This is a genomic window from Gordonia sp. HS-NH1, assembly GCF_001418765.1.
GTDB lineage: Bacteria > Actinomycetota > Actinomycetes > Mycobacteriales > Mycobacteriaceae > Gordonia.
The window spans coordinates 113,965-170,399 of the sequence record NZ_LIYC01000004.1; the positions used below are offsets into that span (position 1 = coordinate 113,965).

Sequence of the window (56,435 nt, forward strand, 5' to 3'; positions counted from 1 at the left end):
CGTGAAGTTACGGTACCGTAGGTTCGGTGAGCACGTTGCTGAATTCGCCGGCCGACGTCCGCCCACGCCTGCGCGGAGTGATCCACCACTACTCGGCCTACGTCGCAGCCGTCGCCGGGCTCGCCCTGGTCATCGGCGCCGCGACGGTCGGCGACCCGGTCGCCGTCGTGCCGTGCGCCGTCTACGCGGTCACCGTGCTCGGACTCTTCGCGATCAGCGCGGGCTATCACCGGATCCCGTGGAAGACCGCACGCGCCCGGACCCGTATGAAGCGCGCCGATCACGCGATGATCTTCCTGTTCATCGCCGGCACCTACACGCCGTTCTGCGCCCTGGGTCTTCCCTCGCCGACCAGCTGGTGGGTCCTCGGCATCGTCTGGGCGGGCGCGACGGCCGGCGCGGCGCTCAAGATCGTGTGGCCCGGCGCGCCCCGCTGGCTCGGGGTCACCCTCTACATCGTGCTCGGCTGGGTGATCGTGGCCGTCGCGCCGGCGCTCGTGGGCGAGACCGGCGTGCTCGTCATGGTCCTGCTCGCCATCGGTGGCGTCTTCTACAGTGTCGGCGGCGTCCTCTACGCCGTGCGCTGGCCCGATCCGTGGCCGGAGACCTTCGGCCACCACGAGGTGTTCCACGCCTGCACCGCGGTCGCGGCCCTGTTGCACTACGTCGCCGCCTGGCTCGTCGTACTGGGCTGACCTGCCCTTTCGATGACCGCGCGTGGTCTGGGCCGGTTGATCATCGCTATGCTCCTCGCGTGAACCCGGACATGCGCGCCATCCACCGCCTCCGCGGTGGGGTCGTCGGCGCGCTGTCGGCGAGCACGGCGGTGGGGGCGCACGGCCTCGCGGCCGGGTCCTTGCCCGCCACGACGTCACTTCTGATCATGACCGCCGCGTGCACCGCACTCGGCTGGGCGATCGGCGCGACGTCCCGTCGTCGTCCCGGGTGGTTCACCACGATGGGACTCCTCGCGTCGGGGCAGCTGCTCGCGCACGCCTCCCTCACCGCACTCGACGCCTCGTCGAGCCATCACACCGCCGCGGCGGCACTCACGCATGCACCCAGCCACACCATGCTGCTCGTGCACGCGATCGCGACACTGCTCACCGCCGCCGCGATCGGAATCGCCGAACCGGCCCTCCTCACCATCCTGACCGCGATCGTCGCGCTCATCCGGGCCGTCCTCGACCCACCCGCCGACGACGTCACCGCACTCGTCCCTCTCTCGGCACACGACGACGCGCGGCCCCGGCTGCGCGCCATCGCCGCACTCGACACCCGCGGCCCCCCGGCCCTCAGCCGCTGATCCATTCTCCGCCGACCCGTCATCCCGACGGGCCGGTCGGTGCGCGGTTGCCATCCCACCCGATCGTGGTCGATTCCGCGTGCCGTCTTCCGCATGAGAGGCCAACACGTGTCCTTACCCAACCTGTCCCGTCCCGCCGACAACCAGGACGGCGACGCCCCCGTCCGCCGGTCCACACCGGCCGTCTGGCAGCCGTTGCTCCGACGCCTGCACTTCTACGCCGGCATCTTCATCGCCCCGTTCCTGGTCGTCGCGGCCATCACGGGCGGGCTCTACGCCATCGCCCCGTCGGTCGAACAGGTCGTCTACCGCGACCAGCTCCACGCCGAGAGCACCGGCGATGCCCGTCCGGTGTCCGAGCAGGTCGACGCGGCGGTCCGGCTCCGCCCCGACCTCACACTGTCCGCGGTACGTCCGGCGACCGAGGCCGGCGACACCACCCGGGTCCTCTTCGACGACCCGGACCTGGGGGCGTCGAAGCGCCTGGCCGTGTTCATCGACCCGGTGACCCTCGACTCGACCGGTGAGCTGGTGTCCTACGGCAGCAGTGCGTCGTTGCCGCTGCGGACCTGGCTCAGCGAATTGCACCGCAATCTCCATCTCGGCGAACCGGGCCGGATCTACAGCGAACTCGCCGCCTCCTGGCTGTGGGTGATCGCCCTGGGCGGTCTCGCCCTGTGGATCTCGGCGTTCCGCGCTCGGCGCGAGCGGCGCCTCGCTGAGCTGGTCACCGCGGACCGGTCGGCGACCGGACGCACCCGCACCCGTAACCGGCACGGGGTGATCGGCGTGTGGATCGCGGTGGGACTCGTCTTCCTGTCCGCGACCGGACTCACGTGGTCGAAGTACGCGGGCGACAACGTCTCCGACCTCCGCACCGCCCTGAGCTGGACGACCCCCGGCATCGACACCGCATTGTCCGAGCCGCGGTCGGCACCTGCCGGGCACGGGGACCACGGCGGCCACGGGGACCACAGTGCACCGGGCGACCACGAACCGGATGTGCCGACGACGTCCGGCGAAACGGTGTCGCAGCTCGACCGTGTCGTCGAGACCGCGCGACGTGCAGGTGTCGACGGCGAGGTCGAGGTGTCGATTCCCGCCACCGCGGACACGGCGTTCACCGTCGCGCAGACGAGGCAACCCTGGCAGTTCGGCCAGGACTCGATCGCGGTGAACGGTGCCGACGGTGTCGTGGTGGACGAATCCCGGTTCGCCGACTGGCCGCTCGCCGCGAAACTCACCACCTGGGGTATCGCCCTGCACATGGGGATCCTGTTCGGCTGGGTGAGCCAGCTCGCGCTCCTGCTCCTGGCGGCGGCGCTGGTGATCCTCATCGCCCGCGGCTATCAGATGTGGTGGCAGCGCCGGCCGCGACGCTCCGGGGCGCTCGCGGTGGGCCGGCCCCCGGCTCGCGGTGCGCTGCGCCGGGCGTCCTCACCCGCGGCCGTCGCGGTCGCCGTGGTCGCGGTGGTCGTGGGCTGGTACGTGCCGCTGCTGGGACTCAGCCTCCTGGGTTTCGTCGCGGTCGACGCCGCACTCGGAATCCGCCACCGGCGCAGGGAGAGCGGTATGTCGGCGTAACCGGGGCCGGCGGCCGGCGGGGACGTCGTGGCGCGGTGGTTGGAGATTTCACCTTCCCATCACGTCCCCGCCGCCTGGGCGTGGAACCCAGGTCAGGTGATCCTGGTCGGGTGAGGCCATGGGCACATCGCGACGACGATTTCTCGGCTGGTCGGCGCTGGTGGCAGGTCTGGCGTTCAGTCCGGATGTCCTCGGGGGCAGGTCACCGGCCGTACCCACCCCGGCACAGTCCGCAGGCGTGTTCGGCCTCGGCGTCGCGTCGGGCGATCCCCTCCCCGACGGCGTCGTGCTGTGGACGCGGCTGTCGCGCAACCCGTTCGCGCCGGGCGGCGGCATGGAGCCGAGGCCGGTCCGGGTCGACTGGGAGGTCGCCGCCGACGAGTCGATGACCCGGATCGTGCGTCGGGGAACCGTCCACGCGACACCGGAGTGGGGACACAGCGTGCATGTCGACGTCCGCGGACTCGCGCCGGCCGCCGATCATTTCTATCGGTTTCGAGCACTCGGTGAGATCTCCACCGTCGGACGAACCCGCACGGCACCAGCACCTTCCGCACACGTCGACACACTCACGCTGGCCGTGGCGACCTGCCAGAACTGGGCCGACGGCTACTACCATGCCTACGCCGACCTGGCCGCACATGCGCCCGATGTGGTCCTCCACCTCGGCGACTACATCTACGAGAAGCCGATCCCCGCGCAGGGCGGCGCGAGAACCACTGCCGCCCTTCCTCTCTCGGCGATCCGGGAGGCTGTCGACCTCGACGACTACCGGGAACGGTACGCGCTGTACAAATCCGACCCGGACCTGCAACTCGCTCACGCGATGGCTCCGTTCGTGATCACCTTCGACGATCACGAGGTGGACAACAACTGGGCCGCAGCGGTTCCCGAGGACGGCACACCGCCTGTCCCGTTCGCGCTGCGCCGGGCCCGCGCCCTGCGCGCGTGGTGGGAGAACACCCCGGTCCGGGTCACGGCCCGGCCGAACGGAACCGTGGTGCGCGCGCACCGGCGGCTGGGTTTCGGCGACCTCGTCGACCTCACCCTCCTCGACACCCGTAGTCACCGCAGCGATCAGGTCAACGGGGACAACGACACCGGGCAGAACGAGCACACCGCGGACCCGTCCCGCACCATCCTCGGCGCCGCGCAGGAACGATGGTTGCTCGACGGCTTCGCGTCCTCACGGCACCGCTGGGACGTGCTCGGCCAGCAGGTGCCGATGGCCGACCTCGCCCGGACCGTCGGATCGACCCGTGCGGTCAGCATGGACGGCTGGAGCGGCTACGAGGCGTCTCGCGCCCGGATACTCGACGGCGCCGCCGACCGCGGCGTGCGCAACCTGGTGTCCCTCGCCGGTGACATCCACCGCAGCGTGGTCGCCGACCTCCGGACCTCGTACACCGATGACTCAGCGGTGCGCGGAGTCGAACTCGCCGCGACGTCGATCACCTCGGGCGGCGACGGGGAGGACAGCGACGACGGCGACCGCCGGCTGAAGGAGGCCTCACCCCACGTCCGGTTCGGCAACTCACAGCGCGGATACCTGCTCAACCGGATCCACTCCGACCGGTGGGAGGCCGAGTTCCGCGTGACGCCGTCCGTGCGGTCGCCCCGGGGAACGCTGCACCGTCGAGCGCTCATCACGATCCCCGACTCGACCGCCGAAGTCGACGTCGTGTGACCCCCGGTCTTCCACTCCCCAATCCGAAAGAACCACGAAACCCCTGGTCCCCAATCCCAAAGAACCACAAAACTCCTGGTCCCCAATAATCCGAAAGAACCACAAACCCCCTGGTCCCTGAGGTGCGAGGAGCGATAGCGACGAGCCACGAAGGGCGAGCGAGGGACGTCGCCATACCCTTCGTGGCTCGCTCGCTCGCACCTCAGGGAGCAGAATTCGGCCACTGGCACCCGCGCGGGGTTCTTTCGTGGTCTACGACGGCCGCCCCCGCAGACACCGAGGTGCGAGGAGCGCCAGCCGCCGGGCCGAGCAAGCGACGCCGGAGCGCGTCGAGGTCGACAAGACTCGAAGGATCAGCCCCGCGCGAGCGCCGCCAGGACCTGAGCGCTGGCCTCCCAGCCCATGCACTTGTCGGTGACGGACTTGCCGTACACCAGCGGGGTGGCCTCGGTCGACTGCGCGCCGGGCTCGAGGAAGCTCTCCAGCATGACGCCGCTGACGGTCGAGGGCTCACCGGCCTCGCGGGCCGCCCGGAGGCGGGTGGCGATCTCGGTGGCGACCTCGGCCTGGCGGACGTGGTCCTTGCCCGAGTTGGCGTGCGAGCAGTCGATCATGACCCGGGCCGGCAGCCCTGCCGCGGCGAGCGCCTCGGCCGCCGCCGACACCGACTCCGCGTCGAAGTTGGGGCCGCGCGTTCCCCCGCGCAGGATGATGTGGCAGTCCTCGTTGCCCGCGGTCTCCACCACGGCGCCGTTGCCGAAGTCGTCGACTCCGAAGAAGACGTGTTCGGCCGCAGCAGCTTTCACGCCGTCGATGGCGACCTGGACGTTGCCGTCGGTGCCGTTCTTGAACCCGATCGGCATGGACAGACCGGACGCCAGCTGACGGTGGACCTGGGACTCGGTGGTGCGGGCACCGATGGCACCCCACGCGACCGCGTCGGCGATGTACTGCGGGCTCGTCGGCTCGAGGAACTCGCAGCCGACGGGCAGACCGAGGTCGATGATGTCGAGCAGCAGCGACCGGGCGGTGCGCAGACCGCGCTCGACGTCGAAGGTGTTGTCCATCCCGGGGTCGTTGATCAGACCCTTCCACCCGACCGTCGTGCGCGGCTTCTCGAAGTAGACGCGCATGACGATCTTGAGACGCTCGGCGTAGGCATCGGCCAGCGGCGCGAGGCGGCGGGCGTAGTCGATGGCCGCGATCGGGTCGTGGACCGAACAGGGGCCGACGATGACGAGCAGGCGGTCGTCACGTCCGGCGAGGATGTCGGCGATCTCGTCCCGGTCGCGCTGGACGGCGACGGCTCGTCGTGCCGACAGTGGCAGTTCGCTGCGGACGGTGTCGGGCGAGGGGATCGGACGGAATGCCCGGATCCGGCGGTCGGATGTCGATTCGGCGTTGTCGTCGGATCGGATCGGGAGGTCCGGCAAGGTGGTCACGTCGTGTGCCTTTCGAGGTCATGCCCGTTGTCGATGTTGCGGCGAGGCATGCCCAGGTGTGGTCGGAGCCCCGCTCAAATGACAAGAGCAGCGACCGTCTGGTCGCTGCTCTGGGCTCCGGGTGTGTCGTGCGTGCGTCAGTTCAACGCGTCATCGTGGCCCCACCCGGAGCCTCGATAAAGCGCCAATACGCGCGCACGGTGCTGATCACGGCGACCACAGTAGCACAGGGTTTCGCCACCCCGATTTTCACGGGTGTCCCCGGTCGATCAGCTCGCTGAGCACGAGGATCGACTCCGATCGATCGACCGGGCCCGCGCGCCGGATGCGTTCGAGAGCCTGCTCGAGGTGCCGCACGTCACGGGCCATGACGCGCAGGATGGCGTCGGCCTGACCGGTGACGGTCGCTGCGCTCACGACTTCGGGGATGGGCTCCCATGCGGCCTCGAGTTGTTCGGGCGAGATGTTGCCGCGGCAGTAGACCAGGACGTAGGCCTCGGTGGTCCACTGCATCGCCCGGGGATCGACGACGGCGGTGAATCCCCGGATGACGCCGTCGGCGACCAGGCGGTCGACGCGTCGTTTGACCGCGGGAGCCGACAGCCCCACCTGTTCGCCCATCTGCTGGTAAGTGGCGCGGGCATCCCGGGTGAGACATGCGAGTACCTGCTCGTCGAGATCGTCCAGTGATCGCAACAGAAGCCTCCCCTTCCGGACCTGTTCGACGATCTGTTGCGCGAATGCGCAAGATACGTCGATTGTTTGCACCAGTACCCGACGATACGCTCGATCCATGACGATGACGAGCCCTGCTGCCTACACACCCGGCCGCGTCGGCCCGTCCGGTGCCGCGGACGACACATCTACCGCAGATTCGCTCGAACCCCATGTGGCACACAACTATTCGCCCCTGCCGGTGATCGCGGCCACGGCTGAGGGAGCGTGGATCACCGATGTCGACGGTCGCCGTCACCTCGACTGCCTCGGCGCGTATTCGGCGGTCAACTTCGGTCACCGCCATCCCCGCATCGTCGCCGCCGCCCTCGATCAGCTCGCGCGGGTCACGCTCACCAGCCGCGCCTTCCGGTCCGATCGTCTCGAACCCTTCTGCGCCGCACTGGCTTCCCTGTGCGGCAAGGAGATGGTCCTGCCGATGAACACCGGCGCCGAAGCGGTGGAGTCCGGGATCAAGGTCGCCCGCAAATGGGGTTACGACGTCAAGGGCGTACCCGACGGCCGCGCCACGATCGTCGTGGCCACCGGGAACTTCCACGGACGCACCACGACCATCGTCTCGTTCAGCGACGATCCCGCGGCGTACACCGGATTCGGGCCGTACACACCGGGATTCGTGCGCGTGTCGTTCGGCGACGTGGCCGCGCTCGACGCCGCGATCGACGAGAACACCGTGGGTGTCCTCCTCGAACCCATCCAGGGCGAGGCCGGCGTCGTCGTACCTCCCGACGACTATCTGCCCGCCGCGCGAGCCCTCTGCACCGAGCGCAACGCCCTGCTCATCGCCGATGAGATCCAATCCGGCCTCGGCCGCACGGGGCGGACCTTCGCGGTGGAGCACTGGGGTGTCGAACCCGACGTCTACCTGCTGGGTAAGGCGCTGGGCGGCGGCCTGCTGCCCGTGTCGGCGGTGGTGGCCGACCGTCACGTCCTCGGCGTCCTGCACCCCGGTGAACACGGATCGACCTTCGGCGGCAATCCTCTCGCCGCGGCCGTCGGCCACACCGTCGTCGACATGCTGTCCGACGGGACATGGCAGCGCCGGGCGGCCGACCTGGGTGAATACCTGCACGCACGCCTGCGTGACCATGTCGGGAACGGTGTGGTCGCTGTGCGTGGCCGCGGACTCTGGGCGGGCATCGACCTCGATCCCGCGCTGGGCACCGGCAAGGACTTCTGCCGACGGCTCTCCGAGCGCGGGGTGCTGGCAAAGGACACCCACGACTCGACACTGCGGCTCGCGCCGCCGCTCGTCGTCACCGAATCCGAGATCGACTGGGCGATGGAGCGATTCGCCGCGACCCTACGAGACCGTCGCTGACCGCCGGCCACGATTGAGCCACCAGGTGCTCGTCGAGAGCACGGTGGCGAATGCGCACCACGCCGGGTAAGGCGCCAGCGCGGCACCTGCTGCCGGGTTGTTCTGTGCGGTACGCCGCGCGAGATCGGCACTGCTCACGGTGAGCGCCGCCGCCGCGAACGACGCGGTTCCGAGTGCGCCCCGGCCGAAGTAGATCCAGCTCCATCCGGTGTTCAGCACGAGGTTGGCACCGAGCGCCGCGAGATACCTCTGTCGTAGGTCGTGATCGCCCTTCTCGTCCAGGTCGTCCAAAGTGGCGGCGGACGTCACGGCGATGTCGGCGTACAGCGCGGTCCACGCGACCGGGAAGGCCCAGTCGGGCGGCACGAACGACGGTTTCGTCAGCTTCGGATACCAGCTCTCGACCGCCGGTTTGGTCACCAGACTGCCGATGGCGGCCGCGGCTGCGGTCGCGAGTGACGTCCCGAACAGAGTGGAGATGCGCATGACTCCACTCTTACGCCCTGACTCAGGTGTCGGCGGGCCGCCGTTCGTCGGTGCCGGCGGCGCTCGTGGCATCCGGCGTCCCGGGCGAGTCCGATGTCGCAGTCGTCGACTCGGCCGGACCGGGCGAGTCGGTGCCCTCGTCGAAGGCCTGATCGGCTTCGGGGTGCTCGGTGTCGAAGGATGCGGGCAGCTTCTTGAGCTGCCGGTTCATCGACCAGATGAGGAACGCGGTGCCGACGAGCAGCAGCAAGATGACCAGCAGACCCAGCGGTGAGGCCTTGCCGAACTCCGGCCCCTGGGGTTCCTGCGCCAGGACCATCAGGGTGTCGTTCACGACTGTGCTGGTGCCCATCACGCCTCGATCCCGGCGAAGAGATCGGTCTCCGGCAACGCGGTCTTGACCCGGGTCCGGGCGAGCTCGAACTCCTCCGTCGGCCACAGGCGTTGTTGCCACTCCAGCGGCACCGCGAAGAACACCCCGTTCGGATCGATCTGCGTGGCGTGGGCGCGCAGCGCGTCGTCACGCTGCGGGAAGTACTTGGAGCACTCGACCTGGGTCGTCACACGTCCCATCAGATCGCCACGGCTCGGGTCCCACTTGCTGAGCCACTCGGCGAACGGACTCTCCTGGCCGTGCCGCGCGAACTCGTCGGAGAACAGGACCATCCGGTCCCGGATGAACCCGTGGGTGTAGTAGAGCTTCGACACCGTCCACGGTTCGCCGGCGTCCGGGAACGCGTCCGGATCGCCGGACTGCTCGTACGCCGCGACCGACACCTCATGGCAGCGGATGTGATCGGGATGCGGATATCCGCCGTGCTCGTCGTAGGTGACGATCACGTGCGGGCGGAACTCGCGGACCACGCGCACCAAGGCCTCGGTGGCCTCGTCGAGCGGCACCGAGGCGAAGGAACCCTCCGGAACAGGCGGGAGCGGGTCGCCCTCGGGGAGGCCCGAGTCGACGAAGCCGAGCCATGTCTGTCGGACGCCGAGCGCCTCGGCGGCCTTGGCCATCTCCTCGCGACGGACCTCGGTCATCCGCTCTTTGATGCCCGGGCGGTCCATCGCCGGATTCAGGATGTCGCCACGCTCACCGCCGGTGAGTGTGACGACGAGCACTTCGTTGCCCTCGGCCGCATACTTCGCGGTCGTGGCGGCACCCTTGCTCGACTCGTCGTCTGGGTGCGCGTGCACCGCCATCAGCCGGAACACACCCGACTTGGGGTCGCCGACGTGGGATTCGGTCACAGTTCCTCACCTTCGGATCGCTACTCCTCCCATGGTAGGTATTGACGCGTGAACAGTTCGGATGGGGGCGCCGCAGACGCCGGTGACGCGCCGCGCGCGACACCCGACACCTTGCGACCGCACAGCGGTCCGCGCGCCACCTATCCGGAGCGTTCGGAGACCGCCTCTGGGCGTCGTCGCTGGTTCATCGCCCTGTCGATCCTGGTCGTCGCGGCCGGCGTGACCCTCGCCGTCATCGGCTACAGCAAGTTCTCGTCGGCGGACGTGACCGGTGAGGCCACCGGCTACGAGATCATCGACGGCTCGACCGTCGCGGTGCAGTTCACCGTCGAGCGTTCCGATCCGAGCCGGGCGGCTGCCTGTGTGGTGCGCGGCCGCTCCCGCGACGGCGGCGAGACCGGGCGTCGCGAGATCCTGATCCCCGCGGACTCCGCAGAACGGATCGGCGTCCGCACCGAGGTCACGACGTCGAAACCACCGGTCATCGGCGAGGTCTTCGGGTGCACCCTTGACGTGCCGGCCTACCTGAAGCCGTCGGCCTCGTGACCGCCGCGTCCACCGGCAGCGAGCTGCCGTCGCCGCGCGCCGCCTTCGCCTCCATCGGCAGCCGCTACTTCCCCCTTCTGGTCGCCGTCTTCGTCGGCGTCATGCTCATCAGCAACGTCACCGGCACCAAGGGCGTCGTGCTGTTCGACGAATGGCTGCAGGTCGATCTCGGGCCGATCCAGATGGACGGCCTGGTGACCGACGGCGCCTTCTTCCTGTTCCCGCTCGCGTACGTCCTGGGCGACGTGATCAGCGAGGTCTACGGGTTCCGTGCCATGCGCCGGACGATCCTCGCCGGGTTCGCGGTCCTGATTCTCGCGTCGTTGTGTTTCTGGTTGACCATTCACCTGCCGGCCGCCGAATTCTACGAAGGCCAGGCGGCTTTCGAGACGGTTGCCGGGGTCGTCCCACAATTCCTGCTCGCCGGATTGGCCGGTTACGTCGTGGGCGAATTCCTCAATTCCTTCGTCCTGGTGAAAATGAAGGAACGCGCCGGGGAAAATCGCCTCTGGGCGCGCCTGCTGGGTTCGACGATTGTCGGCCAGTTGGCCGACACCATCGTCTTCTGTTCGATCGCCGCCACCGCCCTGGGTATCTCGACCTGGGGAGATTTCATCAATTACACGATCGTCGGGTTCGTGTGGAAGACACTCGTCGAGGTCATCCTCATGCCTGTGACGTATTTCGTTGTGGGATGGCTGAAACGGATGGAACCGACGTATCAGGACGCTCTCGGCGCGCTGTCGCGCGGTAGTACCGATGTGCCATAGGTCTCACCACCTGGTACCCTGAACGGATACACGGCTCCGCGAGGGGTCGTGTTGCTGCATTTTCAGCAGTCCATATGCCCCTGGTGTAAACGGTCGCCCGGGGCGCGGACAACACAAAGGAGTGACCGATGACCGACACCCAGGTGACCTGGCTGACCCAAGAGTCGCATGACCGCCTCAAGAGCGAGCTCGATTCGTTGATCGCCAACCGTCCGGTCATCGCCGCCGAGATCAACGAGCGTCGCGAAGAAGGCGACCTCAAGGAGAACGGTGGCTACCACGCCGCTCGCGAGGAGCAGGGCCAGCAGGAAGCGCGTATCCGCCAGCTGCAGGAACTGCTGAACAACGCGAAGGTCGGCGAGGCGCCGACCCAGTCCGGCGTCGCACTGCCCGGTTCCGTCGTGACCGTCTACTACGACGGTGACGAGAAGGACACCGAGACGTTCCTCATCGCCACCCGCGAGGAGAGCGGCCAGGGCGGCCTGGAAACCTACTCCCCGAGCTCCCCGCTCGGTGCCGCCCTCATCGACGCCAAGGTCGGCGAGACCCGCGAGTACTCCGTGCCCAGCGGTGCCACCATCAAGGTGACCCTGGTCAGCGCGGAGCCCTACCACGGCTGATCGGACGACGAACACAACCCGGGACGGTATGACCGTCCCGGGTTTCGTGTTTTCGGGGGTTCTCGTCCGTGAGCTACCGCCGGTCGCGCGACCGGCGAACCTCAACTCGACTCCTGGACTTCGATCGAAGTCCAGGAGTCGAGTTGGGGTTCATCGGTCGTGCCCTACGCGTGGTCGACCCCATACGTCGCCTGCGTGGACGTGATGCCCTCATACTCGAGCTGTTCGCTCAAGCCCTGCCGCGAGAACGCCGTCATCGAACGATAGTCGCGGGCCTTCTGCGCCGCCTGTTCGTTCCAGTCGACGGCGCCCTGAGCCTCGACCTCGGTCACGGCGTACGTCGCGTCGGCCGTCGAGAACCCTTCGTACTCCAGCTGATCGATCAGACCCGCTCTCGAGAACGCCATGATCGAGAGGTACTCCTTCGCCTTCGCCACTGCGCTCGTCTGCTCCCAGGTCGCGAGTGACTCTGCACCGGGAGTCCCGGTCGTCGGTGACTGCTCGAACACCTGGCTCGAACCGGTAGCGGTCACAGCGACGCCACTTTGAATGCCGATCGTACTGACTCCCAACGCAATTCCGCACACCGCGACCACGCCGGCAATCAGACGGGGCCACACACGGCGTGCCAACGACGGTCGTGCTCCGACCGGCGAACCTCGACTCGACTCCTGCACTTCGATCGAAGTCCAGGAGTCGAGTTGGGGTTCATCGGTCAAGCCGCGGTCAGTTTGTCCAACCACGGCCGGAGCAGATTGGCGAGCCCGCCGCGCTCGAGCGTTCCCCACGTCCATCGGATCACCATGATCCCCTGTGCGCGCAGCGCATCCTCCCGACGCTACTCCCGGATGAGTGCATCGCGCGGGCTCTCACCCTGGCGCAACAGTCGGCCGTACTTCTGTAGTCCGTCGAACTCACCGACAAGTGTTCCGTCCCAGTCGAAGTCGGTCCGCGCGTCTCCGGCGTCCGTCTGGAACGTGTGCTGCAGTCGCGGAGTCGGCAACCCGGCCTCGATCATCTGCGCCCGGCTCCACGACTCCCCGACACTCTCCGACGCACCGTCCGCATGCGCAAGGGCACGACGCGCGGTCCCCGCACCGCGCCAACGGTTCCGCGACGCGAGGATACGGGTCATCGTGGCGATGTCGGCGCCGGACGCTAGCGCGCGATCGAACACGGCCAGCGCTTGGGCGAAGTCACCGGACATCGCAACATCTACGGCGGTTCGCTCACGAGACGTGACCCTGATTCCGCCGATGTCGACCACCTCGTCGGGCGCCACCGGCCCGGCATGGACGATCCGTAACCCGTGCCCGAACCCGCCCACCTTCGACTTCTTCGTCAGATGCACGACCTCGCGTTCCGGGTGCAGCAGCGGCAGCTGGTGAACGGCTGCCGCCGAGTCGTGACTCAGGATCGACGCGTCACAGTCTCGAACAGACGTCGCGACCGCGATCGATCTCAGTCGGTACAGACGGTCACCCGGGTCCTCGGCGGACGCCTCGTCGGCCGCCAGTGCGCAGACCCCCGGGGCAAGACGAATCAGTTCGCCGCGCCGTACGGCGGCTGTCACAGCGTCGTCGTTGATGCCGAGTCGCAGCGTTGCCGTGCGGCGAATTAGCCCGTGTCTGTCGGTGGGAAAAGAGGTCATGACTTTAGGACGCACCAGGGCCGATATCGGATCCGCTTGCGAGGGTCGCTTACCCCACGACCGGCGAACCTCGACTCGACTCCTGGTCTTCGATCGAAGTCCAGGAGTCGAGTTGACGTTCACCGGTTGCGACGACTCACGCCGTGTCGGTCGACCTGACCTTCAGGAATCAGCGTTGTCGGCCCCGTATGCAGCCTGTTCGGGCGTGAAACCTTCAAACTCCAACTGCTGGACGAGTCCCTGGCGTGACATGGGTGTCACGGCTTGGTACTCGCCGGCCTTCTTGGCCGCCTGCTCATTCCAGTTCACGTCTCCGTCAGACTCCAGTTTGTCCACCGCCACCGTGGCATCCGCGTTCGAGAAACCCTCGAACTCCAGTTGCTTGATCAAGCCGGACTTCGAGAATCCGGACAGGGACAGATAGTCTTCCGCCTTCGACACGGCGTTCTTCTGCTCAGAGGACAGGTCCTGCTCAGCGGGTGGCTGCGGCTCCGTAGCCTGTGCCGGCGTCGAGGCCTCGTCAGTCACGGAATCTTCTGCCGCAGTGGGTTTCTGAGGGGCGGACGAAACACCCGAATCAGCCGTGGTGTCCGTGTCCTCCGCCCCTCCGCCGGAGGTGGCGGCAAGAATGATGATCAGCAGGACCACGAGAGCCCCCAGGATCCAAGGCCACTTCTTTTTCTTCTTCGCAGGTGGGCTCGGGTATGGCTGCGGCGGAGCGCCGTACTGCGGAGCCCCGGGTTGCGGAGCCCCGGATTGCGGCGGAGCACCGTACTGCGGAGCGCCGTACTGCGGAGCGCCGTACTGCGGAGCCCCGGGTTGCGGAGCCCCGGGTTGCGGCGGCTGTCCGTACTGCTGCCCTTGATACGGCTGGCCGTACGGCGGCTGCTGACCCGCGTTGGGGTCGGGATTCTGGTTCTGGGGGTCGGTCATCGTATGTCCTCATCTACCGTGCGGCACCTGGGAAGCGGTCCCGCATCTGCACGCACTGTCGCACCGGGGTCCGACAGAACCGTTGCCGCACAGTGTCATCCGAACGGACGAACCTCCAGCCGCATCACCGTGCACCGTCGGGACCGAGGCACGCCCGACGCGCCGGTCATACGCCCGTGCTTCAATGTGACCCATGGCACGTTCCCATGAGCTGGAGTCCTTCGATCTCGACTTCTTCGACGATGCGCCGGTGCGGCACGTCATCGACGTGCGTCTGCCGGTCGCGCCGGAGCGCGCGTGGGCCGAGTTCACCCGTCAGCACACGCTGGACTGGTGCCGCGCGATCAAGAAGATCGAGTTCGTCTCACCGCCGCCGTACGGTGTGGGAACGCAACGCCGCGCGGTCCTCGGTCCCGGCTACGTGACCCTCGACGAGGACTTCTTCGACTGGACCGAGGACCCGGCGAACGGTCACTACCGCAACGGTTTCCGGGTCCTGAGGGCGAACGTCCCCGGCATCCGACGCTTCGGCGAGGCCACGGAGATCTTGCCCGCCGACATGGGTTGCCGACTCAAGTGGACCTTCGCGCTCGAGTTGCCCACCTCGTCCCGTGTGGTCACCGCGTTCTCCGGTCCCGCGTCGTCGACGGTCTACAAGACCATCGAGGCCGACACCCTCAAGCATTTCGCGAACCTCGAACCTGCGAAGTGAGTCACCGGCCGGTTGTCAGGCAACCACCGCGACGGCCGCCGAAGTTCGACCCGTCGTCGGCATAGGCGAGGCAGTCAGCGTGCCCCGGACCAGGTCATCGGCGAGACGCATCAGCACGCGAACCGATGGAGACGCTTGTGCGCTCCCCGTCCACGCAGGCTCGACCGCCACGGTGAATGCATCCACGTCGACGACCGCCGGGCGTCGCCCGTCGACCTCTGCAGAGCGGCAGAGCTTCCGGTCGCGGGTCAGCACATGCAGCGTGATCATGTCCACGACGGGCGGCGAGTTCTCCCCACCGAGTGTTGCTCGCCACCAGCACAAGCCGTCGATCCCGACGTCGCGATTGTCGAGACCCGGACATCTCTTCGATGGACGATGGCGTCCGGCGGACCTCTCGAACAAGGCGAGACCGGCGCTACCCAATGTTGGTAGGACGCGGGTGTCCACACCGCCATCCCCGGCGGTGGCTTCCTCGTTCCGCACGCCTGTGATCAGCTCTACTGCCGGGGCAGTGACCCAGTGCACCGGCGCGTCGGCGAGATGCAACACCGTCACCGCGAGGGACGAAGACCACCAGTTGATGAGCCTGAGGAGTCGGTCCGCCTCCTCGAGTGCGGCCTCCCTGTCGGTGTACTCGTCCGGATCGAGATGCAGCGAGCCATCGTCCGCATCGTTGAGATCTTCGGCCAGCAGACTCGCTTCGGCCTCGAGTTCGTCCAGCCGCCGGTAGGCCTTCCGTCGTTGCTCATGAAGGTCATCCATGAGCTCGTGACGGACGCGGTGAGCAATCCGTGGTGTCCAGGCCGCCTCGGCGGAGTGTGTGCGTCGTCCCATAGCGGGCAACGTAATCCGTCCCGCTATCGCAGCCGCACCGAGAATCCACAGCACAGACGCTCATCCACAGAACTCCTCGTGTCAGCCGCGTCGAATCCACGCCGGTCGCCCGTTGGCGGCGACGTGAATCACCCCTGGTTTGATGCCGCTTCCTTCTGAGTCAGGAAGGATGAGCTCATGCCTAAAAAGATCGATCCAGAGGTCCGTTCGAGGGCTCTGCGGTTGCTGGAGGCCCACGGCGGCGAGTACACGTCGTTGACTGCCGCTGCCGAAGCGATCGCTAAGCAGGTCGGTGTCGGCGGGGAGACGGTACGTAGGTGGGCAGTGCAGGCGCAGGTCGATGCCGGCGCCCGCTCCGGGACCACCTCGAAGGAGTCCGCCGAGATCAAGCGTCTCAAGGCGGAGAACAAGCAGTTGCGAGAAGACGTTGCCATTCTGAAGGCGGCGACAACTTTCTTCGCGGGGAACTCGACCCCCGCAACCGATGATCGTGGCGTTCATAGATCAGATGCGCAGCAACGGTTTTGCGGTCGAGTCGATCTGCCGGGTCCTGCGTGAGCAGGGCTGCATGGTTGCCGCACGAACCTACCGGGCATGGCGAACACGAATGCCTGCTGCTCGTACCGTCTCCGACGCTCACGTCGTCGATGCGGTGCGCAATGTCGTCTGGCGCACCGATGACGACGGCCGACGGAAGATGACTCCCGAGGGCCTCTACGGGCGGGTGAAGATGCGCGCCCATCTGCACCGCACAACACTGCCTGGGGTGTCCTACGGCGCTGTTGATCGAGCAATGAAAATGCTAGGCCACAACGGAATTCGAAGATCCAAAGGGGTCCGCACGACCGTCCGCTCCGCTGACGGTGTACGCGCGGAGGATTTGCTGAACCGACAGTTCAGTGCCGCCGAACCCAACCGGGTCTGGGTGACCGATTTCACCTACTGCCGGACATGGGCCGGGTGGGTGTACGTGGTGTTCATCATCGACGTGTTCTCCCGTCGAATCGTGGCGTGGCACGCATCGACATCGAAGACAGTCGAGCTGGTGACGGTCCCGCTTCGGATGGCGCTGTGGCAGCGCAAGCGGGAAGGGCATCCGGTGAAAGCTGCTGAGCTGATTCACCATTCAGATGCCGGAAGTCAGTACACATCGGTTACACTGACTGAACGTCTGCGACTCGAAGACATCGCCGCGTCGATCGGAACGGTCGGGGACGCCTACGACAACGCGCTGGCCGAGTCGGTGAACGGCTTGTACAAGACCGAGTGCATCCGGACCACGATCTTCCACTCCGGTCCGTACAAGACAGTCTCCGACGTCGAGTTCGCGACCGCTGGTTGGGTCGACTGGTACAACAACAGCAGGCTGCACTCGAGTATCGGCCAGATCCCCCCGACCGAGCTCGAAACGCTTCACTACGCTGGCCTCGGCCCCGAGGACCAGCCCACATTGGAGGCGGCACAGAACCTAGGGTGATTCAACGTCCCTCCGGAGCGTTCTGCGGGACACTTCGCCCCAACGACAGCGCCACGTAAGCCGACGCAAGCCCGACGACAGGCTACGGCGCCACAGTTGTCGGCATGACAACGACAACCACTCCCCGGCCCGACGTCGGGTCGGCCCGGTCCCTCCGCACCGACCTCGCGATCGACGCTCGCGGCCTCGTCAAACACTTCGGTTCGACCCGCGCGGTCAACGGCGTCGACCTCGCCGTGCCGACCGGATCGGTGTACGGCGTCCTCGGCCCCAACGGTGCGGGAAAGACGACCACCGTCAGCATGCTGGCGACCCTGCTGCGGCCGGACGCCGGAGAGGCGCGCGTGTTCGGCTACGACGTCGTCGACGACGCGGTCGCCGTGCGCTCGCTCGTCGGCGTCACCGGTCAATACGCCTCCGTCGACGAGGACCTCACCGCCACCCAGAACCTGGTGCTCTTCGCCCGCCTGCTCGGCTTCTCGCGGACCGGGGCCCGCTCGCGGGCCGACGAGTTGCTGGAAGAATTCGCCCTCACCGACGCCGCGGCCCGACCGCTGAAGAACTTCTCCGGCGGTATGCGCCGGCGCCTCGACCTCGCGGCCAGCCTGATCGACACCCCGCCGCTGCTGTTCCTCGACGAACCGACGACCGGCCTCGACCCGCGAACCCGCGCCCAGATGTGGGACACGATCCGCCGTCTCGTCGCCGGCGGATCGACAGTCCTGCTCACCACCCAGTACCTCGACGAGGCCGATCAGCTGGCCGACCGGATCGCCGTCATCGATCACGGCCGCGTCATCGCCGATGGCACGGCTGACGAACTCAAGCACTCGATCGGCGCCAGCACACTCCAGCTCGTCGCGGCCGACCGTGCCGACGCACCCCGCGTGTGCGAGATCGCCGAGTCGATCCTCGGGCAGAAGGCCACGTTGAGTCCGCAGGCCGCGCGGACGACCGTGCCGCTGAGTTCGGCCGAGCTGGTGCCCGACGTCCTGATCGCACTGCGCGAGAACGGGATCGGCGTCGAAGAGATCACCGTGCAGAAGCCGAGCCTCGACGAGGTGTTCCTCACCATCACCGGTAGGCCCGCGGAATCGGACGCCGACACCGGCGCACCCGGGCACCGGCCATCCGACACAGATTCTTCCGACACCACCCAGGAGGCCCGTTCATGACCACGACCCTCGACAGTCCCCCGTCGACCTCGATCACGACCCGCGCCACACGCGCGCAGGTGAAGACCTCCATCAGCCTTGCCGAGTCGTTCCGGCAGTCCTTCAGCATGGCCTACCGCGGTGTGCTCAAGATCCGGCACAACCCCGAACAGCTCTTCGACGTCACCTTCCAGCCGATCATCTTCACGCTGATGTTCACCTACATCTTCGGCGGCGCGATCAGTGGCAACGTGGAAGCCTATCTCCCAGTGATCATTCCGGGCATCCTCGTGCAGACCGTGATCATGACCTCCATCGTCACCGGCACCCAGTTGCGCGAGGACATGGACAAGGGCGTCTTCGACCGGTTCCGTTCGCTACCGATCGCCCGGATCAGCCCACTCGCCGGCGCCCTGCTCGCCGACGTCATCCGCTACTCCATCGCCACCGTACTGACCGTCGTGATGGGCGTGCTGATGGGCTGGCGCCCCGATGTTCTCGGCGTGATCGCCTCGGCCGCACTCATCATCGTGTGCAGCTTCGCGGTCTCGTGGATCTTCGCACTCATGGGCTGCCTCATGAGCAAAGCATCAGCCGTGCAGGGCATCTCGATGATGATCATGTTCCCCCTGACCTTCATGTCGAATGCCTTCGTCCCGGTCGACACCATGCCCGGTTGGCTGCAGGGCTTCGTGAACGTCAACCCGGTCAGCCATCTCGTCACGGCGGTCCGCGAACTGACGAACTCCGGTCACGCCGGAATCCACGTCGTGTGGGCCCTGATCGGCGCCGCGGTGATCACCGCCGTGTTCGCACCCCTCGCCGTGCGGGCCTATATGCGAAACGCCTGATCGTGCAGTAGTCGCTGCAGCTCATCGACGGCCACGTGGCGCGGCACCGCAGGGTGTCGCGCCACCCCGTCCTTTCCGGCCTGCTCCTGCGTCCAGCGCCACGCCCAGTCCAGCGACGGGCAGTCTCGTCGTCCGGGCAGACTCACCGCCAACTCGACGAGGCGTCGGCCGACGGAATCCGTGGGGCGGCGGGCGTTCCACAGCACGGTGAAGGCCGATGCCACCGTGCCCGCCTGCGGCAGGTCCTGCCATCCCGGACCGAACGTCATGTCGTCGAGTCCCTTCACCATCTGCGGAACCAGCTCCCAGGCGGCATCGACATCTCCGCTGCGGACGAGGCCCGCGACGGCGGCGGACATCACCATGAGCACCGCGGGGTCGGCGACACCGAAGGGGTGTTCCCGCAGCATGACCCGTGCGGCGCGCAGAAAACCCGCGGCCACCTCCGGATTCGACGCGCCGTCGGCGAAGGCGAGTTCGGCAACACCCAGCAGAGCGGGCCCGATCACCTCCGGATTGCCCTGTGGGTCCTCGGCCTCGAGGTCCCAGTCGTCGGTGATCACGTCGAGTTCGCGACGCGCGTCGTCCGGGAAGTCGCCGGCGAGCAAGGTGAGGACCAGCATGGTCCTGATCTGGCGGACGTCCTCGACGGCGCCCAGTGGTGCCAGCAAGTCGATTCCGGCTCGATAGGTCGCCGCGGCTTCGGAATACCTGCCCTGCTGTCCGTACAGACCGCCCGTGCTCGACTGCCGCATGCCCTGGAACCACGAGGCGTAGCGGCTGCCCGCGAGCCATCGGCCGGAAGCCGTCGAGTCCCGGAGTGCCGTACCGACCAGCCCGCGATTCTCTCGGAGATGTGACCGTAGCGTCAGAGCCAGTGCCCGGACCTCGTCGTCGACCGCGGTCTCAGCCGCCTCGCAGATGATCCGGTACGCGCCCGTCGACGTCGAGGCCAGCGCCACGGCCGACAGGAACTCGCTCGCCCGGTGGAATGTGAGGTGGGCACGATGGAGCGAGCGCAAGAGGAACCGGGCGGTGGCCTGCACTCGGAGTTCGCCCGTCATCATGCCGTGCACTGCACCGACGATGGCGGTCACCTGCCAGTTCTCGCGCAGGGCGTCGTCGGGCGCCGCGGGTGGGCGCGGTAACGCCATCAGGACCCGCGCGCCCCACGCGCGCGTCTCCCCGTGCAGACCACGAACCGTCCAGTGATACGCCAGTGCCGGGTACAGCGTCGTGAGCACCGCGACGACGCCGTCGGTCGGCGCCGCGGCCGCGGACTCACAGGCCGACCGGAGAATCCACGTCAGGTTGTCGGCTTCGCGCGCCATGCCACCGGCACCCGCGGGGTGGTCGCCGTTCTCGGCCAGGTCGCGCATCCGAGAGACGAATTCGATTGCCCAGCCACGCATCCGCGACTCGACCCGGGCCGCCAGGTCGGCGTCCATCCGGGTCTCGCCGAACTCACGAACCATCTCCAGCATGCGAAAACGGGCCGAACCGTCGGTCTCCACGACCGACAGGAGCGACTGGTTGGTCAGACTCTCGAGGGTGTCGTCGAGAACCGTCCCGGCGGCCCCGGTCACCGCACGGGCAGCCGATCGGCCGAACCCACCGGGAAAGCGGCACAGCTGCACCAGCGCTGCCCGGCCGGCGTCGTCGAGCAGTTCCCAGCTCCACTCGATCACCGCGTAGAGGGTGCGATGGCGGTCCGGCGTGGTGCGGTCGGCGGACCGCAGGAGCGCGAACTTCTCCCCCAGGCGGGCGGTGATCTCCTCGACCGTCATCGTCCGGATCCGGGCCGCCGCCAGCTCGATGGCCAGCGGCAGTCCGTCGAGGTGGCGGCACAGCTCGACGACGCGCTCCGGGGGCAGCTCCGCGTCGGGACACACAGCTCGCGCGCGCGTCCGGAACAAGTGCACCGCCGGTGAATCCGCGTCCGCCGCCGCCAGTACGGGCAGCTGATGCACCTGCTCGCCGACGATGGCCAGCGGCGTTCGGCTGGTGGACAGCACGCGGACGCCGGGCACGGCCGCGGTGAGTTCGGCGACGATCCGGGCGCACGTGCCGATGATCTGCTCGCAGTTGTCGAGGATCACCACCGACGCCCGCTCGCGCAGCGCGTCCTCGAGACGTGCGGTCAGGTCTCCGGGGGTCATGCGGGGACGGCCGGTTGCGGAGAGATCGGATTCGCCGACCCCGAGCGTCGCGGCGATCGCCGGGATCACGTCCTCGCCGGACCGCACCGAGGCGAGCGACACGAAGTAGACCGGGGCGCCCGCCGCATGCAGCCGATGGCCGATCTCGGTCGCGATCCGCGTCGTGCCGACGCCGCCGGGACCGAGCACGGTCACCACGCGCCCGGTGTCGAGCATGCTCGCCACGGCGTCGAGGTCGGCACCGCGTCCGATGAGTTCGGTGGTGGGCGAGCGCAATCCGACGGCACGCACCGGCCGTGGCGCGCTGATCTCAGGTGGTGATGTCGCGGTGAGGATCTCGGCGTGGACCCGCGCCATCTCGGCACCCGGGTCCGTCCCCAGCTCGGTCGACAGTCGCCGTCGGAGCCGGTCGAACACCACGAGCGCGTCGGCGGCGCGGCCTTCCCCGGCGAGCGCCCGCATCAGGGCGGTGTGTGCCGACTCGTCGAACGGGTCTCGCGCGCAGCGCTGTTCGGCGATGGATCGCGCGGTCGCGAAGTCCCCTTCGGCGAGCGCGGCCGTCAGTTGCGCACCGTCGAGCGCGTCCTGGGTGCGTCGAATGCGTGCGGACAGTGTCGCCGTCGCCGGGGACCCGTCCCCGAGATCGTCTCCGGGCACGCCGCGCCACCACTGCCGGGCCCGGTCGTGGGCATCCCGGTCGCCTTCGGCGAGCAGCGTGTCGACCACGTCGAGGTCGGTGCGGCTGTTGCGCAGTCGATAACCGTTCTCGGTGCCCTCCAGAACCCCCTCGGGCAGGAGCTTGCGCAGCCGGGACACCTGGGTGTGCAGCGCACTGTGGGGCGAACGCGGCGGATCGGCGGCCCAGACGTGGTCGATGAGGCGATCCGCCGAGATCACGCGCCCGTCGGCGAGAGCGAGCGACACGAGCAGGCGTCGGGCCCGCAGCCCCGGCACCGCGACGAGCCGATCGGGGCTCTCGGCGCCCACCGGGCACGCGCCGACCGCGATCGGGCCCAGCACACCGATCAGGGCGGGTCCGTCGGCAGCCACCCAGACAGGTTAGCGCCGACGTTCGCCCTCAGTCCCGCAGGAACCCCGCGTCGGCGAGGGCCCGCCGGACGTCGTGCTGGTGGTCGTGTCCGCGGGTCTCGACGCTGACGGTCACCTGCACCTCGCCGAGATACAGGTCGTCGGCGACACGGGAATGGACGACGTCGAGCACACTCGCGCCGAGGTCGCGGAGCAGTTCCAGCAGTGCGACCAGTCCACCGGGCCGGTCGGAGACGGTCGCGGTCACGGTCAGGAATCGTCCGGCGGCGGTCAGGCCGTGTGTCGTCACGTGGCGCAGCAGCAGCGGGTCGATGTTGCCGCCGGACAACACGACGCACACGGTCCCGGACAGTGCGAGCCGACCGCTCACCGCCGCCGCCACCGCCGCGGCCCCGGCAGGCTCGACCACCAGCTTCGCCCGCTCCAGCATGAGCAGCAGCGCGGTGCTCAACTCTTCCTCGCTGACCGTGACGATCCGGTCGACGAACTCGGAGACGTGCGCGAACGGGACCTTCCCGGGTGTCGCGACGGCGATGCCGTCGGCCATGGTGTTCATCGCCGCGACCGGTGTCGGCCGCTCCTCGGCGAGCGACGTCGGCCAGGCCGCGGCCTGCGCCGCCTGCACGCCGATCACCTCGACCTCCGGTCGTCGCAGACGCGCCGCCGCGGCGACGCCGGCGAGCAGCCCCCCGCCGCCGAGCGGCACGAGAATCGTTGACACGTACGGGATCTGCTCCAGGATCTCGACGCCGACCGTCGACTGTCCGGCAACGATGTCGAGATGATCGAACGGGTGGATCAGAGCCGCGCCCGTCGTCTCGGCATGACGCTGCGCCTCGACGAGCGCCTCGTCGACCGTTGATCCGGCGAGCACCACCTCTGCGCCATAGGCTTTCGTCGCGGCGATCTTCGGCAGCGCGGCCCCGACCGGCATGTAGACCCGTGAGGCGATCCCCAGTTCCGATGCCGCCCAAGCGACTCCCTGCGCATGATTGCCCGCACTGGCCGCGACGACCCCACGCGCACGTTCCCCCGCCGACAACCGCGAGATGCGCAGGTACGCGCCGCGTGGCTTGAAAGATCCGGTGCGCTGCAGGTTCTCGCACTTGAGCCACACCTGCGCACCGCTGCGCTCGGACACCACCCGCGACGCGATCGTCGGGGTCCGCCGTATCACGGACGCGAGCTCGTCGGTCGCGCGGTCGACGTCGTCGGCAGTCAGCAGCATGCGACCAGTATCGGCCATCTCCGCCCTGCAGGAGCCACCCGAGGAGACGTCATCGCGCCGCCGAGCTCCCGCGGTCGTCCGATGACGTCGACTCCCTGATCTCTCGGAGTTCGCGCATCGCCCGGTCGAGCACGACTTCGGTGTCGGCGTGGACCGTGTTGTCGGCGTGCACCAGGTCCCCGAAAGCACGGTCCGCGGCACCTCTGCGTGTGTCGAAGGCCGCGGCGGGGTCGAGATCGGCACACTCGACGAGCAGGTCGGCCACGTCGATCCGGCCCCGGACGCGCAGCAGTGCGGCGGCGTCGCGCGCCGTGGTCCACAGCTGCGTCGGCTGACCGCTGTCGCGCCATGCCCCGAGCAGGACGACGTAGGCCTCCGCGGCACGCGCTACATCGCCGACGCGGACGAGACACGCCGCCGCGCCGACACGAGCGACCCCGACGATGAACGTCGCCCCGACGCCGGCGGCCCGTTCGTGGGCGCGTTCGTAGAGGGCGAGCGCGCTGGACGGGTCGTGCGCGGACAGCAGCTCGCCGTGGACGTAGTCGAGGAAGGCGTGCTGCGACGGCCCCGCCGACGGGTCCAGCGTCGACCGGGCCTCGGCCAACAGCCGGGCAGCCCCGCTCGAGTCACCGGAGTACGACGCGGCGAGCGCCGCAGACGCGAGGAACGCCGACCCCAGGGACGGGTGTGTGCCGCAGCGGGTCCATTCCCGTACCGCCACCGCGAAGTCGCCACGGAAGTGCGCGACCGCCGCCCTGGCCGCCCGCGCGCCGACCAACGCGGGCGCATCCGGATCCGGTGGTGCCCCGGAGGCATCGGGACGTAGGGCGGAGGTCGCGAAGTCGACGGCGAGGTCGAACTCGCCGACGAGCCGCGCGGCCTCGGCCGCCGCGGACAGCATCTCGGCGCGATCGGGATGACCATCGAGCCACGCCGAACGCGCCGATTCGACGGCCCACGTCCACAATTCGTTGAGGTTGCGCCATGTGCTGATCAGCGACAGCGATGTCGTGATCGCCACGAGTACGTCGACGCGTCCGCGCGCCAGTGCCAGGTCCCGCGCCGACCGCAGGTTGTCCATCTCGGCATGGAGACGCTCATTCGCCTCGAACTCCGCGACGCCGAGCCACTCGTCGCCGATGTCCCGCACCGTTGCGACACATTCGTCGAGGAACCGGTCCTCGGCCGCGGCGAGCACGCCCGCACGGTCGAGGTGATCAAGCAGATGGGTGCGGATGAGATGCAGGAGACGGTATCTGCCGCCCGACGCGTCGGCGACGAGCAACGAGCTGTCGATCAGACGGTGCAGGGTCTCCACCGGGTCGAGCCCGCCGTCACCTCGCGTGCCGATGCCCGCTGCGCCGACGACCTCCGCTTCGACGCTCAGTGCGACGGATTCGAACGTGCGCAGCGACACACCGCCGGGAAACGGTGCGAGGGCGGCGAGTACGGCTTGATCGACCACGCTCAGCCGTCGGAATGACATGTCGATGCTGCTGCGGAGCGTCAGCCGCCGCTGGTCGTCGGCTCCGGTTCCCGTCGCGAGATCGAGTGCACCATCGAGCATTCGGGCCACGGCCGACATCGGCATCACAGCGGCCTGACGCGCCGCCAGCTCGATGCCGAGCGGGAGCCCGTCGACACGGCGCACGACGTCGACGAGGTCCGTGAGCTCACGACTCGACACCGCGAAGTCCGGATTGCGACGCAGCGCGTGCTCGACGAACGCGCGCACCGCAGGCTGCCGGGCGACCGCGTCGACGTCGTCGACGCGGGTGGGAAAGGTCAGGGGCTGCAGACGCAGGACGTACTCGGCGGAGAGTGAGAGCACGACTCGGGAGGTGGCCAGGATCCGCACCGCGGGAGCCAGTTCGACGATCGCCGCGACCAATTCGCGACAGGACGACAACACATGTTCGCAATTGTCGAGGACGAGCAGGAGCGACCCGTCGACGGCGCGCGCGATCGCGTCCACGGAAGCACCCACCCCGACCTCGAGACCGAGGGTGGACACCACCGACGGGAGGACGCGGTCGGCTCGCGCGACCGCGGCGAGGTTGACGACGACAACGGCGTTCCCGGGGAACACCGCGGGGTCGGCGGCGACGTCGAGCGCGAGACTGGTCTTGCCGACGCCGCCCGTACCGGTCAGGGTCACGACCCGATGCGCCGACAACAGCCGGATGATCTCGGCGCGTTCTCGCTCCCGCCCCACCAGAGGCCCGGCCGGCGGAGCAGGTCGCCGCCGCGAGGTCACGCCGGGTCCCGGATTCGTCTCGGCCTGCCCGTATTCGGAGCCCGCCGCCACCCGCTGCTCGAGCGACGCGAGGGCCGGACTCGGATCGAGACCCGTCCGCTCACGCAACTGCTCGCGGAAGTTCATCGCGACAGCCATCGCGTCGCCGACACGCCCGTCGGCGGCGAGTGCGCGGATGAGCAGTCGTGCCGAACTCTCGCGTAACGGCGCGGACGCGACACCGGCCCTCGCCGTCGCGGTCGCGCTCGGGTCGCGGCACTCCACCAGCGCTTCGACGTGGGTGTCGGCGAGCCGGTTGTGGAGGTCCTCCAACGCAACGCGTTCGGTGTCCAGGTCGGGGATGCCGGCGAACTCGCCGAGCGGCTCGCCGCGCCAGAGTTCGCGGGCCCGGACGGTCAGACGGAGACGCTCGGCGGGATCGGGAGTGTCGGCGGCGGATGCGAGCAGGTCGCGCACGATCGTCACGTCGACGACGGACACCCGGAGCCGGTAGCCGTCGGGGCGTCGTTCCAACAGATCGGCGTGTCGGCCGAGATGGCGTCGCAGCCGGGACACCAGATTGTGCAGTGCGGCAATCGGTTCCCGCGGCAGGTCGTCGCCCCACAGCGCGTCGACGAGCCGCCCGATACCCATGCCGTGCCGGCCGGCGACGGTCAACAGCGCGAGCAGGGCGCGTCGTCGTTCCCCGGGAACCGCGACCTCGACACCGTCGACCCGCAACCACAGCGCACCCAGCAGGCCGACCTCGACTGCGGGCCACACGTGCCCGTCTTCGCTTTCGCGCACCACCATCCCGATCGTCGCTCTCTGTTCTCCGACGGCCTATGCAGGATGAGCGTAGGTCTCCACCGACACCCATGTTCGATATCGCTCGAGGCCGATCGCCGCGGCCAGGTCCGCGGTCTGCGAGCGCTGAGCCAGCAGGGCTCGCACCTTACGGTCCAGTTCGGCCCCGTCGAGATCGATCCGCAGCGCGACCATCTCCTCCGGACACTGGCGCGGCCCGCCCAGCGCCCACATGTCGAACTCACGGGCGAGGTCGAACTCGATCCCCCGCCCGGTGCCCACCGGGTGAAGGATTCGCGGGCAGGTCGACGAACGGTCGACGGCGAGGCGGACCCACCGGTTGACGGTGCGGTGGTCGGGGTGCCCGGTCACGCCGTCGGGACCGAAGGTCAGGACGGTGTCGGGTGACACGTCGTCGAGGAGGGTGGTGAGGCGTCCGACCGGGCCGCTCTCGTCGATCGCCGCGAGTGAACCGTCGGGTAGGTCCAACCAGTGATGCTCCTGGACGCCGAGCTCGATGAATGCCTTCTCGAGTTCGCCGGTCCGGACCAGGGCGAGCTCCGAACGCTCTGCGGCGGTGGCGTTCTCGTCGGCCGCTTCCCCGCGGCTCGCGGTCACGCACACCACGCGCCCACCCGCGTCGCGGACGGCGGCCATCACGCCGCCGGCGAGGTAGGTCTCGTCATCGGGGTGAGCCCAGATGGACATCACGGTGCCCAGGTCGCTGATCTGTGTTGTTCTCATGCGTCGACGGTCTCCGAGCCCGCTGTCACGGGGCTGTCACCATCGGCTCACCGCCCAGCGGGTCACGGTCGAGTCATGACAGCGCCGCGACAGGACCCCGGCGCACGCTCGGTGCACACGCCGCCCGGCGTGGTTCGACATCGCACACGAAAGGCTCACCCCATGACCACCACACACGCCGCCGGTTCCGACACCGCGATCGACCTCGCCCGGGTCGAGGCCTTCGCCGGCCAGGTGAGCGCCGATCTCACCCATGCCTACCACTCGATCAGCACCTACCTGGGCGACCGCCTGGGACTGTGGCGGGCGCTGGCGCAACTCGGTTCGGCGACGAGCGCCGAGCTCGCCGAACGCTCGGGACTCGCCGAACGGTATGTGCACGAATGGTTGTGTGTGCAGGCCGCGGCCGGATACGTCCTGCTCCGCGACACCGGCGATGACGCCGCGAATGGCCCAGAGGTGTTCGTGTTCCCCGCCGAGCACGCGATGGTGCTCGCCGAGGACAACAGTCCGGCGGCGATCGTGGCCGGCTTCGAGGTCGCCGCCGCGGTGTGGTCCTCGGTCGACCAGCTCGCGCATGCGTACGCGACCGGCGACGGCGTGCCCTGGCACGCGCACGATTCCCGGCTGTTCTCCGGCGTCGAACGGTTCTACGGCACGATCTACCGTGCGTCGCTGCTCAGCGAGTGGGTTCCGGCGATCGACGGCCTCGGACAGCGCCTCACCGACGGCATCCGCGTTCTCGACGTCGGGTGCGGGTACGGGGTCCCCACGATCCTGCTCGCCGAGGCCTTCCCGAACTCCACGTTCGTCGGTGTGGACAGCCACGAGGAGTCCGTCCGGCGCGCCACCGCAGCCGCTCAGGCGGCCGGGGTCGACGACCGGGTCCGCTTCGAGGTGGCGACGGCCCAGTCGTACGCCGGCGACCACGACGCGATCATGATCTTCGACGCCCTGCACGACTTCGGCGATCCGGTGGGCGCGCTCGCACACGCCCGGTCATCACTGCGTCCCGGCGGTCAGGTGATCGCCGTCGAGCCGCTGGCGCACGACACACTGGCCGAGAATCTGACCAATCCCGTTGCGCTGCTGTTCTATTCGGGTAGCTCGTACCTCTGCGTGCCACACAGCATCGCCGACGGCCCGACCTCGCTGGGAGCCCAGGCCGGCCCCACTCGACTGCTCGACACCTTCCGGGCGGCCGGTCTGACCTCGGCGCGAGTCGCGGCGACCACTGCGTCGAACCTGCTCCTCGAGGCGCGGGTCTGAGGCGACCCCGACTCCTCAGCGCAGCGCGTTCTCCAGGTCCCCGAGGAGGTCGTCGATGTCCTCGATACCGACCGAGAGCCGGACGAGGTTGGCGGGGACCTCGAGGAGCGATCCGGCGGTCGAGGCGTGCGTCATCGCACCGGGGTGTTCGATCAGCGATTCGATGCCGCCGAGTGATTCGGCGAGCGTGAACACCTCGGTGCGGGCGCAGAACTCCTTGGCGGCGTCGAGCCCGCCCTTGACCAGCACCGACACCATGCCGCCGTAGCGCTTCATCTGCTTGCCCGCGACCTCGTGGCCCGGATGGTTCTCCAAGCCCGGGTACAGGACGGCGTCGATCTTGTCGTGGCCGCTCAGATAGTCGACGACCTTCTCCGCGTTGTCACAGTGCCGGTCCATCCGGACGCCGAGGGTCTTGATGCCGCGCAGGGTGAGGAATCCGTCGAACGGTCCGGGGACCGCCCCGGCGCCGTTCTGCAGGAACGCGAACGCCTCGTCGAGCTCCTCGCTGTCGGTGACCAGTGCGCCGCCGACGACATCCGAGTGCCCGCCCAGGTATTTGGTCGTCGAGTGGAGCACCACGTCGGCGCCCAGGACGAGCGGCTGCTGCAGGTACGGCGAGGCGAAGGTGTTGTCGACCACGAGCTTCGCGCCGGCCTCGTGCGCGACGGCGGCGAGGGTCTCGATGTCGCCGACGTTGAGCAGCGGGTTGGTCGGCGTCTCGGTCCAGACCAGCTTGGTCTCCGGCCGGATGGCGTCGCGCACCGCGGCGACGTCGGACACCGGGGCCACCGAGTAGGTGATCCCCCACTGGCTGAACACCTTGTCGATGAGCCGGAAGGTCCCGCCGTAGGCGTCGTTCGGGATCACCAGATGATCGCCCGGCCGCAGCGTCGAGCGCAGCAGGCAGTCGGTGGCCGCCATGCCGGAGGCGAAAGCCCGTCCGTAGGTGCCGCTCTCGAGCGCAGCGAGATTGGCTTCGAGGGCGCGTCGGGTCGGGTTGCCGGTGCGCGCGTACTCGAAGCCGTCGCGCAGTCCGCCGACGCCGTCCTGGGCGAAGGTCGAACTGGCGTAGATCGGGACGTTCACCGCCCCGGTCTGCGGATCCGGCTCGTAACCGGCGTGGATGGCGCGGGTCGAGAAGCCTTGCCAGCGAACCGAATCCGCGGCACTGCGTCGTTCACTCACGGTGATGCTCCTATCCGACGATCGGGTGGCTCGACACGAAGGCGAGCAGGTCGTGGCGCGTGATCACGCCGATGGGCTTGCCGTCCTCGACGACCATCAGCGCGTCGCAGTCGCCGAGCGCCTTGGTGGCCGCCGACACCGGTTCGCCGGAACCGATGAGCGGGAACGGCTCTCCCATGTGTGCCGACACCGGGTCGGCGAGGCTGGCACGACCTTCGAAGACCGCGCTGAGCAGGTCGCGCTCGGTGACCGCACCCGCGACCTCGCCGGCCATCACCGGCGGCTCGGCGCCGACGACCGGCATCTGCGAGACGCCGTACTCACGCAGGATCTCGATCGCGTCGCGCAGGGTCTCCTGCGGGTGGGTGTGCACGAGGTCGGGCAGGGCGCCGGTCTTGCCGCGCAACACATCTCCGACGAGGGATTCCTTGGTGTTGGCGTCGAGCGGCGTCCGCAGGAAGCCGTAGCTGCTCATCCACTGGTCGTTGAAGATCTTCGCCATGTAGCCGCGGCCACCGTCGGGCAGCAGCACGACGACGACGGCGTCGGGTCCCTCGCGTTCGGCGACCTGCAGGGCCGCGACCACCGCCATCCCACACGAGCCGCCGACGAGCAGCCCTTCCTCGCGGGCGAGACGCCGGGTCATGTCGAACGAGTCGGCGTCGGAGACCGCGATGATCTCGTCGGGGATGTCCGGGTCGTAGGCCGACGGCCAGAAGTCCTCCCCGACACCCTCGACGAGGTAGGGGCGCCCGGTCCCGCCGGAGTACACCGAACCCTCGGGGTCGACGCCGACGATCTTCACCGAGCCGCCGGACACCTCCTTGAGGTACCGGCCGGTGCCGGTGATGGTGCCGCCGGTGCCGACGCCGGCCACGAAGTGCGTCACCTTGCCGTCGGTGTCGGCCCAGATCTCGGGACCGGTGGTCTCGTAGTGACTCTGCGGACCGGCCGGGTTCGCGTACTGATTGGGCTTCCACGCACCGTCGATCTCGGTGACCAGGCGGTCGGAGACGCTGTAGTAGCTGTCCGGGTGGGACGGCTCCACCGCGGTCGGGCAGACCACGACCTCGGCACCGTAGGCGCGCAGGACGTTGCGCTTGTCCTCGCCGACCTTGTCCGGGCACACGAACACGCACTTGTAGCCGCGCTGCTGGGCGACGAGCGCCAGGCCGACGCCGGTGTTTCCCGACGTCGGTTCCACGATGGTCCCGCCCGGCTTCAGTTCACCCGAGGCCTCCGCCGCGTCGATCATCCGCACGGCGATGCGGTCCTTGCTGCTGCCACCGGGATTGAGGTACTCGACCTTGGCGGCGACCAGGCCCGATCCGGGTGAGGTCACCGAGTTCAGCTTGACCAGCGGGGTGTTGCCCACCAGGTCGACGACGTGATTGGCGATGCGCATGTGTCCATGGTCCCAGAGCCACCGCGAACAGCGACACCCGGCCGCTGCCCGACGTCGGCAGTCGGTTCTACCGCTGGCTGAGCCGACGACGAGCGCAGCGAGGAGTCGTGTCGAAGTCGCCTAAACTGGCACTCGTGTCCGGTTCGAGTCGTCGAGGAATCGTCCCCGCCAGGATCGTGCGCGACGTCGGCGCGACAGCGGCTGCGACCGCGGGCGCGGCCGGCGCCGGCTGGGCCGCCTACAACCTGCTGAACAGTCAGGCCGCCGAGGCCCGCGTGGTGATCCCGCACCGTACCGACAACGCCCCGGACGGCGACGGCGTGTACCGCCCCGACGGCACCAGCGCACGTTTCACCCGGGACACCGTGTACGACCTGTATCTCGTGGTGTTCGGGGACTCGACCGCGGCCGGACTGGGTGCCGAGACCGCGGGCGAGACGCCAGGAGTCCAGATCGCCCGCCGCGTGGCCGCGGAGACCGATCGGGTGGTCCGCTACGCCAACAAGGCCATCGTCGGCGCGACGTCGAAGGGGCTCGCGGCCCAGATCGAGGCCATGTTCGTCCATCACGAGCGACCCGACGTGGCCGTCATCCTCGTCGGCGCCAACGACGTCACCGCCCGCAACAGTCCGCTCCCGTCGGCGCGGCGGCTCGGAGATGCCGTCCACGCACTCGTCGACGAGGGTGCGAAGGTCGTCGTCGGCACCTGCCCGGATTTCGGCGTGGTGACCGCGATCCCCCAGCCCCTGCGAATGGTGTTGCGACGCTGGGGACTCACGCTGGCGGCGGCGCAGCGATCGGCGGTCCGGGCCGCCGGGGGGCGGCCGGTCCCACTGGCCGACCTGCTGACCGAGGAGTTCCTCGCGCGCCCCGAGCACATGCTGTCGCCCGATCGATTCCACCCGTCGGCCGCTGGGTATGAGCTCGCCGCCGACATCCTGGTGCCCGAGGTGCTCGCCTCGATCGGCGAGTGGGGTCCGACGCCGCTGCCCGAACCGCCGAAGGTGTCCGAGGCCGTCGAAGAAACACGGTTCGTCACACGTCTCAGGAGACGTCTGACACACCGGTGACCAGCCACGACTCGGGCTGACCGGCCTCGCGACCAAGCAGATGCTTGGTGGGGTAGTTTCGAGGTATGCCTGAAGCCGTCATCGTCGCCCACGCCCGTTCCCCGATCGGCCGCGCCGCCAAGGGATCCCTCAAAGACATCCGACCCGACGAACTGTCGCGTCAGATGGTCGAAGCCGCGCTCGCCAAGGTGCCGGAGCTCGACCCGGCGCTGATCGAGGACATCCACTGGGGCATCGGCCAGCCCGGCGGACAGGGCGGTTACAACATCGCCCGGGTCATCGCGGTCGAGCTGGGGCATGACCACATCCCGGGCGTCACGGTGAACCGCTACTGCTCGTCGTCGTTGCAGACCACCCGGATGGCGCTGCATGCCATCAAGGCCGGCGAGGCCGACGTCCTCATCTCCGGTGGCGTCGAGAGCGTGTCGAGCTTCGGCATCTCCGGCGGCGCCGACGGCGCACCGAATTCCAAGAACCCGCTGTTCGACGACGCGATGGCCCGCACGGAGAAGGCGGCCGCCGGTGACGCCGGCATCTGGCACGATCCGCGCAAGGACGGGGTCATCCCGGACGTGTACATCGCGATGGGCCAGACCGCCGAGAACGTCGCCTCGTTCACCGGCATCTCGCGCGAGGACCAGGACAAGTGGGGCGTGCTGAGCCAGAACCGCGCCGAAGAAGCCATCAAGTCCGGTTTCTTCGAGCGGGAGATCGACCCGGTCACCCTGCCCGACGGCTCGCTGGTCACCACCGACGACGGCCCCCGCGCGGGCACGACCTACGAGAAGATCTCGCAGCTCAAGCCGGTCTTCCGCCCGGACGGCACGATCACCGCGGGCAACGCGTGCCCGCTCAACGACGGCGCCGCGGCGCTGGTCATCATGAGCGACACCAAGGCGAAGGAGCTTGGCCTCACCCCGCTGGCGCGCGTTGTCGCCACCGCGGCCACCGGCCTGTCGCCGGAGATCATGGGGCTCGGTCCGATCGAGGCGATCCGCAAGGTGCTGCGGGTCTCGGGGATGTCCCTGTCGGACATCGACCTCGTCGAGATCAACGAGGCCTTCGCCGTCCAGGTCCTCGGTTCGGCCCGTGATCTCGGCATCGACCACGACAAGCTCAACGTGTCGGGTGGCGCCATCGCCCTGGGTCACCCGTTCGGGATGACCGGCGCCCGCATCACGACCACCCTGCTCAACAACCTGCAGACCCGCGACAAGACCTTCGGCATCGAGTCGATGTGCGTGGGTGGCGGTCAGGGCATGGCCATGGTGCTGGAGCGCCTCAGCTGATCAGTGCTGGAGCGCCTCAGCTGACCGAGGCCGTCTTCTCGTCGACGCCCCTCGCCGCGTTCGGTCCCTGGATCGCGACGCTGCGGGGGGTCGTTCGTCGGTACACGAACCAGGCGATGACGACGGCGCCGACGATGTAGATCTCGGCGGGGATCGCCCAGACGTTGTTCGTCGCGGTGTTGTCGTGGATGTAGTACTGCGAGATGTGACCGGCGAGGTCTCCCCCGTAGCTGATCGCCAGTGCCCACACGGCGGCGTCGAGCCATCCGCCACGATTGCGCACCCGGTAGCAGAGCACGCCGAGCACGCCCACGGCGATGTCGTTCCACCCCAGCTCCCACTGGAACATGGACGGGATGAAGTCCGGCCCGATGCCCTCGGCGATCTCGGGGGCGTTCGGGCCGACGTGGCCGACCCCGGCGAGGATGCCGAATGCGCCGCCGGGGACGAGTATCCAGAGCAGCACGAGTTCGGCTGCGCGGCCGACGGTGCGTCGTCGCATCGATCGGTCCACCAGTATGTGTACGACGGCGCCGATGATCATCAGCGCCAGCTGGATCAGAAAGAACACCATGTCCGCACGGTAGAACCGCGGTGATGGGGTTGTTCCCGCAAACGCACCGGGTGGCACACTTTGTCGCCAACCGACCCTGACACGACAGTGGCCCCGCACCTGCCGAGGTGCGGGGCCACTGTCACATGACTGACTAGTCGGAGTTGAAGTAGGTCAGCAGACGCAGGATCTCGACGTACAGCCAGACCAGGGTGACGGTCAGGCCGAGTGCCACGCCCCAGGCGGCCCGGTCGGGTGCGCCGGCACGGATCAGGCGATCCGCGGCGTCGAAGTCCAGTAGGAAGCTGAACGCGGCGAGGGCGATGCAGACCAGCGAGAAGATGATGGCGATCGGGCCACCGTCGCGCAGGACTCCGGCCTCACCGGTGAACAGACCGATGACCAGGTTGCCGAGCATCAGGACCAGGACGCCGATCATGCCGGCGAACAGCATGCGGGTGAAGCGCGGCGTCACGCGGATGGCGCCGACCTTGTACACGAACAGCATGCCGAAGAACACACCGAAGGTGCCGAGGACCGCCTGTCCGATCAGCGCACCGGCCGAGGTGTCACCGGCGACCGCCCAGTTCGCGAACACGAACGAGATGGCACCGACGAAGAGGCCCTCGAACGCGGCGTAGGCCAGCACGATGGCCGGGTTGTCCTGCTTGCGACCGAAGCTCGCCACGAGGACGAGCACGAGACCGGCGATGGCGCCGACCAGCATCAGCGGCGTGGCGAGAGCTGCCTGGGCGGCCTCGGTGGCGCGGCTGCTGATCGCGAAGTACGTGGCGGCGGCGGCCAGCGTCAGCACTCCGAGGGTGATCGCGGTCTTGGTGACGACGTCGTCGATCGTGAGCTGACGAGTGGCCGGCGGTGCCGGCTGGGTGTAGGGGTCAGTGGCCTGACCGAACTGGTTGGCCGCGGCGCCGGCGCCGGCCATGCCGGCCCCGAAACCCGCGTATCCGGATTGATTGTCGCGGACCACGCCGCGCATCACCGGATTGCTGCTTTCTCGCACGAAGCGCTCCTTCATCGGTACGGATGTCTGCCGTCTCAACGTCGGGCCGTTTCTGAGAGTTCCCTGGCGAGAGCTCGCAACGACCGAGTCGATGTCGACTTTACCGACTCTTGACCCTTCTGTCGTCAGACAACCGCCACCGGGTCAGTTCACCCGGTCGCGCAGCGACCTCAACCGGCGGCCCACTGCGGTCTGATCGATGCCGCCGTCGGTCGCGAGCGAGGCCCGGCCCAGGCACATGGCGGTGAGCATGGCTTCCGCACGCGCGAAGTCGTCGCCCCAGGCGAGACCCGGTTTGGCGAGCATCAGCGACGCGATTCCGTGGGCGGCGGCCCAGAACTCGAGAACGATGTCGGCGATCTCGGCGTGATCGAACACGCCTCCGTCGGCCAGCTCGGTGACGGTTCCGGCGAACCGGGAGTACGCACTGGCGGCGAGTACCTCGTCGACCTTCGACGGATGCCCTTCGGGAGTGGGTTTGCCGAACGCCACCCGGTAGAGCACGGGCGTGGCGACGGCGAAGCGGACATAGGCCATCCCCTGGCCCAGCGCTCGTTCGAAGGCGTCGTCGACGCCTTCCGACGCGGCGGCCATCTCGTCGTCGAGACGCTCGAAGTAGCGGGCGCACACCGCGTCGAGCAGGGCTTCCTTGTCGGCGAAGTGCAGGTAGATCGACGGCGGTGTGACCCCCACGCGGTTGGCGACCGCGCGAATCGACATCGCGGTGTCGTCGCCGTTCTCGACCAGCAACTCACCGGCGGCCTCGATGATCTCCTCCGCGAGGATCTCTCCGGACCCGCGCGGTGATCTCGCTCGTCTACGTGTCGTCACTGCACTCCAGCACCTGTCCCGCCGCCGTTCATCCGTCGTATGACGTATTCGGTGTCAGACCCTCGTCGGCGCAGTGTCCGGCGCCGCTTTCTCGGGACGCCCGACCTCCGGGGCCTCCTCGGACAATCCGATCCGATCGTGTAGCCGTCGCAGCGGACCCGGCGCCCACCAGTTGGCCCGCCCGGCCAGCCGCATGAAGGCGGGGACCAGGAACATGCGGATGATCGTCGCGTCCATCAGGACCGCCAGGGTGAGACCGACCCCGAACATCCGCATGAACGACACCTCCGACGCCGCGATGGCGGCGAAGACGATGCTCATCAGCAGGGCCGCGGCCGTGATGACCCGGCCGGTCCGGGCCAAGCCCAGCGCCACCGCGTGGTCGCTGGCCGCGCGCGTCCGGTCCGATCGCAACCACTCCTCGCGGATCCGTCCCAACAGGAACACCTCGTAGTCCATCGACAGACCGAACGCCACGCAGAACAGCAGCACCGGCATGGTCGCGCTGAGGGTGCCCGTGGCGGTGGTCCCCAAACCTCCGAGGTGCCCCTCCTGGAAGAACCAGACCATCGCGCCGAACGTCGCCGACAGCGACAGGATGTTGAGGACGAGCGCCTTCAGCGGCAACACGACGCTCCCGGTGAACAGGAACAGCAGCACGAACGTCGCGATCGCGATGAGGCCGAGCACCCAGGGCAGATGCGCGTAGATCGACCCGACGGTGTCGTCGGTGGCGGCGGCGAGCCCGCTGAACAGGGTCTCCGTTCCCGCCGGCGGTGGCACCGCCCGCAGCTCGTCGAGCTGGGCGATCCCCGACTCACTCATCGGGTCGCGGTCGGTCGACACCTGCAGGACGTGTACGTCGCCCCGGGTGTCGTCCGGGCTGCCGGGCGCGGCCGGCGCACCCCGGACGAACGTCCCGGCCGACGACCCTACGGAGTTGACATCTCCGACCGTCGACAGGGCGCGGGTGTAGCCCGCCAGGGTCGCATCGTCCACCGGCCCCCGCACGACGACGGTGACCGCTGCGGACAGGTCGTCCTCGTAGTCGTCTCGGATCTCCTGCTGGATCGCGTGGGCGCTCGCCGACTCGGGGAGCACCCGGTCGTCGGGGAACCCCAGCTTCATCGACAGGAACGGCGCACCGAGTACCAGTAGGAAGACCGTGACGACCGCGGCGACCGGCAAGGCGTGGCGCAGCACCCACTGGACGAGCCGGTACCACCAGGTGTCCTCGGGTTCGACGGGCCGCGCCGGCGGCAGCCGAAGCAGGCGCCGGAGTGGCTTCCGGGCGTCGAACGCGTCGATGCGATCACCGAGGAGCATGAGCACGGCCGGCGTGAGGACGAGTGCCGACACCGCGGCCACCGCCACGACGCCGAGACCCGCGAACGCGAAGCTGCGCAGGAAGTACTGCGGGAACAGCACGAGCGCGCTGAGCGACAGGGCGACGGTCACCGCGGAGAAGGCGACCGTCCGCCCGGCCGTGGCCAGGGTTCGGACGATCGCGTCGGGCCGGCTCAGACCGTGTCCGACCTCTTCCCGGTAGCGCGTCAGGATCAGCAGCGTGTAGTCGATCGCGAGCGCGAGACCCAGTGCGGTGGTGAGGTTGAGCGCGAAGACCGAGACGTCGGTGACCGATCCGATCGCGCGGAGCAGCGCGAAGGTGAGGATGATCGAGACGATGCCGATGCCGACCGGGACGGCCGCCGCGAGCAGTCCGCCGAAGATGAAGATCAACACGATGAACGTGATCGGGATCGCGATGGCCTCGGCGACGAGGAGATCGGACGCGGTCTGATCGTTGACCTGCGCGAAGACCATTCCTTGACCGCCGACCTGCACGGTGATCCCGTCGCGGTCACCGGCCAGGGCCGCGGCGATCTCCTCGGCGTGCCCCGGCGCCGAATCCTCGCCACCGTCGAGCGAGGCGATGATCAAAGTCGACGTCCGGTCGCGACTGACGAGCGCGGAGTCGAGCGCCGGATTGGCCCACACTGAGAGGATCTGGTCCTGCACGTACTGATTGCGATTCAGGTCGGCGACGATGTCCTCACCGACCGCTCGGGCCGTCGGGTCGCGGGAGATGTCGACTCCGTCGGGACCGTCCAGTTTGAGCACGACCTGGACCCCGCCGCGGTTGAACGTCTCGTCGAGAGTTCTCTCGGCCCGCGCCGACCCCGAGTTCGGATCGCTGTACCCTCCGGCCAGCAGATGTTCGGCCGCGGTCGCGCCGTACGCGCCGCACACCACCAGCAGGATGAGTGCGCCCAGCAGCACTCGTTTGGGCATGGATATGACCAGCCGTGTCAATCTGACCAGCATGCGGACCCCTGTCGCGTCGGTCGACTTTACGGCGTTAAGTTATCAGCAGTAATTTAGGTGGTCAAGGACGATTCCGAGACGTGCGGCATGCCGAGTCCGCGTCGGACCGTTCGCAGTTCGCGCTCGATCACCGTCGACTCCGATCCGAGCAGTCCGGTCGCGCGCGCGATCTCGCGCAGCCTGACGGCGGGCCGCGCGACGTCGACGAGATGGTGCAACGGCGTCCGGCGCAAACCCATCCGCCGGGCGACCGGGCGCTCGACCCATCGTGTGCTGATGGCCGAGAACGACGACATGAGCAGGGGTCTGGTGATCGCATCCACCGCGGAGACCAGCAACCCTGGCACCGGAATCGGAGCGGCCCCGTGCACGACGCGCGGAAGGTCGTACCCCTCGCGAAGCAGCGCCTTGATCAGCACCTTCGACGAATCGTCGGGCCGCAGCTCGAATTCGCCTGCGATACGGAACAATTCGCTCGACGACTCGTAACTCGGCGGCAGGAGGTCGTCGTCGACCCCGATGACCCAGCCGATCCAGCGCCACAGATGTGTGATCGCCTCACATTCCGCACTGCTGTAGTGGATCCCGAAATCCCGTGCGACGACGAGAGGGAGAGCCAGGAAGCCGCACGAGATGGTCATCACCGCATACGTCTGGTTGATGGGTGCGCCCCACTCCCCTTCGTCCCAGCCCCCGGCGTCGTCCGTCGGATCGCCGCCGGGCGGGTGCCGCAGGACGTCGCGAATGTAGGCGTGTAGCAGCCGAATACGAAGCGTCGCAGCCCAACCGGGACGGCCCGGGAGCATCGATCCGGGCGTGGTCGCCTCGGCGACCCAGCGGGCCGTCGACTCGACCCGATCACGTGTCCCCGATCCCAGCCGGCCGGTGGCCACCAGCGGACGGACGAACCCCTGCGCCTTGAATCCGTAGATCAGCGATTGATACAGCGTCGACGACTGCAACGTCCCGAACCGCCACCAGGCGCGGGCGCCGGCCTCTGCCCAGGCCGGGTCGAACCACGGAGGTGGGGTGCTCGCGACCTGCAACAGATGCGTCATCGAGGCGGGCATCTCGAGGTGTTCGACATCGGTCTCCTCCTCGGCGGAGGTGTGCTCTTCCAAGAGCGCGACCAGTGTGGAGAAGGAGATTCCGCGTTCTCTGGCCTCGACGATCACCGCGTCGGCGAGCGGATCACCCTGCGTCAGACCCGCCTCGAGGCGCTCGACGATGGCGGGATGCCGCTCTCGGACGGCCTCCCAATTGCGTGCCCCGGTCACCGCTGCCGCGTCCATGCCCCATGATCACCCCGGCGACTGGGCCGGTCAAGGACGGCTGACTCCCAGACGTCGACTCGACTGCCAGACCTCGACCGAAGTCTGGCGGTCGAGTTGACGTCTGTCGGTGGCAGCGCCGGACGAATTCGGACACGCTGCCGCGGCTGACTATGCTCACCGTGGGGACCGTCGTCGAGCGGACCCTTCGCCCCCATAGCCCAATTGGCAGAGGCAGCCGACTTAAAATCGGCACAGTGTCGGTTCGAGTCCGACTGGGGGCACCCCTGACCAGGCAGTTATGGCCTAATGGCGATCAGCTACCCGCTGTCGGTGTCACGAGTTGTCACATCTCGTCCGAAACTGCTCGCAGCGGCCTTCAACGCGTCGTCTTGGGAGTGTGCGTAGGTCGCCAGCGTGAACGCCGCGGAGGCGTGGCCCATCCAGGCGGCGATGACCGCGATCGGGACACCCCGGAGGTGCATGAGGGTGGCGCACGAGTGCCGTGCATCGTGCAGCCGCACGTGAGGGATCTTCAACGTTTCCAGGAGTTTTCCCCACCGGAAGGTGAGCAGGTTTGGGTGGTAAGGCTCGCCGGCTTCGTCGCACGCGACGTACCTCCCCGATCCGTACGACTCCCCCAGGGCCATCCGCTCCTGCAGTTGCTGTTTACGTGCAGCCCTCAGTACTTCCACCACCTCGTCGGGTAGGGGCAGTGTCCGCTGTGATCGTTTTGACTTGGGTGTGCCGGCGACGATCTCGCGGCCGACAGCGACACGGTTCTCGGCGACCGTGATCGTCTTCGCGCCGAGATCGACGTTGTCCCATCGGAGACCCGCGATCTCGCCGCGCCGCAGGCCGTACAGCGCGAGCGTCCACAGGTGTCGGTCCCGGCATTCGTGGTCGAGGATGCGGAACATCTGCGCCTGGGTGAGGGTCTTCATCTCGGGGCGCTCGGCGGGGATACGGTCGACGAGTCTGGCGACGTTGCGCACTACGTGACCTTGCCGCTGCTGGTCCTCGAGCACCGCAGTGAGTAGGCCGAGCATGTGGTTGACCGATCGAGCGGACCACTTCTTCCGGCCTTCGACCTTTCCAGCCCGCAGGCGGCCGACGAGAGTGTCAATGTCGCGCTTTGTCAGCTGCTGGATGAGGGTGTCGCCGAGCTCGTCGCGGACGGGCGCCAGTCCGGTTGTGTGACTGCGCTTCGTCGATGGTTTCAGTCGATGCTTCGCGGCCAGCCACCCATCAACAGCCTGAGCAACAGTGAGTTTCGACGCGTGGATATACGTCCCGGCGGCGACCGACGCCTGCACGGATGACAGCTCCGCACGGGCCTCCGCTTCGGTGGTGAACCGTCTCCGGATCTGCTTCCGTCGCCCGTCGACGATGCCGGCGTCCACAGTCACCTGGTACCGGGTCACACCTTTGCCTGTTCGCCTGTCACGAACGGTTAGCTTGCGGATCTGTGGGGGCAGTTGCTGGCGCGCCATGGTTTGTTACCTCAGTTCTCGGTCAACCGCTCGATGCGTTCCCTGACTGCCAGTGGTAGCCGGGCGACGTCCACGCGATATCCGTCCTTGATGAGTTCGGCCGCTTGATATGCGACTTCACCCGTCAGGAACATGACGCTCCGGTGAGCGGCATCTAGGTCAGACTCCGCGCCTGTGCCAGTCGCAGCAGTCCGTCTCAGGTTGGCCCACTCCAGCTGCCCGATGAGCTCGACAAGGTTTCTCGCCCGCGCAGTCAGCGTGTCGTTTACATCCGGGTGCCGAACCTGGCCATCGGGTAGAAGTTCAACCTCACCAGATAGCCACTGCACAGCCTGGATCGATTTGACTGTCAGCTCCGGGAGGACGGCGACCTCACCGTCGGGCAGATCTGGGTACAGGAGTTCCGCGGGAGGAACTTTCAGCGCCGCGGCCAGTACCAGAAACTCCGCAAGCTGGAGGACGCGCCGATGCCCAGAGTCCATCTTGGCGATCGCCGAAGTGGGAACTCGGTAGCCGAGCTCGGCAGTTCGATCTGACAGCCATTGCGCAGATTTGTTGCCACGCAACAGTTTTAGGCGACTACCCACTCGCTTGACGGTTGCAACGTCCCACTCGTCGCTCGACTCAATGTTTCCCATGAGGACAAATTGTAGGCGAGATTTTGCGTGTCCCCTTGCATCCGCGCGTATGTCAGTGCATTCTTGCGTATGAGGACGGATAGAAGTCCTCATTCTTCTCCACACGAAAGGTTGCTAGGATGCCGAACCGCTTACTGAAGCCCGCGGAGGCGTTTGAACGCCTCGGAGTCGCCAACACCAAGGGCTACCAGTTGCTCAAGACCGGGACGCTGCGCTCGGTGAAGATCGGCCGAAACCGTCGCATTCCCGAAGACGCGATTGATGAGTTCATCGCCAACGCGCTCAGGGCATCTCAGCCGTCCCGGCCGGAATCGGGCGCAGCGTGATGCGGTACGCCGATCTGGAAGCGCACCAGGACCTTGGCCTCGGAGCCGATGAACTAGATGTGCGTCGGTTCACGCGCGTATGTGAGCGACAGCCCGTAGCCCCGCCAGGTTCGGCCGGCGGCACGAGCACCTTCCGGAGTAGCGACTTCTCCGGCGCCGACGTCCTCAGGGCTGAGGCTCTGGATCGTCTGGAGGGCCGTATCGCCCGCGCTTGGGCGGTGTGGGAAGGCCTGCGTGAGGGCGCATCCCGCACGAATCTGGCGGCGTTCATCCACAGCATGGAGGACCGCGCCGACCAGTTGAAAGAAGACCTCAACCGAGGAAACACAGCGCCCCCGACGACCGACTCCGCCAAGAACCGGGTCATCGAGGGTGAATCCGCCACTCACAAGGAGAAGTAGATGAGCACCACAATAGTGCACGACCCCGACAGGACGCGAGTGCCTGTCGATCCTGCGGCGGACATGCTCCGCGCGCTGCTCGCCGGCATTCAGCCCCAGACCATCGACGACCTTCTCGATGTCGCCAGTCTCGTCGGCGATGTCGACGGCGGGCACGTCACCGCCCAGACGATCGGCGGTGCATGGTGAGCGATCCAGATTGGGAAGTGCGGGCAGTGAAGGTCGTCGAGTTCGACGCCATCCGCGAGTTCGTCCGCATCAAGTTCGACGGCCAGGACCCCACCTACCAGTTCCGCGGCGGCGAACTGTGGAAGGCAGCCTGCTTCATCAGCGTGTTCGACGACGGCCGCGTGCACCTCGTCGTGGAGAAACACCTCACGCCCCGGCAACAGAGCATCGTGGCCGGTCTCGCCGAGGAGTACTGGCGCGCCGGCCCGCAGCGTTGCCAGCGCGAGCAGTGGCGCCGCCGACGACGCAGCTCGAACCGAAAGGTCGGGTCACGGGTCGCACAGTTCTGGGTGGTCGCCGACCAGAACGAACCGGGATACGCGGCGGCACAAGCGGACTACGCGCTCGCCGCGGTCACTGACCGGGCGTCCCTCAGCTCGACCAGCGGCCAGTACTTGGCCGGGACTCGGCAACTCGAGAGCGCCTGACCGTGACCCACGAGATCGACTGGCAGCCGGTGCACCGCTTCGTGCACCGGCTGCTGGCCGGCGTCGACCACACCGGGCTACCCCTCGCCGGCACCCGGGGATGGCAGGCGCTCGACGACACCGACCCCCGCAAGCTCGCCGCGGTCCTCTGCGCCGGCTCTCGGTGGTGCCTTGAGGAACAGATCGCCGAGCTGCACGCCCGACGAGACGCACAGAAAGCGGCCGCAGTTGAGATCGCCGCGGCCGCGGACTGGTCAGCGGTCGCACGCCGCATCCGAGACAGAGACAACGCCCTGCGCAGCGGCGCACACATCGAACGGAAAGCATCGTGAAAGACGACATCAGCTCCCCGAAGAGGTGGAGAGCCACCGATCTCAAGCCCGCGGAGCAACCCCGCTGGTTGGCCAAGGGGCGGCTACCGCGTGCGGCGATCTCGTTGCTGGTCGGAGACGAGGGCATAGGCAAGTCCCTGCTGTGGGTGTGGCTCGTCGCTGCGATCACCACCGGGCGCGCGCTGCCAGAGTTCGGAATCCCCGCCCGCACACCTGAAAGCGTGTTGCTGGTCGTGACCGAGGACGACTGGACGACGACCGTGCTGCCCCGACTCGAAGTCGCCGGGGTCAACCTGGGCATGGTCGAAGTGATCTGCGCCGAGGACGACGGGTCAGGCGCCCCGGTCTTCCCACGAGATCTGCACCTTGTCGTGGACGCGGAGCCGCGGCCGGCGCTGGTCGTCGTCGATGCCTGGCTCGACACTGTGACAGCAGGGTTGTCGGTGAAGGACCCGCAGCAGGCTCGCCGAGCACTGCATCCGTGGAAGGAGGTTGCCACCGTCACCGACGCGGCGGTCTTGCTGCTGACCCACACCAACCGGGTCGACTCGGGTAACGCGCGCGACAAGTACGGCGCCACCGGTGAGCTCCGCAAGAAGGCCCGCTTGACCCTGTTCGCGCAACAGGACGACGACGGTCATCTGGTCGTCGGCGTGGAGAAGTCGAACACCACCAAGGCATTGCCCGCGACGATGTTCACCGTCGATCCGATCCAGCACTTTGATGCGACCGACGACCACGACGGCTCGGTGCCCTTGTTGCGCTACATCGGCGAGTCCGACCGCACAGCCAGAGACCACATCGCGGACCAGTTCGAGGGTGACCACGGAGATGACCGTCAGGAGCGTCACGACGCTGTTGCGTGGCTGCGTGAGTACCTGGAGATCGAGGGTCCCGCCGTGCGGTCGGCGGACGCCAAGCGCGAGGCGAAGAAGGCCGGCATCTCGGAACGCACCCTGCAGCGCGCTCGCAAGAAGCTCTGTGTGGTCATCGGTTACACGGGGCAGCCCCCGGTGTCGACATGGTCGCTACCAGACCAGGGTCCCGGCGTGATCGACGGCGAAGTGATCCCGACCGTCGCGCCACCCGATACCCATATCGGTGGCACAGCTGGCACAGCTGGCACAACCGCAGGTCACGACGCTATGCCACCTACCCAGAATGACCGTTGTGCCACACCCAGAGATACGGGTACACAGGTGGCACAACAGGCCCCGCGCCCCTCCGTCGTGGACTCGCCTGCACCGCCAGTTGTGAACACCCCCGGCCGTGCTCCGGGGCAGTGGTTGGGGTCGGGCAAGCCGGTGGAGCTACCCAAGCCGACATGTGCTCAATGGCTTCGTGGACACGTCCTGGCACTGATGGCCGACGAGGTCGAGACCGTCGAGTCCCGAGATCTGTTCGCCGCCGGAGAAGCTGCCGGGTACAACATCGACAACCTGCGTCGCTGTGTAATGAACTGCGACTTGATCGCCACCGTCGGCCGGACCGGACACGGCGCTACATATCGCCTCGGCGCGGGGAGTACCAGCACTGTCGTGCCCTGCCCGCAATGGCTCGACGGGTGGCTCCGCGAACACGGGGACTGGATCAAGGCAGCCGACGCTTTCGCGGCCGGAGAGCAGGCCGGCTACGAACGCACCACCATCAAGTCGGCAGCCAAACGGATCGGCGTCCTCAAGCGCGGCCAGTCCGTGCTGACCGAGTGGCGGTTCAACCCCGACTACGACGCCAGGGAGTCAGCGTGACCGAGATCAAGCCGTTGAAGTTCGGTCTCACCGCTGTCTACATCCCTCGGGAAGCACCGCCACCACGCAGGCCCTACTGCGGTGCCCCCACCAAGACCGGCGACGAGTGCCGCAACCGCGTATCCGAGTGGGGAGCGCTCTGCTCCGTCCACGAAGCCGACTACCCATGGTGACCCTCGACGAACAGGAATCAGTGATGCCCGCCCACGTCTGCCAGAAGTGTTCAGGCCCGTGCCGAGTCCACGCCGGTAGCGCCCACGGTTGGACCTGCCGAGCGTGCTTGCAGGACTACATAGATCGGCAACCCGACGCGTCTCCGCAACGGATCAACACGGTTGCCCGCCAAGCCCAACCGATCGAAGAGACCCGAACCCCCGCAAGAAAGAAGGAACGACGCCCATGGGCCTGAACGAACAACAGATCCAGAGATCCACCAGCTCGATGCTCGAAATCCTGGTCGCCGTCAAACAGATGCACCACGGCAACGCGCAAGCTGTCCGCTACCTCCTCGAGACCAGCGACACCGATCCCGTCGACCTGGCGACGGCGGGCGTCATCATCGCGGAGATGGCCTTGGCCTACGACGAAGACGAAGTCGGGGAGGCCGTGTTCGATCTACGGATCGACCAGCTTCGCACCGCGGTCCTGAGGATCGGACAGGAGGGGAAAGAGGATGCCTGACGAGATCGGCCGGCACGTCGGCCACCGCGACGACCCCCGCGGAGTCCTGGCGTTCGACCACCTGCCCGACGACCTTCAGAAGGCCGAGGACGCTACTGCGCTCGCCGACCGGGACACCTTCCCCGACAAACGCCGCCACGGCGGGTTGTGGTTGCGCCCGTACGTCGACCGGCCCGCCACCGACACCGAACGCACCCTGCTCGCCCACCTGGGTTACGAGGTGCCCGACCTACTGACGACCCGCATCCGCAACACCGGTATGCGGCACCGGTCCTGGCCCCAGATCCCGGACACACTGCCCACCAACGAAGGAGAAAACAATGGCTGACACAAACGATCCCGGCACCACCACCGATCCCGAGGCCGGCACCCCACCCGCCGCCGACGACGGCCAGCAGCAGCAACCCGATCCGGATGGTCAACAGCAGCAGGACGGCAACCCGAATGCTGAGGCTGCCCGGTATCGCACCCAGTTGCGTGCTGCCGAGGCCGAACGCGACGCACTCGCCGAACGGTTGACCGGCTACCAGCGTCGCGCCGCCGAGGCCGCAATCGCTGACATCCTCGACGAGCCGGGAGATCTCTTCGACATCGGTGGGGTCGACCTGGCCGACTACCTCGACGACAACGGCGACATCAACCACACCGACCTTCAGGGCGCGGCCGCCGCTCTTGTCGACCAGCGCCCGAAGCTCGGAAAGAACTACGCCCGCTTCGGGTCCGGGCTGCCACAACACCACAACTGGGGGCAAGGCGGGGCTGTCCCACCGCAACCCGACACCACCAGCTGGTCTGACGTCCTCAAGACCTAGTCGGGTATCCTTGGAGGTGACGGTCCCGGAAGAGGGTAGGACCCGCCGGACCGTCACCGCCAGGGCCTGAGGCCCAACCGACGGCTCCAGGTGAGCAACGGAATCGAAACCCGTTCTGCCGCACAACTATTGTGCGCTCACCACATAGGAGCATTCTGTGGCTACCACCACTACCACCCACGGCCCGATCCTCACCCCCGAGCAGATCGCCACCCTCATCATCAAACCCCTCGTCGCGAACTCCGTTGCCGGTCAGGCACTCACCGAAGTCACCACCGGCAGCCACGACTACCGAATCCCGATCGTCGCCGCCGACCCCTCCGCGTCCTGGGTTGCCGAAGGCGGTGAAATCCCCGTCACCGACTCCGATGTCGACGAAGTGACCGTCACCCCCAAGAAGCTCGCCGGCCTCTCGGTCATCACCAAAGAGCTCGCCGACGACTCCACTCCCGACGCGCAGAAAGCCGTGGGCGACGGACTGGTCCGCGACCTCACCCGCAAACTCGACCAGGCGCTGTTCTCGTCGACACCGATCACCAACGGCCCCGCCGTCACCCTCGGCCAGCTGTCCGGTATCTCCACCATCAGCGCCGGTAGCTCGTTCTCGTCGATCGACCCGTTCTCCGACGCGCAGTTCGCCGCCGCCGACGCACACGCCACCATCGACACCTGGGTGACCTCGCCCACCACTGCCGCTGCCCTGGCCAAGTTGAAGAAGGCCAGCGGCTCCCTCGAACCCCTTCTGGGGAACGACGTCACCGTTGCCGGTCGGCGCACCATCCTCGGCGCACCGATCCTCGCGTCCCCGGCCGCACCCAACAACGTGGTGTGGGGAATCCCGCGGTCCTTCGCCTACCTGGTGATCCGCACCGGCACCGAGGTCGAGACGGACAAATCTGTTTTCTTCACCTCCGATCGGATCGCGGTGCGCGCCAAGGTTCGCGCGGCGTTCGGGTTCCCGCACCCGGCGGCCATCGTCAAGATCTCCACCACCGCCTGACATGGCCCGCAAGACGACCTCGGGTTCAAGGGATACAGGTGCCCTTGAAGACCCGGAGTTGGTGACCATCCAGACCACCGAGCCGCACGCGGTCTACATACACGGCGAACAACAGACCGGCCTCATCCCCGACGTGCCGTTCGACATCGCTGTCGACTGGATGCGCCGCGGCTGGGTCGCCTACTCCATCCACCAGCCCTAGACACAGACCAGGCGGTGCCGGCGTCAAACCGGCTTCACGAACTCCTTGTCACGGCAAGGGCGGGCCACGACCACACCTCCGTGTGCGAGCCCGTCCTGCGCCGCACCGCCACCCCCAACCACACAGACCAGGACCGACCATGCCCAAAGCACCACGACGATGCCAAGGCCGACAAGGCAACTGCGGCAACCTCATCCGCAACAGCAACTACTGCCCCGACTGCACACGCGAGAAGGCGTGGTCAGGCAAACGGACCCACAGTGGGCACATCACCGGCACCGCACAGTGGAAGCGCGTCCGCCTCGAAGCACTCGGCCGCGACGGCTATCAGTGCAAGATCGAAGGTCCGGCTTGCATCGGTCACGCGACCCAGGTCGATCACATCGTCAACGTCGCGGCCGGCGGCGCACTCTTCGATCTCAACAACCTCCAATCAGCCTGCGCGCCCTGCAACGCCCGCAAAGCTCAGCAAGAGTCCGTCGCCTCCCGCACCGCGACACGACGACGCGCACGCCACCCCGGCAGCTACGAACAGTCGCCCGGCACCCTATGACCCAGGGGCACCACCGGTTCCCGCGGGCCACGGGCCCAACGTCGCGTAGCTCTGCTAAATCCGATCTGCCCGGTTCCCAGGAATTGAGACCCGTACGGAGGTTCGAGTGGCTAAGAATGGTTTCTGGCCGGGTCGGGCCCCGGTGACCTGCGATAACTGTGGTGGTCCGACGCCGAAGCAGTATCGTGCTGGGCGGCGTCGTCGGTGGTGTTCTGAGGCGTGCCGGCTCAAGGCCTACAGACGGTCGAGGGCCGCGAGTCCGGAATCCCCAGACCTGTACTAGAAGGCAGCCACAGAGCCTAGCGACGGAGAACGTCGCCCCGGGGGGAAGGGGTTGCCCCCATGGGTTCTCACTGGGCTTTGATGAACTCTCGGACGTCGTTCGGCCAGCTCCACGCGTAGTCGGTCCACCCTTCGGGCTGGTTCTCCCATCTGGTTCCGACTGGGCCGACGGGGCATTGGGTGTCGATGAGCAGGGTTCGTGTCTCGGTGTCCATGCGGTTGTCTTCGGCGGCGGACTTGAGGGTCGCGCGTTGTTCGTCGCTGCGCCGTTCCCACCACTTGGTTAGGTGCTTGTCGAATACAGACATCAGGCGTCACCTCGGAGCTTGATGAGCTCGGATTCGAGCGACTGGATCGCCAGGTACATCTTCTCGGCCACGGCCTGTGACTCTTTGCCGTAGCTGACCGAGGCGTCGAAGATGCTGGCTGACAGCGGTAGGTGATCGGGGCGTGGTCCTCGGAATGCGTGTGCTGGTGACTGGTTGGGGTCGGGCCCGTAGTGCCGCACAGAGATGTCCATACCAGCGGACCCTACTCAACAGATCGGACAGACCATGCTGAAACCCGACCTCGTTGTCACGACGTTGTCACAAGTGCTGACGAATCAGGGCGAATCCCAACGAACGAAGGCGAAGGAATCGGCCTGATCACAGGCAGTTTCGCGTATGCCAGCGAATGACAATGAACGCAGTTGACCGGACTTAAAATCGGCACAGTGTCGGTTCGAGTCCGACTGGGGGCACTTCCGGCCGGGCATTCTCGCCGTTTCGGGTCGCCACCTCCGGCGGCGCGTCCAAGTTCTTCGACCCGATCCGCGTCGATCAAACGCATGGCCGTTCAGCCGAATACGTACGTGGACACCGCTTCGATCCCCGCGGTTACATGACTGCCGGTGGTACCGAACGACTCTCGGGACCTCCGGGGCGGCATCGCTCATTTCGAGATCATCCCGAACGTGAGGTGACCACCATGCCGAAGCACACCATCGAGGATCTGATCGCGCTGATCCCACCACCGGTGGCACGGCCGGCGACGGTCGACTGGGCGCTCATCGAACAGCGACTCGGATTCCGGTTGCCGACCGACTACAAGGCACTCGCCGACACGTACGGACCGGGAGTCTTCTGCGACGACTTCCTCGTGTGGACCGGTCTCCCCTGGCCCGACGCGTCGATCGAGGAGGCGGGGCGCCACGCGGTGGCCGACCTCGAGCCACTTCTCGAGGACTTGAGCATCGTGACGTGGGCGCATGACGACGGCACCGACACGGCCGTCGACCTGTCCGGCGATTCGTTGTTCGGGTGGGGACGTTCCACCGACGGCGACTCGGGATACTGGCACCGGACGGGCGACGACCCCGACGGGTGGCCGGTCCTGGTCACCGACGGCGTCATGGTCTGCGACTACCACCGCGGCGGTCTGGTCTCGTACCTGTACGACTTCTGGACCGGCGGCTTTCCGAATCGTCAGGTCTTCGCCGACCGCGAAGCACCGGAACGGCTGAGCTTCGAGCAGGTGACCGTCGACTCCTGAGCGGGCGGGGACCCGTCCGCGCCGAGCATGAACAGACGGGCCCGCGGGCTCGGCTCACCTACCGGGCCCGCGGATCCCCTCGACCACGAGATCCAGAAGACGCTGCGACTCAACGCAATTACGGCCCAAAGCGATCATGTTCGCGAGAGTGAAGAGTTCGTCGACGGTGAGATCGGCTCGGATTCCACCGGACCGCTGGGCGGCGCCGAGGATGTCCCCGCCGGCCACGCGGAGGTCGGCGCAACTGGTGTAGAGCGTGCTCTCGGGGTCGCCCGCCGACGCGATGATGATCTCGGGCAGACCCTGGTACGCCCCGACGTGGCGCGCGAGCGCCCGGACCCACTCGACGAGACGCTCGCCGGGGTCCCGCTGCTCGTCATCGGCGCGCGCAGACTCCACGAGGGCGGTGGTGTCCTGTCGCATCGCGGCCGCGACGAGCGCCTCGCGAGAGGGGAAGTGGCGGTACAACGTGCCGGCGCCGACGCCGGCACGTTTGGCGATGTCATCGAGCGACGTGTCGATTCCCGACTCACGAAATGCCTCGGCCGCCGTGGCAACGACTTTGTCGTAGTTGCGTCGAGCATCGGCTCGCATCGGTTTCGCCGGCGCGGATGCGCTGGTCATGACACCTCCCGAAGAAAACACTTGTAACCGGAGAGCATCTCCGCTTCAATAATCGGAGACAGTCTCCAATTGGAGACACTCTCCTGTTCGACCTTACCCGCCCGGGAGGCCCTGATGTTCCAGACCACCGATCGCGTCGCTTCCGCGGCAGGTTCCGACACCGCAGGGTCGACGATCGACCGCCGCACCTGGATCGGACTGGTCGTCGTGGTGGCGAGCCAGCTGATGGTGATCCTCGACGGCACGATCGTCACCGTCGCGCTCCCCCGCATCCGCGACGACCTGGGTTTCAGCGAGGTGTCTCGGTCGTGGGTGATGAACGCCTACGTGCTGGCGGTGGGTGGCCTGCTGCTGCTCGGCGGCCGCTTGGGCGACCTGATCGGACGGCGTCGCGCGCTGCTCTACGGCATCGCCCTGTTCACCGCGGCCTCGCTCCTCGGCGGACTCGCCACCAGCGCGTGGATGCTTCTCATCGCTCGCGTCCTGCAGGGCGTGGGAGCCGCGCTCGCCGCGCCCACCGCCCTGGGACTGATCGTCGCCAACTTTCCGCCCGGTCCCGATCGCGCCCGGGCCATCAGCTGGTTCTCCCTGGGTGCCGCCTCGGGCGGAGCGCTCGGCCTGCTGCTGGGCGGCGTACTCACCGAACAGCTGTCGTGGCACTGGGTGATGCTGGTCAACGTCCCGATCGGGGTGGCGATCCTCATCGCCGCACCGTTCACCGTCGATGAGACACCCCGGCAGCCCGGTCACCTGGGTCTCTGGGACACCCTGCTGTCCGCGGCGGGCGTCGCGGCGGTGGTCTTCGGCTTCATCCGCGCCTCCGAGGTCTCCTGGGCCGACCCGGTGACCATCGCTTCTCTCGCCGTCGGCGCATCGACGCTCGCGGCGTTCGCGATCAGACAGCGTCGTACGAGCCATCCCCTGCTGCCGCCCCGATTGGTGAACTCCGCGCGCAGGGCCGCGCCCTTCGTGGTGATGTTGCTCTTGCCCGGCGCGATGATGGGCATGTTCACCTTCATGACCCTGCACCTGCAGGACGTGATGGGTTACAGCGTCGTCGCGTCCGGGTTCGCGTTCCTGCCGTTCATGGTTCTCAACATCGGATTGACGGTCACCGGGATCACCGCCCGTCTCGTCGCGCGCTTCGGTGCGGCTGCGGTGTTGATGGCGGGATTGTCCCTGGCGATCGCCGGGCTCGTGTGGTTGTCGTTCGTTGGGCCCGACTCCACCTTCGCCGCAGCGATTCTGGCGCCCTCGATGATCATGGGTGCGGGAATCGGCCTGTCCGTGGTGCCGGCGAACGTCCTGATCGTGGACAACTCGCCCGCAGCCGACGCCGGCGCCGCCTCGGGCCTGATGCAGGCGCTGTTGCAGGTCGGTGGCGCGCTCGGACTCGCCACGCTGATGACCGTGTTCGGCCCACTCCAACGTAGCGATCCGTCCGGAACTGCCACCGGCACAACGATTCTGGTCGGTTCGTCGTTCGCGATGGTCGCCCTGCTCCTGCTCGTGGTCGCCTACCGGCCGCGGCGTGCCGCGGCCGTGTGACCCAACGCGACGACATACGTCACGACGTCGGCGCCCGTGCACCCCTCCGAGTCGATCCGCGTGCATCCCCCGAGCCCGCTGATGATGTACTCGGTGTCATGTCCACTCGGGTTGTCCTGCTCGCCGACTCCTCCGTCGCCCTGCTCACCCTCGGTATCTCGGTGTACTCGATCGCGGTCCTGGTGTGCCTCGGGATCGCGATCAACGCGGCCCGGTTCGGACGCAGACGGGTCGCGATCACGATGGCCTGGGTCGTCGGTGTACTGACCGTGGCCGGTGTCATCATCGCCATCCTGAGCAGCACCGCCGGCGGTTAACCCTCCGGCCGCAACTCCGCGCGTTGCCGATCGATGAATTGCGCGGCAAGCCGATTCGTGAGGCCGGGCGCCAATCGCTGGACGCGCCAGGTGATCCGGGATCGACGCGGGACGACCAGCAGTGGTTGATTCCGCTCGATGGCGGCGAGCGTGTCCCGGGCGAGGCGGTCGGCGTCGTACGCGGTCGACGAACCCTGACTCGCCAGATAATAAGAGCGACCGACGAATCCGCCGACCGATCCCTTGTCCAGGATCGGGGTCTCCACTGCCGAGGGACACACCGCCAGCACGTTCACCCCGCGGCCCGCGGCCTCGGTACGTAGTGCGAGCGACAGCCCCACGACCGCATGTTTGGTCATCACGTAGCTCGTGATCAGTCCGGCGGCGACGAGCCCGGCCATCGACGCCGTGTTGACGATGTGTCCGGAACGCTGCTCGATCATCACCGGGTACGCGGCCGCGACCCCGTGCACGACGCCCCGGATGTTGACGTCGATGATCGCGTCCCATTGTTCCGGCGTCAGCATCTCGGTCGGACCACCCCAGGTGATCCCGGCGTTGTTGAACATCAGATCCAGGCGCCCCCACTCGGCGACGACCTCGTCGACCACCCGCTGCACAGCGGCGGCATCCGTCACATCCAGTTGCACCGCCCGTGCGGTGCCCGGCCCACCGGACAAGGAGTCCGTCACCCGCTGCGCCGCGGGTAGGTCGATGTCCGCGCAGGTGACGTGGGCTCCCCGGGTCACCAGCGCGCGCGTGAGCGCGGCCCCGATACCGGACCCGCCCCCGGTCACGATCGCGATCCTGCCCCCGACATCTGCTCCGCGCGTCTTCCCGAATTTCAGCACGAACAGAGCATGACCGATCCCGTTCCGGCGGGGTGCGCTTTGTGCGAACCGGGTCTTGACATCCTCACAGGCCGCTCTTAGTGTTGCTGCCATCACAAATTGAAACGTTTTAATTCGCCGGGTTGATCCTCTCTCGACGGTCTGCGTTTCCCATCACGTCGTTTGTCAGGAGCAGCCATGTCCGATACCCAGCGCGTCTGCTTCGTGCTCCAGCTCCGCCCGGAGCGCGTCGAGGACTACCTCGACGCCCACACGGAGGTGTGGCCGGAGATGCTCGACGCCCTGCGCGAGACCGGGTGGCGCAACTACTCGTTGTTCCTCCGCAAGGACGACGGCATGGTCGTGGGTTACCTCGAGACCGACGACTTCGCGACGACCGCCGCCGCCATGGAGGCAACGGACGTCAACGCCCGGTGGCAGGCGCACATGTCCGAGTACTTCCTCCCGGCCACCGGCGGAGACGCCGACGGCGCCAATCCCGACACCATCCGTACCGAACTCCTCGAGTACTTCCACCTCGACTGACCGACATCGAACACACGACGCGTACTGACGGGCACACCGACATCAGCGAACCCGGCTTGACCCCTCCGATCCCGACCCTCTCTACTGATCTCCGACGCTAGGAATCCCATGAAAGTAGGAGCGCGCTCCACCACCGGCTGGCGGGCGACCATCTCGGTTGCCATGTCGAACTACATCGAAGCCGGCTCGATCATCGCGATCGCCACCAGCCTGACCTTCTGGCAGGACGAGTTCGGCATCAGCAACTTCGCCGTCGGCCTGTTGGCCGCACTGAGCGCCAACGCGTTCGGCGCGGCGGTCGGTGCCGCCATCGGCGGACCGCTGTGCGACCGCTACGGCCGCAAGGCGATCTACACCTACGACCTGCTGGTCTACATGGCCGGCGTGTTGCTCGCCGCCTTCGCGCTCAACTTCACCATGCTGCTGGCGGCGTTCATCATCACCGGCCTCGCGGTCGGCGCGGGCGTACCCGCGTCCTGGACCTACATCGCCGAAGAGGCGCCATCGGTCGAACGCGCCAAACACGTCGGCACCGCCCAGCTCGCCTGGTCGGTCGGACCCCTGATCGGCTTCGCACTGGCGGCCGCGCTCGCCCCGATGGGCCTGCTGGGTTCGCGGATCATCTTCCTGCACCTCTTCGTCGTCGCCGCGGTCGTCTGGTGGATTCGCCAAGGGCTCGCGGAGTCCAAGATCTGGTCCGACGAGGCGGTCAACGAGACCCGTGAGCTCACCGCTTCCGTCGGCGCCCGCGGAATCAAGGGCCTGTTCTCCAAGAAGGTCAACATCACCGCACTACTCCTGCTCGGTGGCATCTACCTCTTCTGGAACACCGTGGCCGGACAGGCCGGCATCTTCATGCCGCGTGTCTACGAGACCGCGGGCGTCGAGAGCGCGGTCCAGCAGAACCTGCTGCAGGTGCTGGTCTGGGGATGCACCGTCCTCGCGACCTACTTCGGCTTCATGCGATATGCCGACCGGGTCTCCCAGCGCGCCCTGTACGTCTTCGGCGCCGCATTGGGCATCGTCGCCTGGATCGTGCTGGTCGCCTTCACCGACAGCGGTGTCGCCACGATGCTCGTCTTCGCGGTCCTGTGGGGCATCTCCTCGGGCATCGGCGCGCAGGCGTTCTACAGCCTCTGGGCCAGCGAGATGTTCGCGACGCCCTATCGGGCCAGCGCCCAGGGCGTCATGTTCTTCGCCGTCCGCACCGCAACCGGTCTGTTGAGCTACTTCTTCCCCACCATGCTCGCGGCCACCGGACTCACCACGGTCGGCATCCTGCTGGTCGCACTGCTCACCGTCGCGCTGATCATCGGCGCCATCGCGGCTCCGGACACCCAGGGCAAGACGCTGCAGCAGATCGAGGTCGAGCGCTACGGCGCTCCGCTGTCACCCGAGCTCATCGAGACACCGGCATCCGCCGCGCACCCGACCCCGGGCACCAACCCGGCCGCGGAGTCGGGACACAAAGCCCCGGCCTGACACCACGGGCCTGATCGCGCCGTGCACGATTGAAACGTTCCACCAGTTCGACTGTTCCACTCAGACCTCCCCGCCGCCGGCTGACCCCGACGCCGGCGGCGGGGAATCCCAACCGAAAGAAATCTCATGGCCACCTTTGACGAGACGATCCTCGACAACCTCGAGATCGAGCTCCCCTCCTGGGCGTTCGGCAACTCCGGCACCCGGTTCAAGGTGTTCGGCACCCCGGGCACCCCCCGCACCATCCACGAGAAGATCGCCGACGCCGCGAAGGTCAACGAGCTGACCGGGCTGGCACCCACCGTCGCCCTGCACATCCCGTGGGACACCGTCGACGACTACACCGCCCTGGCGGCTTACGCTAAGGATCTCGGCGTCGGCCTGGGCACCGTCAACTCCAACACCTTCCAGGACGACGCCTACAAGTTCGGCAGCCTGACCCACACCGACAAGACGGTGCGGCAGATGGCCATCGACCATCACCTCGCCTGCATCGAGGTGATGAACGCGACCGGTTCGCGCGATCTGAAGATCTGGCTGGCCGACGGCACCAACTACCCCGGACAGGGCGACATCCGCGGACGCCAGGACCGGCTCGCCGAGTCGCTCGCGACCATCTACC

59 protein-coding genes, 1 tRNA gene and 1 pseudogene (1 of these 61 running past the window's edge) are annotated in these 56,435 nt (G+C 67.8%); 35 read left to right on the forward strand and 26 right to left on the reverse strand.

The window, feature by feature from the left end:
* The first annotated feature begins 26 nt into the window (after nt 1-26).
* From trhA to AMD30_RS05135, 4 genes are all read left to right on the forward strand, one after another.
* Nucleotides 27-695: a PAQR family membrane homeostasis protein TrhA gene (gene trhA / locus AMD30_RS05120; RefSeq protein ID WP_055474881.1), complete on the forward strand. Its 669-nt coding sequence runs from the start codon at nt 27-29 to the stop codon at nt 693-695.
* Between the two features lie 59 nt (nt 696-754).
* Nucleotides 755-1,306 carry a hypothetical protein gene (locus AMD30_RS05125; protein WP_231632646.1) on the forward strand — a complete coding sequence of 184 codons (552 nt, stop codon included), beginning with the start codon at nt 755-757 and terminating at the stop codon, nt 1,304-1,306.
* Between the two features lie 93 nt (nt 1,307-1,399).
* The gene (locus AMD30_RS05130) at nt 1,400-2,890 is read left to right on the forward strand and encodes a PepSY-associated TM helix domain-containing protein (RefSeq protein WP_156354152.1); all 1,491 of its coding nucleotides are present in this window, start codon (nt 1,400-1,402) and stop codon (nt 2,888-2,890) included.
* Nucleotides 2,891-3,008: 118 nt separating this feature from the next.
* Nucleotides 3,009-4,577, forward strand: a complete 1,569-nt coding sequence (locus AMD30_RS05135) for an alkaline phosphatase D family protein (protein ID WP_055474882.1) — start codon at nt 3,009-3,011, stop codon at nt 4,575-4,577.
* Between the two features lie 353 nt (nt 4,578-4,930).
* On the opposite strand, the gene AMD30_RS05140 is transcribed toward AMD30_RS05135, so the two are convergent.
* Nucleotides 4,931-6,019, reverse strand: coding sequence for a 3-deoxy-7-phosphoheptulonate synthase (locus AMD30_RS05140; RefSeq protein WP_010841814.1), 1,089 nt, complete (start codon nt 6,017-6,019; stop codon nt 4,931-4,933).
* A gap of 249 nt (nt 6,020-6,268) precedes the next feature.
* Nucleotides 6,269-6,715: an Lrp/AsnC family transcriptional regulator gene (locus AMD30_RS05145; RefSeq protein WP_014926152.1), complete on the reverse strand. Its 447-nt coding sequence runs from the start codon at nt 6,713-6,715 to the stop codon at nt 6,269-6,271.
* A gap of 97 nt (nt 6,716-6,812) precedes the next feature.
* On the opposite strand from AMD30_RS05145, the gene rocD reads away from it, so the two are divergent.
* Nucleotides 6,813-8,075: an ornithine--oxo-acid transaminase gene (rocD, locus tag AMD30_RS05150; protein WP_055474883.1), complete on the forward strand. Its 1,263-nt coding sequence runs from the start codon at nt 6,813-6,815 to the stop codon at nt 8,073-8,075.
* On the opposite strand, the gene AMD30_RS05155 is transcribed toward rocD, so the two are convergent.
* The 3 genes from AMD30_RS05155 to mca are packed head-to-tail and all read right to left on the reverse strand — an operon-like array spanning nt 8,058 to nt 9,809.
* Nucleotides 8,058-8,561, reverse strand: coding sequence for a TspO/MBR family protein (locus AMD30_RS05155; RefSeq protein WP_055474884.1), 504 nt, complete (start codon nt 8,559-8,561; stop codon nt 8,058-8,060). The genes rocD and AMD30_RS05155 overlap by 18 nt on opposite strands.
* Nucleotides 8,562-8,583: 22 nt before the next feature.
* A complete protein-coding gene (locus AMD30_RS05160; RefSeq protein WP_055474885.1) occupies nt 8,584-8,913 on the reverse strand; it encodes a hypothetical protein in 330 nt (109 codons plus the stop codon).
* A complete protein-coding gene (gene mca, locus AMD30_RS05165; RefSeq protein WP_055474886.1) occupies nt 8,913-9,809 on the reverse strand; it encodes a mycothiol conjugate amidase Mca in 897 nt (298 codons plus the stop codon). Before mca ends, AMD30_RS05160 begins: the two co-directional genes overlap by 1 nt.
* Before the next feature lie 48 nt (nt 9,810-9,857).
* On the opposite strand from mca, the gene AMD30_RS05170 reads away from it, so the two are divergent.
* The 3 genes from AMD30_RS05170 (at nt 9,858) to greA (ending at nt 11,745) form a co-directional block, all read left to right on the forward strand.
* Nucleotides 9,858-10,355, forward strand: coding sequence for a DUF4307 domain-containing protein (locus AMD30_RS05170; protein WP_055474887.1), 498 nt, complete (start codon nt 9,858-9,860; stop codon nt 10,353-10,355).
* Nucleotides 10,352-11,125: a queuosine precursor transporter gene (locus AMD30_RS05175; protein WP_055474888.1), complete on the forward strand. Its 774-nt coding sequence runs from the start codon at nt 10,352-10,354 to the stop codon at nt 11,123-11,125. Before AMD30_RS05170 ends, AMD30_RS05175 begins: the two co-directional genes overlap by 4 nt.
* Before the next feature lie 128 nt (nt 11,126-11,253).
* Nucleotides 11,254-11,745: a transcription elongation factor GreA gene (gene greA, locus AMD30_RS05180; RefSeq protein WP_004020945.1), complete on the forward strand. Its 492-nt coding sequence runs from the start codon at nt 11,254-11,256 to the stop codon at nt 11,743-11,745.
* 164 nt (nt 11,746-11,909) lie between these two features.
* Here greA and AMD30_RS25385 read toward each other — a convergent pair whose 3' ends face one another.
* From AMD30_RS25385 to AMD30_RS25390, 3 genes and pseudogenes are all read right to left on the reverse strand, one after another.
* Nucleotides 11,910-12,278: an Ltp family lipoprotein gene (locus AMD30_RS25385; protein WP_231632647.1), complete on the reverse strand. Its 369-nt coding sequence runs from the start codon at nt 12,276-12,278 to the stop codon at nt 11,910-11,912.
* A gap of 182 nt (nt 12,279-12,460) precedes the next feature.
* Nucleotides 12,461-13,396: pseudogene (locus AMD30_RS05190) on the reverse strand (hypothetical protein).
* Nucleotides 13,397-13,558: 162 nt separating this feature from the next.
* Nucleotides 13,559-14,329: an Ltp family lipoprotein gene (locus AMD30_RS25390; RefSeq protein ID WP_084817203.1), complete on the reverse strand. Its 771-nt coding sequence runs from the start codon at nt 14,327-14,329 to the stop codon at nt 13,559-13,561.
* Nucleotides 14,330-14,522: 193 nt separating this feature from the next.
* Here AMD30_RS25390 and AMD30_RS05200 point away from each other — a divergent pair, with 193 nt between their 5' ends.
* Entirely contained in the window at nt 14,523-15,041 is a 519-nt protein-coding gene (locus tag AMD30_RS05200; protein ID WP_055474890.1) for a hypothetical protein, read from the forward strand.
* Nucleotides 15,042-15,056: 15 nt separating this feature from the next.
* Here AMD30_RS05200 and AMD30_RS05205 read toward each other — a convergent pair whose 3' ends face one another.
* Entirely contained in the window at nt 15,057-15,806 is a 750-nt protein-coding gene (locus tag AMD30_RS05205; protein WP_055474891.1) for a hypothetical protein, read from the reverse strand.
* Nucleotides 15,807-16,055: 249 nt separating this feature from the next.
* Here AMD30_RS05205 and AMD30_RS05215 point away from each other — a divergent pair.
* The 3 genes from AMD30_RS05215 (at nt 16,056) to AMD30_RS05225 (ending at nt 19,360) form a co-directional block, all read left to right on the forward strand.
* Nucleotides 16,056-17,355 (forward strand): IS3 family transposase gene (locus tag AMD30_RS05215; RefSeq protein WP_156354154.1). Its coding sequence is split into 2 segments (ribosomal slippage): nt 16,056-16,342 and nt 16,341-17,355, totalling 1,302 coding nucleotides; the frame shifts between segments, so codons are not numbered across the junction.
* Nucleotides 17,356-17,459: 104 nt separating this feature from the next.
* On the forward strand, nt 17,460-18,530 hold the full coding sequence (locus AMD30_RS05220) for an ATP-binding cassette domain-containing protein (protein WP_055474892.1): 1,071 nt from the start codon (nt 17,460-17,462) through the stop codon (nt 18,528-18,530).
* Nucleotides 18,527-19,360 (forward strand): ABC transporter permease, encoded by an 834-nt coding sequence (locus AMD30_RS05225; RefSeq protein WP_055474893.1) that lies wholly within the window; start codon nt 18,527-18,529, stop codon nt 19,358-19,360. The genes AMD30_RS05220 and AMD30_RS05225 overlap by 4 nt, the downstream gene beginning before the upstream one ends.
* Here the strand turns inward: AMD30_RS05225 and AMD30_RS05230 are convergent.
* Genes AMD30_RS05230 through AMD30_RS05245 form a run of 4 tightly spaced genes read right to left on the reverse strand, consistent with a single transcriptional unit; the run spans nt 19,342 to nt 27,587 of the window.
* Complete coding sequence (locus tag AMD30_RS05230; RefSeq protein WP_055474894.1) at nt 19,342-22,569, reverse strand: BTAD domain-containing putative transcriptional regulator; 3,228 nt, start codon at nt 22,567-22,569, stop codon at nt 19,342-19,344. The genes AMD30_RS05225 and AMD30_RS05230 overlap by 19 nt on opposite strands.
* 28 nt (nt 22,570-22,597) lie before the next feature.
* Nucleotides 22,598-23,797: a threonine ammonia-lyase gene (gene ilvA / locus AMD30_RS05235; protein ID WP_055474895.1), complete on the reverse strand. Its 1,200-nt coding sequence runs from the start codon at nt 23,795-23,797 to the stop codon at nt 22,598-22,600.
* A gap of 49 nt (nt 23,798-23,846) precedes the next feature.
* Nucleotides 23,847-26,849 carry a BTAD domain-containing putative transcriptional regulator gene (locus AMD30_RS05240; RefSeq protein ID WP_055474896.1) on the reverse strand — a complete coding sequence of 1,001 codons (3,003 nt, stop codon included), beginning with the start codon at nt 26,847-26,849 and terminating at the stop codon, nt 23,847-23,849.
* Between the two features lie 30 nt (nt 26,850-26,879).
* Entirely contained in the window at nt 26,880-27,587 is a 708-nt protein-coding gene (locus tag AMD30_RS05245; RefSeq protein WP_055474897.1) for a PIG-L deacetylase family protein, read from the reverse strand.
* A 162-nt stretch (nt 27,588-27,749) separates the two neighbouring features.
* Between AMD30_RS05245 and AMD30_RS05250 the strand changes: the two genes are divergently transcribed.
* The gene (locus AMD30_RS05250; RefSeq protein ID WP_055474898.1) at nt 27,750-28,856 is read left to right on the forward strand and encodes a class I SAM-dependent methyltransferase; all 1,107 of its coding nucleotides are present in this window, start codon (nt 27,750-27,752) and stop codon (nt 28,854-28,856) included.
* Nucleotides 28,857-28,871: 15 nt separating this feature from the next.
* Here the strand turns inward: AMD30_RS05250 and AMD30_RS05255 are convergent, their stop codons facing one another.
* The gene (locus AMD30_RS05255; RefSeq protein WP_055474899.1) at nt 28,872-30,044 is read right to left on the reverse strand and encodes a cystathionine gamma-synthase; all 1,173 of its coding nucleotides are present in this window, start codon (nt 30,042-30,044) and stop codon (nt 28,872-28,874) included.
* A 10-nt stretch (nt 30,045-30,054) separates the two neighbouring features.
* The gene (locus tag AMD30_RS05260; protein WP_055474900.1) at nt 30,055-31,449 is read right to left on the reverse strand and encodes a cystathionine beta-synthase; all 1,395 of its coding nucleotides are present in this window, start codon (nt 31,447-31,449) and stop codon (nt 30,055-30,057) included.
* 134 nt (nt 31,450-31,583) lie between these two features.
* Between AMD30_RS05260 and AMD30_RS05265 the strand changes: the two genes are divergently transcribed.
* Both AMD30_RS05265 and AMD30_RS05270 read left to right on the forward strand, forming a co-directional pair.
* Nucleotides 31,584-32,519, forward strand: a complete 936-nt coding sequence (locus tag AMD30_RS05265; protein ID WP_374100784.1) for an SGNH/GDSL hydrolase family protein — start codon at nt 31,584-31,586, stop codon at nt 32,517-32,519.
* A gap of 65 nt (nt 32,520-32,584) precedes the next feature.
* Nucleotides 32,585-33,808, forward strand: a complete 1,224-nt coding sequence (locus tag AMD30_RS05270; protein WP_055474902.1) for an acetyl-CoA C-acetyltransferase — start codon at nt 32,585-32,587, stop codon at nt 33,806-33,808.
* Between the two features lie 16 nt (nt 33,809-33,824).
* On the opposite strand, the gene AMD30_RS05275 is transcribed toward AMD30_RS05270, so the two are convergent.
* The 5 genes from AMD30_RS05275 to AMD30_RS05295 form a co-directional block, all read right to left on the reverse strand.
* Nucleotides 33,825-34,382 carry a DUF6790 family protein gene (locus AMD30_RS05275; protein WP_055474903.1) on the reverse strand — a complete coding sequence of 186 codons (558 nt, stop codon included), beginning with the start codon at nt 34,380-34,382 and terminating at the stop codon, nt 33,825-33,827.
* 133 nt (nt 34,383-34,515) lie between these two features.
* On the reverse strand, nt 34,516-35,382 hold the full coding sequence (locus tag AMD30_RS05280) for a Bax inhibitor-1/YccA family protein (protein WP_055474978.1): 867 nt from the start codon (nt 35,380-35,382) through the stop codon (nt 34,516-34,518).
* A gap of 144 nt (nt 35,383-35,526) precedes the next feature.
* Nucleotides 35,527-36,213 carry a TetR/AcrR family transcriptional regulator gene (locus AMD30_RS05285; protein ID WP_055474904.1) on the reverse strand — a complete coding sequence of 229 codons (687 nt, stop codon included), beginning with the start codon at nt 36,211-36,213 and terminating at the stop codon, nt 35,527-35,529.
* 54 nt (nt 36,214-36,267) lie between these two features.
* On the reverse strand, nt 36,268-38,538 hold the full coding sequence (locus tag AMD30_RS05290) for an MMPL family transporter (RefSeq protein WP_055474905.1): 2,271 nt from the start codon (nt 38,536-38,538) through the stop codon (nt 36,268-36,270).
* A gap of 53 nt (nt 38,539-38,591) precedes the next feature.
* Complete coding sequence (locus tag AMD30_RS05295) at nt 38,592-39,830, reverse strand: oxygenase MpaB family protein (RefSeq protein ID WP_055474906.1); 1,239 nt, start codon at nt 39,828-39,830, stop codon at nt 38,592-38,594.
* 189 nt (nt 39,831-40,019) lie between these two features.
* Between AMD30_RS05295 and AMD30_RS05300 the strand changes: the two genes are divergently transcribed.
* Nucleotides 40,020-40,093 (forward strand) — tRNA-Leu (locus AMD30_RS05300).
* 36 nt (nt 40,094-40,129) lie between these two features.
* On the opposite strand, the gene AMD30_RS05305 is transcribed toward AMD30_RS05300, so the two are convergent.
* A complete protein-coding gene (locus AMD30_RS05305) occupies nt 40,130-41,218 on the reverse strand; it encodes a tyrosine-type recombinase/integrase (protein ID WP_231632648.1) in 1,089 nt (362 codons plus the stop codon).
* 95 nt (nt 41,219-41,313) lie between these two features.
* Nucleotides 41,314-41,940 carry a hypothetical protein gene (locus tag AMD30_RS05310; RefSeq protein WP_156354156.1) on the reverse strand — a complete coding sequence of 209 codons (627 nt, stop codon included), beginning with the start codon at nt 41,938-41,940 and terminating at the stop codon, nt 41,314-41,316.
* 119 nt (nt 41,941-42,059) lie between these two features.
* On the opposite strand from AMD30_RS05310, the gene AMD30_RS05315 reads away from it, so the two are divergent.
* The 13 genes from AMD30_RS05315 to AMD30_RS05365 all read left to right on the forward strand — a co-directional run bounded on the left by AMD30_RS05315 (nt 42,060) and on the right by AMD30_RS05365 (nt 48,651).
* Complete coding sequence (locus tag AMD30_RS05315; protein ID WP_055474909.1) at nt 42,060-42,266, forward strand: excisionase family DNA-binding protein; 207 nt, start codon at nt 42,060-42,062, stop codon at nt 42,264-42,266.
* Nucleotides 42,263-42,667, forward strand: a complete 405-nt coding sequence (locus AMD30_RS05320) for a hypothetical protein (RefSeq protein WP_055474910.1) — start codon at nt 42,263-42,265, stop codon at nt 42,665-42,667. Before AMD30_RS05315 ends, AMD30_RS05320 begins: the two co-directional genes overlap by 4 nt.
* Nucleotides 42,668-42,856, forward strand: coding sequence for a hypothetical protein (locus AMD30_RS24950; RefSeq protein WP_156354160.1), 189 nt, complete (start codon nt 42,668-42,670; stop codon nt 42,854-42,856).
* Nucleotides 42,853-43,323 (forward strand): hypothetical protein, encoded by a 471-nt coding sequence (locus tag AMD30_RS05325; protein WP_156354161.1) that lies wholly within the window; start codon nt 42,853-42,855, stop codon nt 43,321-43,323. The genes AMD30_RS24950 and AMD30_RS05325 overlap by 4 nt, the downstream gene beginning before the upstream one ends.
* Nucleotides 43,324-43,325: 2 nt before the next feature.
* Nucleotides 43,326-43,655, forward strand: a complete 330-nt coding sequence (locus tag AMD30_RS05330; RefSeq protein ID WP_055474912.1) for a DUF2742 domain-containing protein — start codon at nt 43,326-43,328, stop codon at nt 43,653-43,655.
* Nucleotides 43,652-45,403 (forward strand): AAA family ATPase, encoded by a 1,752-nt coding sequence (locus AMD30_RS05335; RefSeq protein ID WP_231632649.1) that lies wholly within the window; start codon nt 43,652-43,654, stop codon nt 45,401-45,403. The genes AMD30_RS05330 and AMD30_RS05335 overlap by 4 nt, the downstream gene beginning before the upstream one ends.
* A complete protein-coding gene (locus AMD30_RS24955; protein WP_156354167.1) occupies nt 45,400-45,576 on the forward strand; it encodes a hypothetical protein in 177 nt (58 codons plus the stop codon). The genes AMD30_RS05335 and AMD30_RS24955 overlap by 4 nt, the downstream gene beginning before the upstream one ends.
* Nucleotides 45,577-45,802: 226 nt before the next feature.
* Complete coding sequence (locus tag AMD30_RS05340) at nt 45,803-46,084, forward strand: hypothetical protein (RefSeq protein WP_055474913.1); 282 nt, start codon at nt 45,803-45,805, stop codon at nt 46,082-46,084.
* Nucleotides 46,077-46,412: a hypothetical protein gene (locus tag AMD30_RS05345; RefSeq protein WP_055474914.1), complete on the forward strand. Its 336-nt coding sequence runs from the start codon at nt 46,077-46,079 to the stop codon at nt 46,410-46,412. Before AMD30_RS05340 ends, AMD30_RS05345 begins: the two co-directional genes overlap by 8 nt.
* The gene (locus tag AMD30_RS05350; RefSeq protein ID WP_055474915.1) at nt 46,405-46,896 is read left to right on the forward strand and encodes a hypothetical protein; all 492 of its coding nucleotides are present in this window, start codon (nt 46,405-46,407) and stop codon (nt 46,894-46,896) included. Before AMD30_RS05345 ends, AMD30_RS05350 begins: the two co-directional genes overlap by 8 nt.
* A 157-nt stretch (nt 46,897-47,053) precedes the next feature.
* A complete protein-coding gene (locus AMD30_RS05355; RefSeq protein ID WP_055474916.1) occupies nt 47,054-47,896 on the forward strand; it encodes a phage major capsid protein in 843 nt (280 codons plus the stop codon).
* Between the two features lie 61 nt (nt 47,897-47,957).
* Nucleotides 47,958-48,098, forward strand: coding sequence for a hypothetical protein (locus tag AMD30_RS05360; RefSeq protein ID WP_156354169.1), 141 nt, complete (start codon nt 47,958-47,960; stop codon nt 48,096-48,098).
* A gap of 139 nt (nt 48,099-48,237) precedes the next feature.
* Nucleotides 48,238-48,651, forward strand: coding sequence for an HNH endonuclease (locus AMD30_RS05365; protein ID WP_084817205.1), 414 nt, complete (start codon nt 48,238-48,240; stop codon nt 48,649-48,651).
* A 350-nt stretch (nt 48,652-49,001) separates the two neighbouring features.
* Here the strand turns inward: AMD30_RS05365 and AMD30_RS05370 are convergent, their stop codons facing one another.
* Both AMD30_RS05370 and AMD30_RS05375 read right to left on the reverse strand, forming a co-directional pair.
* Nucleotides 49,002-49,241: a hypothetical protein gene (locus tag AMD30_RS05370; protein WP_055474918.1), complete on the reverse strand. Its 240-nt coding sequence runs from the start codon at nt 49,239-49,241 to the stop codon at nt 49,002-49,004.
* Nucleotides 49,241-49,453: a hypothetical protein gene (locus AMD30_RS05375; protein ID WP_055474919.1), complete on the reverse strand. Its 213-nt coding sequence runs from the start codon at nt 49,451-49,453 to the stop codon at nt 49,241-49,243. Before AMD30_RS05375 ends, AMD30_RS05370 begins: the two co-directional genes overlap by 1 nt.
* Nucleotides 49,454-49,902: 449 nt before the next feature.
* Here AMD30_RS05375 and AMD30_RS05380 point away from each other — a divergent pair, with 449 nt between their 5' ends.
* Complete coding sequence (locus AMD30_RS05380) at nt 49,903-50,466, forward strand: hypothetical protein (RefSeq protein ID WP_055474979.1); 564 nt, start codon at nt 49,903-49,905, stop codon at nt 50,464-50,466.
* Between the two features lie 54 nt (nt 50,467-50,520).
* Here AMD30_RS05380 and AMD30_RS05385 read toward each other — a convergent pair whose 3' ends face one another.
* Entirely contained in the window at nt 50,521-51,090 is a 570-nt protein-coding gene (locus AMD30_RS05385; protein ID WP_055474920.1) for a TetR/AcrR family transcriptional regulator, read from the reverse strand.
* Nucleotides 51,091-51,204: 114 nt separating this feature from the next.
* Here AMD30_RS05385 and AMD30_RS05390 point away from each other — a divergent pair, with 114 nt between their 5' ends.
* Both AMD30_RS05390 and AMD30_RS05395 read left to right on the forward strand, forming a co-directional pair.
* Nucleotides 51,205-52,638 carry an MFS transporter gene (locus AMD30_RS05390; protein ID WP_068972359.1) on the forward strand — a complete coding sequence of 478 codons (1,434 nt, stop codon included), beginning with the start codon at nt 51,205-51,207 and terminating at the stop codon, nt 52,636-52,638.
* Between the two features lie 98 nt (nt 52,639-52,736).
* Nucleotides 52,737-52,955 (forward strand): hypothetical protein, encoded by a 219-nt coding sequence (locus AMD30_RS05395; protein ID WP_004020299.1) that lies wholly within the window; start codon nt 52,737-52,739, stop codon nt 52,953-52,955.
* Here AMD30_RS05395 and AMD30_RS05400 read toward each other — a convergent pair.
* Nucleotides 52,952-53,806: an SDR family NAD(P)-dependent oxidoreductase gene (locus AMD30_RS05400; protein WP_055474922.1), complete on the reverse strand. Its 855-nt coding sequence runs from the start codon at nt 53,804-53,806 to the stop codon at nt 52,952-52,954. The genes AMD30_RS05395 and AMD30_RS05400 overlap by 4 nt on opposite strands.
* Before the next feature lie 177 nt (nt 53,807-53,983).
* Here AMD30_RS05400 and AMD30_RS05405 point away from each other — a divergent pair, with 177 nt between their 5' ends.
* From AMD30_RS05405 to rhaI, 3 genes are all read left to right on the forward strand, one after another.
* A complete protein-coding gene (locus tag AMD30_RS05405) occupies nt 53,984-54,331 on the forward strand; it encodes an L-rhamnose mutarotase (RefSeq protein WP_055474923.1) in 348 nt (115 codons plus the stop codon).
* 108 nt (nt 54,332-54,439) lie between these two features.
* The gene (locus AMD30_RS05410; protein WP_055474924.1) at nt 54,440-55,813 is read left to right on the forward strand and encodes an MFS transporter; all 1,374 of its coding nucleotides are present in this window, start codon (nt 54,440-54,442) and stop codon (nt 55,811-55,813) included.
* Nucleotides 55,814-55,939: 126 nt separating this feature from the next.
* A protein-coding gene (gene rhaI / locus AMD30_RS05415) for an L-rhamnose isomerase (protein WP_055474925.1) crosses the window boundary here: on the forward strand, nt 55,940-56,435 show its 5' portion. Its footprint extends 665 nt past the window's final position; 496 of the gene's 1,161 nt are visible here — the first part of the coding sequence; it begins with the start codon at nt 55,940-55,942; its stop codon lies beyond the right edge, outside the window.

Excerpts from the sequence above, each read along its gene's own strand:
- AMD30_RS05390 (WP_068972359.1), top strand. The coding sequence starts at position 51,205 with ATGTTCCAGACCACCGATCGCGTCGCTTCCGCGGCAGGTTCCGACACC.
- AMD30_RS05275 (WP_055474903.1), bottom strand. The coding sequence starts at position 34,382 with ATGGTGTTCTTTCTGATCCAGCTGGCGCTGATGATCATCGGCGCCGTC.
- AMD30_RS05315 (WP_055474909.1), top strand. The coding sequence starts at position 42,060 with ATGCCGAACCGCTTACTGAAGCCCGCGGAGGCGTTTGAACGCCTCGGA.
- AMD30_RS05240 (WP_055474896.1), bottom strand. The coding sequence starts at position 26,849 with ATGGTGGTGCGCGAAAGCGAAGACGGGCACGTGTGGCCCGCAGTCGAG.
- AMD30_RS05405 (WP_055474923.1), top strand. The coding sequence starts at position 53,984 with ATGTCCGATACCCAGCGCGTCTGCTTCGTGCTCCAGCTCCGCCCGGAG.
- AMD30_RS05290 (WP_055474905.1), bottom strand. The coding sequence starts at position 38,538 with ATGCTGGTCAGATTGACACGGCTGGTCATATCCATGCCCAAACGAGTG.
- AMD30_RS05370 (WP_055474918.1), bottom strand. The coding sequence starts at position 49,241 with ATGTCTGTATTCGACAAGCACCTAACCAAGTGGTGGGAACGGCGCAGC.
- AMD30_RS05350 (WP_055474915.1), top strand. The coding sequence starts at position 46,405 with ATGGCTGACACAAACGATCCCGGCACCACCACCGATCCCGAGGCCGGC.
- AMD30_RS05250 (WP_055474898.1), top strand. The coding sequence starts at position 27,750 with ATGACCACCACACACGCCGCCGGTTCCGACACCGCGATCGACCTCGCC.
- AMD30_RS05345 (WP_055474914.1), top strand. The coding sequence starts at position 46,077 with ATGCCTGACGAGATCGGCCGGCACGTCGGCCACCGCGACGACCCCCGC.
- AMD30_RS05365 (WP_084817205.1), top strand. The coding sequence starts at position 48,238 with ATGCCCAAAGCACCACGACGATGCCAAGGCCGACAAGGCAACTGCGGC.
- AMD30_RS24950 (WP_156354160.1), top strand. The coding sequence starts at position 42,668 with ATGAGCACCACAATAGTGCACGACCCCGACAGGACGCGAGTGCCTGTC.
- AMD30_RS05160 (WP_055474885.1), bottom strand. The coding sequence starts at position 8,913 with ATGGGCACCAGCACAGTCGTGAACGACACCCTGATGGTCCTGGCGCAG.
- AMD30_RS05410 (WP_055474924.1), top strand. The coding sequence starts at position 54,440 with ATGAAAGTAGGAGCGCGCTCCACCACCGGCTGGCGGGCGACCATCTCG.
- AMD30_RS05220 (WP_055474892.1), top strand. The coding sequence starts at position 17,460 with ATGACAACGACAACCACTCCCCGGCCCGACGTCGGGTCGGCCCGGTCC.
- AMD30_RS05225 (WP_055474893.1), top strand. The coding sequence starts at position 18,527 with ATGACCACGACCCTCGACAGTCCCCCGTCGACCTCGATCACGACCCGC.
- AMD30_RS05270 (WP_055474902.1), top strand. The coding sequence starts at position 32,585 with ATGCCTGAAGCCGTCATCGTCGCCCACGCCCGTTCCCCGATCGGCCGC.
- AMD30_RS25390 (WP_084817203.1), bottom strand. The coding sequence starts at position 14,329 with ATGACCGACCCCCAGAACCAGAATCCCGACCCCAACGCGGGTCAGCAG.
- rocD (WP_055474883.1), top strand. The coding sequence starts at position 6,813 with ATGACGATGACGAGCCCTGCTGCCTACACACCCGGCCGCGTCGGCCCG.
- AMD30_RS05295 (WP_055474906.1), bottom strand. The coding sequence starts at position 39,830 with ATGGACGCGGCAGCGGTGACCGGGGCACGCAATTGGGAGGCCGTCCGA.
- AMD30_RS05205 (WP_055474891.1), bottom strand. The coding sequence starts at position 15,806 with ATGGATGACCTTCATGAGCAACGACGGAAGGCCTACCGGCGGCTGGAC.
- AMD30_RS05135 (WP_055474882.1), top strand. The coding sequence starts at position 3,009 with ATGGGCACATCGCGACGACGATTTCTCGGCTGGTCGGCGCTGGTGGCA.
- greA (WP_004020945.1), top strand. The coding sequence starts at position 11,254 with ATGACCGACACCCAGGTGACCTGGCTGACCCAAGAGTCGCATGACCGC.
- AMD30_RS05395 (WP_004020299.1), top strand. The coding sequence starts at position 52,737 with ATGTCCACTCGGGTTGTCCTGCTCGCCGACTCCTCCGTCGCCCTGCTC.
- AMD30_RS05380 (WP_055474979.1), top strand. The coding sequence starts at position 49,903 with ATGCCGAAGCACACCATCGAGGATCTGATCGCGCTGATCCCACCACCG.
- AMD30_RS05375 (WP_055474919.1), bottom strand. The coding sequence starts at position 49,453 with ATGGACATCTCTGTGCGGCACTACGGGCCCGACCCCAACCAGTCACCA.
- AMD30_RS05155 (WP_055474884.1), bottom strand. The coding sequence starts at position 8,561 with ATGCGCATCTCCACTCTGTTCGGGACGTCACTCGCGACCGCAGCCGCG.
- AMD30_RS05245 (WP_055474897.1), bottom strand. The coding sequence starts at position 27,587 with ATGAGAACAACACAGATCAGCGACCTGGGCACCGTGATGTCCATCTGG.
- AMD30_RS05200 (WP_055474890.1), top strand. The coding sequence starts at position 14,523 with ATGGCACGTTCCCATGAGCTGGAGTCCTTCGATCTCGACTTCTTCGAC.
- AMD30_RS05385 (WP_055474920.1), bottom strand. The coding sequence starts at position 51,090 with ATGACCAGCGCATCCGCGCCGGCGAAACCGATGCGAGCCGATGCTCGA.
- ilvA (WP_055474895.1), bottom strand. The coding sequence starts at position 23,797 with ATGCTGCTGACTGCCGACGACGTCGACCGCGCGACCGACGAGCTCGCG.
- AMD30_RS05130 (WP_156354152.1), top strand. The coding sequence starts at position 1,400 with ATGAGAGGCCAACACGTGTCCTTACCCAACCTGTCCCGTCCCGCCGAC.
- AMD30_RS05340 (WP_055474913.1), top strand. The coding sequence starts at position 45,803 with ATGGGCCTGAACGAACAACAGATCCAGAGATCCACCAGCTCGATGCTC.
- AMD30_RS05260 (WP_055474900.1), bottom strand. The coding sequence starts at position 31,449 with ATGCGCATCGCCAATCACGTCGTCGACCTGGTGGGCAACACCCCGCTG.
- AMD30_RS05310 (WP_156354156.1), bottom strand. The coding sequence starts at position 41,940 with ATGGGAAACATTGAGTCGAGCGACGAGTGGGACGTTGCAACCGTCAAG.